Here is a 57671-nt window from a genome sequence, read left to right as displayed (position 1 = left end):
ATGCGGTTTGGTTATATGTACTATCGTACAATCAAGGAGGAATATATATGTTGAACTATGTCGGAAACGCTTCATTAAATGCTGGAGATAAAATAGAAGTTTACTATAGCGGGAAGAAAAAGGTATTATCTATCAGACAACTTAATGTAGAAAACGAGCATTTTAATAGAATCGTGGCATATTCAGAATATATTCACATTGAAAATGCGGTTTTTGTTTATCGTGGAGACCGTAAGATTATACGAGGTACATTTGCTGGTTCCATTCCTGTTTTTCCTAGTAACGATCATATGGTTCTTCTGGATGATAATAAGTTTTATGATCTTCAAGGTCACGAAGTAGAAGGAGCTAATTATTGTGTTTGTTATTTAGACATGGTGTTAGCAGAAGGGAAAATCTACCGCAAAGAAAAAAGGGAAGTTATTTAAAAAGAGAAAGGGGAAAATACGAATGAATATTATGAAGAATATTTTGAAAAGAAATTTAGGAAGTGCTTTTACTTTAAATGCTTTGTTTTACTTAACAATAATTTGGGGAGGTATAGTGGCAATTACCTTAGTTTCTACTATTTTCTTAAATGATATTGTTAAAATCGAAAAAGTAGAAGATATGTATTACACACAAATGTTACCAATCACAGCATTTATTGTTGCTATATTTTTAGCGTACTTTACTTTTGTGGTGTCGCAAAATGCAGTGAATTATCAAAATCATAAGGTATATGGTTCGTATGTACCTTCAAGGAATTTTGATGAAGAAATAAGAAAGATAGAGCTTAATAAAGGTCATAGTCTTGAAAGATATGCTGTTCCGTATACCACAAATATTAAATATGCAAGAAGATTAATAAAAGATATGATTAAAGAGGGTTATATTCCAAATACAGAATATGATTACAAAGAAGATTCCTATAAATATTCAGTATCAAAGGATGATATTCTCATATCAGGTAGAACTGCTAGTGAAGAAATGGCTATCTGTATTATGTATGTAGAGTTATTTGAAAAGTAGTATAAAAGGGATTAAGCATCTATAATGCTTAATCCCTTTTTGTTGTAGTTATATTCATTTCGTTATTTAACAAGTAATTTTATCCTTATACAATCTACTTAATGGTTTTGCTCTCATAGAAACGTACCATTTCCTCAAAAAGTACAGAAAAACCTGTACTTAATTGGCTCGTATCAACTTCTTTATAGATTTCCTTAATAGATGATAAACAAGGTTCGATTTCATTTGAGGTTAGTAAGTGAGCTGCATATAAAATTACCTGTAGGTCACTTCCTAAAGTTTTAACAAACTTAGTCTGTTCAAATCTATTTTTTGAATCTGTTTTTATTTTAATATCCGTACCAGGTACCCTAGAGTGTTCTAATATTATTAATTCAAATTGCCAAATGAACGGAAACAAATCAAAAACAACCATATCAATAGTAGGGTGCTGATGTAAGGCAGGAATAGAGTGTATATAAGCTGATAGAACTTCTCGTGAACTTCTCATTGATATATTAGAAAAACTCTTTAATTGAGTCAAAAATGCCCTTAAATGACGATTGCTTAAAAAGTATGAAGGTAAGTAGATTTCTTGCTCTTTTATAGTAACTTCTACAAGTTGGTCCATTTCACAAATACCGCAAAATGCCTTCTCTTCATAATAATTTATAAGTTGTGGTAAATAATCTAATCCACATTGAGAACAAGTTATCTTATATCCAGTCATTATTTAATCCTTTGAGGTTTTCCTTTTACTGGTTCCTCAATTATTTCAGGATCACTTATATATATTCCTCTACTAATATACCAATCCTGCAAACCTTCAAAATCATCAGGTCCATAAATATAAATGATATTTTGTATTTCCTCATCCGATAAATCATATTCAATAGATCTTACAATAGCTTCAATTATGGTAAATCCATTTCCGATGTAAATCCGATTTTCATTAGTTTCCGAACGGAAGGCAGCTACCATGATTAGGTATTTATATTTTTCATTTGTAGACATTTTAACATCTCCAATCTATTACTGAGGGAAGGATAGGAAGTTTATAATTTCATCAAAGTATAATTCTTCATCCTCAGTTATTTCCATTTCATTTTGTTTTTTAAATAAAATTAATGCAGCCGATGACTTAGCTTGGGGCAACATATATGAGTTGTGAATAATTAAATTTTGAATTCTTTTTAACTTATCTTCTGTTTGGATATTTTTTTCTGTGACAGGCATTTTTTTGCTCCTTTTAATTTATCTATTTTGAAAAGCTTTCATCTAATTTATCAAGACACTGAGAACAAAGTGCAAGACCAATTTTTTTATCCCTAGAATCCGCTAGTTTTGAAACGGCCTCGTTTCCACAAACATCACAAACCATATCTTTGGACTGTTTTAATTCCAACACCTTTGTCACACCCTTCACTTTTTTACTAAGTTTATCTTAGCAAAAAGAAAGTATGTTACGAGTGACAATAATTTATTTCATTATAGATTGACACATAAAATGTGTCAATTTTTATATTACTCTAATAAAATTAAGATAAACACATTTATTGTCACTTCTGAAAAACAAAAAATCCTTACAATTAAAGAAAAGGGGTTGGTTTGTTTGAATTGTCCAAAATGTCGATTCGGAATTATGGAGTATATCGGTAAATCAAGTCTTGGTTTATTTCAGGAATCTCTACAAGAAAACAGCAAAAGTCATAATATTAATATCCCTATCGAGGTTTATGTATGCTCTTTTGAAGATTGCTCACATATAGAAATTGAAGGGAAAGGCAAGGTATTGAGTAAAGTTAAAGATACTATACGAAGAGAAACTTTAACTAAGGAGGAATCAATATGATTGTAGAGTTAAAAAAAGAAATGGTCCAAATTATTAAGTGTATAGATGAAAATAATGTTAATGACTCATTATTTATATTATCTAAGCAAATAAATCTAGTTGAATCATTATTTGAATATAAAGAGATTAAGAATGAACATAAAATATTAGGAACTTCATCTTATCTTTCCAAACAAGTTAGTCAAAATAAACCTACACAAACTACTTCATTTCCTTCAGATATCGAGAAGGTGAAAATCAATAAAAGGGATAATATGTACCGTTTTGAACGCAAAGTCAGAGGTGGCTTTATCCCTGAAATTGAAGCATTTGTACCCGAAGGTATAGTAAGGAAATTAGGATTAATTAATGGGGATTTAGTTTTTGCCGAAAAAAAAGAAGATATTGGACCTAACCATTATCAATATACAGTCGCTGAAAAAATAGGTAGTGATGATAGTAATGAACGTAGTCAATTTAATCTTTGTCCAGTCGAAAAAGATGGGGATTTATGGGTAGTAACACGTTCTCAAGAGACGGATGACTTAATTAAATTAGACAATGTACCTTATAGAGTTTTATTAAACCACCAAGATATTAAAGACCTTGATTTACAAAAAGGTGATTTAGTAGATATAGCTTTTTTAAATAATAATCCCCATAACGTAAAAATCTTATGGAAGCACAATATTGAAGAAATAGTTCAACAAAAGGATTTAGAGAGTAAAAATAATATTACAAAGAAAAAGAAACTAACTCCTAAAGTTGTTCAGCCAATAACCAAATCACTAGAAGGTCAAAGAATTCTCATTATCGGAAATGAACCTCACAAAAATTTATACAAATCGGAGATCGAGGCTAGAGGTGGAGAATTACTTTGGGCTGATGCAAAAGAAAACAGCCAAAGGCTAAGAAGTCTTGTGAAAAAATCGGACCAAGTTATTTATCTATTAAAAGTAAGTGGGCATATAGGTATGAAGCAAGTGAAGAAGTTCTGTAAACAATATAATGTGCCCTTTGAGAACATTTGGGATGTAGCAGCATCCAAAATTATAGAATTTGGGGAAAAAAATATGGATAAAATTTAATATCAAGTCTGTAAACTGCTAATAATTAAGTAAAGGTTGCCAGCTCTTATTATAGTTATGAGGATACTATTTTAATGCTAGATTCTAGGATAAAACTATCTATTAAACATTCATTAATATAGACTTAGACTAATAAAAATAAAAAAAAACCCCACATAATTTCACTTAATCATCGGAGTTTGGCGACGCCTGTTTGATTAATGTAAAATTTCTAGTTAAGGTTTCTCGTTGCTTTCATATAAAATCTATAGGGTAAATATAGCATAGACATATATGTATAGCAAACAGAAACCTTCTTATTTTTTCATACATAAACCGACAAAAATTACGGTATATGTGGGGTGAAAAAGGAGGTTTTTATTTATGGGAACGGATTTTAAGGTGTTACTTGGAAAACAAAATAAAAACGAAATACAGTTGCCAATTTTATATTTTGTAGCAGTAAATCAATGGATAGAAATTATAGGCGATACAGCATTTCTTTCCTGGTTAAAGTTATATACATGGACTAAACAAGAAGATACTTTTTATAATTCTAAAGAATTTACCGATTTGTATACATTAACTTATTCATTTTCAGTCATAGCTAAAAAACTGGGTATAGCAAACGAAACATTACAGAATAAGGTTTTAATTCCTTTATGGAACGTTGGTTTAATAGACATTATCGAAAAAGACAACACACAAAAGTTGAACGATAAGGAAGTATTGATTATCGTTTACCGTTATCCTAAAAATAAATTAGAAAATTCGTTTAAACCAATAGAAATATTTAGAAATTACGAAAAAGATTATACAAAAAATAATCGAGTATTCCATCAAAGTAAAATTACAAAACCAGTACCAGATATTAAAGATTATGAAGGAAAATATATTTTAAATGTTTTAGAAAAACACAAAACTAGATTAGCAAATGACCAAATAGATATAAGAGTAATATTGGATTTATGGACCGTTGAAAGAAATAGTATAGAAGGTTTATTAGAATCAGAGTTCGCAAATATGATTGATGATGTATTAAAATACACTAAAGATAAAATAGGTAGTAAGGGTTCTGTAAAAGGATTTTTTACTGTTGTTCTTCAGAATTTTAAAGCTAGAAAGAATAAGGACGGTGAACAAAATCATGACGGGTAATGTAAAAAGGTTCACCAAAAGTAAGGGATATGAATCTATTGATCGGAGTATGTTGCAGGATGAAGATAATCTTAGTTTAGAAGCTATAGGTTTACTTTCTAACTTAGTTTCCTATCCCGATAATTGGGTTCTTCACAAGACAGAACTCTATAAAAGATTCGCAAAATCTAAACGAAATAAAGTCGAAAGTGCTTGGAATAATCTTGTGGAAGAAAAGTATATAGTCCAGCTAAGAAAAAGAAACGGCAAGAAATACGATTATTTATATTACTTTGCTACTGAAAGATTTTCAGATGAAGAAATACGGGAAATATCTAAACAAGAACAAGCCGATATTTGGGACGGAAAAATAAGTAAGAACACAATAGAGAAAGTGAAAGAAGAACAGTCATTTCCCGAAAATATTTGGAATGCTGATTTTCAACAGTCCAATTTGGACAGTTCAAAACCAACAGATAATAAATATACTATTAATAAATTAACTAATAATAAATTAGATACGAAAGATACTAAAATAAAAGATGAAATATTTAAACAAGCATACATAAATAATAAAGAAAAAATACCAAAGAGATTAGCAGAAACTTTAAGTGCTTTAACTAACAGTAATATTGAACTGGATCAACACTATAGAATTATCTTAATAGCTAAATCTCTCATTGAAAAAAATCTAGGGTTCCCTTTATTTTTTGAGGAGGATGATATATTACTAAATGTTGTGATACAGGGGTATGCAAATGCAGTACGTAAAATAGAAAAAGGTTATCCTGAAAACAAAAACATTCAAAACAAAGATGGCTATATTTTCACTTCAGTAATGAATCAATTACAAAATTTAATAAAAGAAAGATTTCCTTATAAAAATCTAGAAACAAAACATGCAATGCAAACGGCATTTATAAGTTTTCTAAATAATTAAAAATTAATAATGATGCAAAAAAACTACTAACTACTAGGTAAAAAGTTAGTGGTTTTTTTATTATAGTACAAAAATATAAAACTAATCATATTTCCATATCTATAATTAGTAAAATATAATTTACAGATTCATTTTTTAGACATTTTTTTAAACTATCGTTTAAGAAAATAGACAATTTACCTAATATATACCAACTTATAAGGACTATGTAATTGTTTTCTTCGCACGACAAATAAACTATAAGAATTAGGTTGATTTTCCAATTAGTTTCATGTAATTTCAAGTTAACGGATTATTTTTTGCGTTTAATGTCGAAAGTGGGTAATTGGAGATGGGTAATTGTATCGAACGTGATAGGGAAAAAGTAATGATTGAGGAATTCAGTGAAATTGACGAATTAAATAGATTATTTCGCAAGAAGTCGAGGGAAGATAATAGCTTTGATACTGCTGAATTTATAACTATGGATGATGTTCAATTGCAAGTATTGTTCGAAAAAATGGAAGCAGAGCCACTAGAAATAAATTTAGATGCAGCACATCAATCAGATTTATCTAAACTAGATTTATCAAACATATCTTCGCAACGTCAATACATACATTCCACAAAACAATATAGCTATTCCAAAAAATAGCTGATTATTTAAACGGTTTCACTAATTTAAAATATGCTAAAGGAAGGTGAAGTAAATGTTTTTCTCAATTCAAGTGAAAAGTGGAACTGAATATCAAGTAGCAAAATTTATTGAAGCTACATATGAAAATCAAGGTCAAAACATTATTCGTGTTCTTATACCAACCGTTGAAACTTACGATCTTAAAAAAGTTGAAAAGGGTATCGCTAAAAAGAGGCTAAACATACTTCTCCCTAGTTATATTTTTATTGAAGTGAATGAAACTGAAATTACAATGAAACCATCCTTATACAATTACTTAAAATCACTAACTAAGAATGTTTGCCATGTGTTAATAAATAGTATTCCTGAAAATGAATTAACTCGTTTTATTGGGAAAACCTATTCAATTGTTGAGCTGGCTTTTGAAGAAAAACAAATAATCAAGGATAAATCCTCGAATGAAAAAGATTCTAACTTATCCCACATCAATAAAATCATACATTCACTTACACAAAATAAAATGAAATCAAGTCTATCCATTCAAGCCTTCCTATGCAATAAAAAACTAAATCTTTCTATTCCTGCTAGTTTATTTAAGAAAATTGTGGAAGAGAAGAAATTTACTATAAAAGAAATGCAAAAACATCCTAAAGCCTTTCTTTTGGAGGTGCTACGGGTATATGAACAAGCTCTCAGTCCATGTTAAGTTCTCCAAACATATATTTTCAGCCACTGAATATCAAGTATTGATAGTAAAGACTATCAAATGGATGATAGGTAAAACAGATAAAACATCTTTCCTTATAGCAGGTCCTTTACCAAAGCTAAGTAAAAACGAAGAAATTATTATAGAGGGGTACTTTAAATTTAACCCAAAATATGGGGAACAATTTATAGTGGAATCTTGGAAACGTCCTATCCCGAAGTCTAGAAATCAAGCAATTAATTTTTTAAGTTCTAATATTTTTCGTGGTATTGGAAAAAAGACAGCAACATCAATTGTAGATAAATTAGGTTCCGAAGCTATTGTACTTATCACTGAAAATGGTGTAAATGCCTTAAAACAAGTGCCGAACCTAAGCACAGATAAAATAACTCAAATTGTGGAAACAACTCGTAAAACGTTCGTTTTGAACGATATTATGGTGTTTTATGCAAAGTATGGGATTACCACTGATACTATTCTAAAAGCATACGCTAGATTAAGTAATGGAATAGTAGAGTTAAAACAAAATCCTTTTTTGCTAACTCAATTAAACCTAACTGATTTCTATACAGTGGATAACATAGCTAAAGTTATGGATATTCTTCCACATAACTTCAATAGGCTCGAAACCGTTCTGAAAATCGGGCTGAAGGAAATGGGGACACGATATGGCCATTGTTATGTAATGGAAAATGAGTTAATTGATAAGTCGATTTATATGTTGAACCATCGTTCTTCTAAGGTGGATTGGGTTCATCCAAATTCCTTTATTGGTGTCATGGAACAATCAAAGGCATGTTATATAGAAAATGGCTACGTGTATCCGACAAATATTTATTATGCTGAAAAAGAAGTTGCTTTTTACTTACATCAGCTAACTATTGAATCGGATATGACTTCCCAAAAAGAAATAAATAACGCTATTAAAGATAGTAGTTTGGTTTTAACTTCGGAACAGCATAAAGCTATACATTTACTAATGAAAAATAATGTCTTGGTGCTAACTGGGGGACCAGGTACAGGTAAAACGTACACAATTAATGCGATAGTAAATGTTTTTAAAGCGTTATATCCAAATAAAAAATTAGCTTTAACTGCCCCAACCGGTAGAGCAGCCAAAAAAATTGGTGAAGTTACAGGTTTGGGTAAGGAGGCACTAACTATGCACCGTCTGACTGGATATGGTCAAAATGGATTTGAAAAACCAACTTACAACGAAACTAATCAATTAGATTACGATTTTATTATAGTTGATGAGTTTTCAATGGCAGATATAGAACTATCAAGAAACTTGTTAAGAGCAATAAAAAAAGGCAGTAAATTGCTCATTGTAGGAGATAGTGATCAACTACCATCTGTAGGACCAGGAAATGTATTAAAAGATATTTTAGCTACTAATATCCCTCAAATTCGACTTACTACCATCTTTAGACAGGCAATAGGTTCCAAAATTATTGAATCAGCTCATAGGATTAATAAAGGAAAAATGATTGAGTTAACCAATAGTAAAGAACAGTATTTTATCGAAAGTAAAAACCCTTATTACAGTAATGAAGTTATTGTACGGTCAGTCAAAAAGTTTTTAGAACAAGGATATTCCATTAATGAAATTATGGTATTATCTCCGATGAAAAAAGGTGCTCTAGGTGTTGAACAGTTAAATATACGAATTCGGGATATGTATAATCCATCCCAAACAAAGAAAAAAGAGCTTGAATATTTAAAACAAGTATATCGTGAAGGCGATAAGGTGATGTACTTACGTAATAATAAAGATATGGATATATACAACGGTGATGTTGGGTTTATAAAGAAAATTAATCTAACAAATAAAACAATATATGTGGATTTTGATGGTACACAAGTGATTTTAGAAAAAGACGAATGGAAGTATCTGCAATTATCATTTTGTACAACTATCCATAAATCTCAAGGAGGACAATCACCGATAGTCATTATGGCTTTAAGTGATGAACATGAAATAATGTTAACTCGAAATTTATTCTTTACGGGTATTACTAGAGCAGAAAGTATATTTGTTTTGGTAGGAACAACAAATGCAATAGAACAAGCAATTTCTAACAACCAAGTAGTAAGTAGAAAAACTGGATTAACAGAGAAGATAATGAAGTATAGAGCTCATTTGGTACTAGAACATGCAATTTAAATTATGAAAAATGAAACGCCCTTCTATTAATACTTAGAAGGGCGTTTTTTTTGTATTTACTTAATATGAAAGACAAAAAAAGAAGGAGGGTAACAATGAAAAAGTGGAAGTTTATATATATTTATTTATCTTTTCTACGCTCGTGAAAATAAACTATTTTTTTATCATCTCTTTTTAAAAAAACAGAGCGAAGTTGTATCCGTTGTTCGAGAGTATAGCTATTTATTATAGAAAGTGAATATGCAATTATTTCACTTTTAGTAGCTAATAATTCTACAGCTTTAGGACATACTCTTTCAATTTCAGATGCCATTGCTAAGAAAGGAGAACTATCTAAATGAATTGAATCATCAACGTTATCTGAAGCACTAAATAATTCAAGAGTATATATTTCGACTTTCGCTAGAAGGCGGACGTAATCAGCGGGGCTTTCAGCTTTATCAAAATGAAGCCAAAAGTAATCAATGAGCTGATCGATTGTAATCGCCATAAAATCACTACTTTCAAAAAAATATTATGGAAACTAACAAAAACGTGTAGAAATATACGTTTTTTTATTTTGGAAAAGGAGAGAAAAATTTAATGAAAAAAGAAACGAGAGAGCACTTAATCCAACATATAAGAGAAATTAATGATCCAACTATATTAAGTGAGATAAAACTATTTAATCAAACAGATTGTGTTATTGGTAGAGCAGCCATTTTAAAAAATATTAAAGAGACAAGCGACTATACCTATGAAGAATTGTCTACAGAGCTATTTGAAAATAAACGACAGTTAATCAGAATTATTAAGTTAAATAATCTAATAGGAGAATTGAAAGTATTAACTCAAAAAAGGCTGATTTCAAAAGTTGCAGCCTACGAGATTTCTTCTTTTTCGAAAGAGAAGCAAAAGGAATATTACCAGTTAATACAAAGATCTGTGAGTCAGAAAAAAAATAGTAAGAGAAAAACATTTAAATATACAGAATACTTAGCTCTAAAAGAACTAGATAACAATGTTTCAATACAAGTCTAAATCTAATTTTAGTGTACATCTTTTAAACGACCATTTAAAGAGTAATAATTATTTAGTTTTTAAGAATCTACTATTTTTTTGTCACTCCTGAAAAATATATAGATGATAGGCTGAAATTAAGAGTTTATTAAACTCCTAATAAGCGAGAAATCTAAAAATAAGGAGGGAGTTAGCAATTAACTCGCAAAAAAATATAAGAAATATTAAAGGAGAAAAATCATGAATTTAACACAGAAAAAAAGCAATATGATCCAAAAAGTAATCCTTTCATTTATAACAATCTTCATTTTGTCATTTGGACTTTCTAACGTAATAGGAATTGAAATGGCAGATACTGCTGAAGCAACGTTAAAAAGTCAAATCAAGGCAAACAATCAAGATAAATTAGAAGCAACTATTGATAAAGCAGGTAAGGAAGTAGTGAACACTGCAAGAGAAATAGCAATTGTAGCTTTAGTAGTCCTTATAATTTGGATGGCTTATTCATTATTAATTAAGAAATCTGCTGAAGGATTAGCTGATATGAAAGGACGTCTAGGCGGTGTAGTAATTGCTGTTGCATTCATCTTCTTTACAGACCAAATTCTTGGAGCGATCTTCGGTGTATTGGGAGTAAAACTTTAATAGTAAAAGGAGAAATATACAATGTACGGACAATACCATGAAGTACCCTACAATTCTAGAGTACAAGAAGCAATCATTGGTCCGTTCTCTTGGAGTCAACTTGGTTGGTTGGCTCCAGGAGTTATTGTGACTTATAAATTAGCAGAGTGGATACCCAAACTTCCTTTTGATTCTATGGTGTTTTCTAGGATTCATTGGTTTATCCCTATTCTAATTTCTTTAATCTTTGCTTTTTTTAAAGATAACAAAACAAATTTATCTTTACCTCAACTAATCGTGACACAAATTAAAATACGCTCAAGAAGGCGTACTTACTACTATAGACGTATCAATATGCCCTCTTGGAAAGAGGTAGAAAAAAGATGACAACAGAAATCATTGGAGCAGTGATACTCGTTGTTTTGAGTATCTTCTTTTATTCAGCCATGAAAAAGGATAAAAAGAAACTTGGAAGTAACAAGAAAAATGGTACTAAACCAAGTAAATCTAAGGACAAAGAAACTGTTCAAGAATTATTAGCGTATGAACAAATTAGTGATCGTGGAGTTGTTAAATTAATTAATGGGACATATACGCTCACTGTAGAAGTATCGCAAATAAACCAACGATTAATGAACCAAATTGAGAATACCACAATATGGAGAAAGTTTAGAGGTATGTTGAATTCGATTGGGATTCGACATACATATTTAGTGCAATCACAATATTTAGATGTGATGGATTTTGTATCAGAGTACAACGAAAATGCCGATGAATTGGATAATTTAACTCCAGAATTAAAGTTAGCAAAGGAAGATATAGTCGATAACTACAAGTCCTTTGCAGAAGAAAAAACAAGAGAAGTACGTTGTTATATGATTTTTAGGTTCAATCCTAAAAAAGATGGAATGGAAAAAGGACTTGAAACAGGAAATTCTACACTAGATGGGCTTTTGTCGGGTTTGAAGGGTCAAACAAATTCAATGGATAAAGAAGAAGCGGATGAATTAGCTAACTCAATTTTAGATGAAGTGGGCGACTTAGCCCATACACTATTACATTCCATTGGGATTAAGGCAATTCGTTTAAATAAGGTAGGTGTTTTAAATATGTTATACATGACTTTAAATCGAGATTTAACACTTTCTCAACGTCTTGTAGATGTAAATAAAGCACAATCTTTTACTGAGTTTAAATTGTCAGAAACTCCATTTGCTATAGAAGAGGAAGCTTATCTTTCTGAAATTGAATTAGTAGAGGAACTTGAAAAATACATACCAATACCTGATGACAGTGAAATTTCTCAATTGGATTTGGTACCAGAAGCAAATAGCAAAGAGGAACTTCAGGAAGTATAGAAAGGAAGGAGGAATAATCATGGCGTTCTTAACTAAGAAAAAGCGTTCATCCTCATTTAATAAACAAGAGAATAATGTGGATTTAAAAGAACATGAAGAACAGATTGAAAAAGAGCCTAATTTTGTTAAAGCAAGTGAAACTAAAGTTGAAGGAATAGACTTTGTATCCCCTTCTTTAATTAAAGAAACTTTACCCTCTGACTTACTTGGGGATGGTACAAAAATTAATGATTATTATGTGGAAGTCGGTGGAACAACTGAATTTGCAAGATATTTCCGAAGCTTTTTTGCTGAAATCACAGGAGGTTCTACATATGCAGGTATGTTAGATCCTTTATTGATTGGTGAGTTTGGACAAGGAGATGTAGATGTAGCTCTCCACGTCGATCCAGTAGAAACAACGGAGGAATTAGAGGATATAGCAAGACGTATTCGAGGAATCAAGTCGGATATGTATAGAGAAATGCCGGATGAAAAAAGAGATAAACTACGAGATGAATTAGAAGATTTGGTAGATCGCCAACGTCGATTACGTCAAAATCTTGAAAAGCCATTTCGAGTATCTATGCAAATTGTGGCTTCTGCAACTGAATTAAAAACACTAAAAAGATTCGCTAACAATATGATTAGAAGGTTTAGTGGTAACGATATTATTCTCCGTTCTCCTGATGGAAAACAATTGGACGCTCTATTAAATATCACTCCACTTGCTGATTCACCATTTTATAAAGAGCATACTTTTTCATATGAAACTTCGAATGTAGCAGACTTCTTTCCCTTTGGTAATGGAAAGGTATCTCACAAAACAGGAATCATATGGGGACGTGACCATTTAGGACGTCCAATTTTTTATGATGCATGGGATCGCTCTTTAATGAATCGTAATGCAGTAGTTACAGGGGGTTCAGGTGCTGGTAAAACCTTTTCAGTTTTACGCTTAATCCACCACGACACTCTGAGAGGGATAAGACATTGTATCATCTGTCCAAAAGGGGACTATCGTCGTTATATAGTCGAAATGGGGTGTCCTTACATTGATTTAGGACCTGAAAGTCCATATCGAATAAATTTCTTTGATGTAGATGTAGAGGAACGTTTGATTAATAACGAAACGATTAAACAAGTAAATATTGAAAATACAATTATAGCAGCACGGGCAATTATTTATCGAATGATCAAAATTTTAGATGAAGATTCTTTGACTGGAATTGTAAAAGTACGAATTGACAATAAAATTCGTGAATTGTATCGCGAAAAAGAAATAACAAGTGATCCTGAATCTCTTTATATAAAAGAAAAAGAAGCTATAACAGGAGAAAATGGAAAACCATTTTTCTCAATGAAACGAAAAATGAAGGATATGCCACAGATTGGTGAACTTTATATGAAGCTAAAAGAAGATTCAGATACAAAAACTGTAGCTGAATTATTAAAAAACTTCACTATTTACGGAGATGCACCAACACAATCAATTTTTGATACACAATCAACAGTAAAAATAACAGATACCCCTTTATTCGGTTTTGGTTTAGCAGAATTAGATGAAGAAATTATGAAACCATTGGGATTATTTATAGCGACTAAATGGTTATCTACTAAATTTTCTCATAAAGACCGTCACATTCGTAAACGAGTAGTAGTGGATGAAGCTCAAATTCCCATGCAAGATAATGAAACAGCTCAATGGTTAGAAAATGAGTTTCGTGTTGTTCGATTTTTTAATACATCAATGATCGCAATTACACAAGGGTTTGAGGTATTCACACGTTCAGAATTTGGACTAGGTATATTAAAGAATGCCCCAACAAAGTTATTTTTAAAACAAGATTCCATTGATATTAATGAGATTCAAGGGAAATTTAATCTAACTGAGTATGAAGCTGATTTTCTAGTATCTGAAGCTGGGGAAGGATTAGGCATTTTACGTATAAATGAAGAGAGAAGTATTATTCAAGTTTCTTCCTCCTTATATGAAGCGATGCTATTTGAAACAAATCCTGACCGTATACGTGAAAAGAGTGATATGTATGCACGTTCAAGACGCTAAAAATAAACGTTCATTTATAGTAAAACTAACCTTAGTGTTAATGACATTATTTATGGTTATGACGCCTTTAATGAGTGTTTCAGCCGAAGTGATAAATAAAGAAAATTTAGATCCTGAGGAAAAGCCTGGATTAGTTGAAAAACATTTATCAAAGTTTTTAATTAACTTATCAAACTCAGCAATTAGTTTAATGAAGGCACAAGATGTTTCTGTATTAGTATTTCAACGGCCTGAAGTATTAAAAGAAAAAGACACATGGCTTGAAAATACATCAAGCTTGGACAGAGATGAAATGGCTTTTGGTATATTTCCGAATGCTTTATTTGAAGGGATTTCCAAAATATACGACGGTTTTGCAAAGCTAATACCAATTCCAATATTTGTTCTTTTAGCTATTGGTGGTTTAGTGCTTTTACTAGATTTGTATCGTTCATCTGAGTCAAGGTCTAAAGCAAAAGAATATCTATTCGGAATTGTAATAGCTCTCTTATTGCTACGATTTGGCCATTTGTTATGGGATTGGATAATTTTTATCAATCATATGATTGTGGATATTGTATTTTTTACTCTTAAAGCAAGTGGTATTGAAGTAAGATCTTTCGTATCAACGATTTGGAATCCTTCAGATACAGCAGAAGTAATGAAATCGCCATCCTTTATGATTGCATTATTAGTTTTAGGTGCGGCAGTAATGACATTTATAATCAATTATCAATATATGATGCGGATGTTAACTCTAGCAATGTTAGTAATACTCTTCCCATTCGTAATAATCGCAACTGTAATGCCATCAAGAAGAAGTGTATTAAATACTTGGGTTACACAATTTACTTCACAGGTGTTTATTCAAACAGCCCACGCTATATCGTTAGCCCTTTTCTTCTTCATGATAACTAAAACAGAGGATTTAGGATTTTGGTTAGTAGCAGCTATGTTCTTTGGGCTACCAGCAATGGCTGATCTTGTTCACCGAATAGTAGGTGGTTTTACAGGGGAAGGCGGTGGTGGTGGATTAGGTACTAGTATTTCCAATGGTTCAGGTATGGGTGGAATAATGGCTGTTACTAGTATTGCTCGTGGAATGATGAAGTCAAAAGGTAGTAATGGTAGTAAAGGTAATATGGACGGTATTTCAAGTAATAATGAAGTAGGAAGTACTAATGGAAATATGAGTTCTGCTATGTCATCTATGGGTTCACCTGCCAAACAATCAGGGGTTACATCCTTTATGAGTGATAAAGGTAATGTACAAGATGGAAGTGGTGTAGGTGGGATTCCTATTAGTAATGGTATAGCAAACGGTGAAAGTAATGGAATAAAAGCAACAAGACAAGATGTAAAAATGAACAAAGCTATGAATGAACGTCCACGAGGTTTAGCTAGAGCAGGTGCAAGTATAGCTAAAACGGGTAGAAATATGGCTAGCTCAGATAAATACAAAGGTGTAACTAAAGGTGTTGCAGCAGCAGGTCTAGCGACAGCAGGATGGATGGCTGGAACTATGATGACAGGAAAAGGTCAAACAGGTGCAATGCTTGGGGGTGCTGCAGGGCTTGGAGTTGGAAATGCAGTAAATACAACAAGAGATAAAGCAGGTAAAGGTATAGAGGTAATGGGTGAAGTAACACAAAGTAAAGCCTCTAACCTTAAAGCTATGGATATGACAAAAGCTCGTATTGGATATAAAGATTCTACACAACTTGGAAATCCTGATGAAATGAAACGTATGGGCCAAGAATTAGTTGGTGGGAAAGTCGGAAGTGCTATTAGCGGAATAATCGGTCAAGCAAATTATTATAGCGATAAAGCAAGTAGTACTGACTCATCTGATACAGGAAATTCATATGTAGCAACCAATGAAAAACGTGATTTAGATTGGAATATAGGACGACAAGAAAGTGCAGTACAAGGTTTAGAACAGCAACGAGATATGTCTAAAATGAATTTAGAACGAGTAAATGCGGAGTATGGTCCGAAATCAGAGCAAGGAATGTCTTGGAAAGCAGAAAATGGTGGGACACCACATCCAGAAGTAGCTAAGGCTCAACAAAATCATAGTAAAGTAGAATCTACTTACTTTGGTGAAAAGCAAAAGCTCGGAGAGATGAAGCAAAAACAACAAACTTTTTATGCTGATAAACAGCAACAAAATCAGCAAAAAGATAATAAAAATGTATCTAACTCTACACCAACCGATTCAAATCCAAATATACCAAATAATCCTATAAACCCAACTAATCAGCAACAAATAAATCAGCAGATAAATAAAAAACAACAAAATAACACAGCCATTCAACACCATGCAAATGAAACAAGAGGTTTGCAGACTAGAAGACGCTCGAATGGAGCGATCTAATGGCAAATAATAATAATAATCGTAAAGACCAACATAATCAGGGATATGATGTTGCCAAGAAAGGAGCTAACTTTCTTGGCAAGAAAGCGAGTAGAGGGCTACAAAAGACTGGGAAAAAAGTAATCGCAAAATTTGGCAAAGAAGCTTTGAAAAAAGTAGCGAGTGGAGTCTTACTAAAAACCTTTCCATTTTGGGGTCCTGCGGTTGCTTTACTTCTCTTAGTTGTCATTATATTTGCGATACTAATACCTGATTTTTCATGGGGAAGTAAGCATGACTCAAATGAAGATGAAGCTATAACTCAACGAATTACTGATTATAACTTGTTAGGACAAGAGTTGATGATTAATCCTACTCATATAGTTGCGATGGATATGGTGAAATACGACAATGATAGTTTATTAGATCATCCAGTAAGTGAATCAGCATACCATTTTTTTAGTATTCATTATGAAAGATTTGAACCTGCTAAATCAGTATGTACACAATTAGGTGAGAACGGAAGTTGTTTAAATTATATAGAACAGCCTGAAAAAATATTAGAGAGTGGAACTTATGCAGGAAAAAAATCAATTCAATCATTCTTTAAGTCTAAAGGGCAAACGCTAGATGATATCGTAAGTGCAATTGATGGTATTCGTACAAAACCAAATACACGTCTTACTATTACTAGTCTTACAATCGAAAATGCCCTAACGGATGCCAAATTAAATGAAGAACAAGTAGAGTATTTTAACGATATATTAGAATCCGAATTAATAGCAGAAGAATTCCCCGAATTAGGAAGCACTTCTTTCTTTGGTATTGGTGGAGGAGCTTATTGTTCTCCAACTAAAGAAATTACAGTTAGTAGTTGGAATCAATCTTTTACTAAAGCAGGTGTTTTAAACTCTCAAGGGCCAACTATTATAGCTTTAGCTAAGGAATATTCAATTGATCCTGTTTTGTTTGCAGCCATCGCTTTCCATGAAAGTGCATATGGGAAATCAAAAGCAATATTAAACAAAAATAACCCTGGTGGTTTGATGGGGAAAAATGGATTAATGGTTTTTCCTACCCTTCGAGATGGATTAGAAAGTATGGCTAGAACTTTACACAACCGTATTATAAAAGATGGATTAATAACAATAGACAAATTGGGCTCTGTTTATGCACCCGTAGGAGCAAGTAATGATCCAACTGGATTAAATAATCACTGGGTTCCAAATATCTCTAAAATAGTATCAAATCTTGGTGGTTTAACTATGAATTGTGAGAGCTACGCAAATGGTTCTTCGATTGTTTTTGATGGAGATGTATCAGAAGCAGCTCAACGAATTGCGAGTGCTGGTACTAGATGGATAGGTAATTCTATATATGTATTCGGTGGAGGACGTAATCAAACTCATATAAATAAAGGTTGGTTTGATTGTTCATCTTTTGTACATTGGGCATACGGTCAAGGTGGAGTTAATCTAGGGAATTTATCATCTACTTCAACAGAAACCTTAAATAAAATGGGAAAACGAGTTTCGGTAAATGATATAAGAGTAGGTGACATAATATTTTGGGATACCTATAAAAAAGACGGTCATGTTGGGATTTATATTGGTAATGGTCGTTGGATAGGTTCACAAAGTAGTACAGGAGTTGCGATTGAAAGTATGAGTGGTTATTGGAACACTGTTTTTAAAGGTCACGTAAGAAGAATTCTTCCCGAAGCTTAAAGAAATGAAGTTTTTTTGTATTTACTAAGGAAGGATTGAAGAAAGTGAGTACGGGATTAATAAAGTTTTTGGGAATTGTAGTAGTTGTTTTATTATTAGTGGAGTTAATCGGAAGTATGGTTATTAGTAAAGCAGAAGAAGAAGATATAAACCCTATTGATAGTAAAGGAATGATAAAAGAAGGGTATTCAGTGGATCATAAACTACAAGAAGAAATGGAATTAAATTCTTATCCTACTTTGAGTAATAATGAATACAACCAAAATTTACTTTATTCTATCGGTCAATGTTTATTTACAGCCAAGGAACTAGAAACATATGAATGTATTGGAAACAATGTGGAAGATTCATTTTTTAACGATACAACTATTCATGGAAAGTCCAAAGAAAAAGGTAAGTATTTGTTCTCTTTACTTACGAAGGGAAATACAATTACCTCTTTTGATTACCGTCCGATTCATCTAAAGGAAGATATAGAAGTATATAGAATAAGTATTTCTATCTTAGAAAGTAAATCAACCTACAATTTCATTCTTGAAATAAGCAATAAAAAAATTCAAAACATAAGTGAGGAAAACATATGAAATACTTAATTTCCATGGCAATTGGTTTAAGTTTCTTATTATTTCAAGGAGATATAACATTTGCCTCAACAACTGAGGGATACGATTTATCGACTATTCGAGAAACATCAGAAAATGTAAGTTTAGATTCATTAGGAGTACTTGCAAAAGAATATTCTATACCGATATTAGTAATTATGGTTATTATAGCAGGTTTTAGTGCGTTATTAGGTTTGATATTCAAACCTTTAAAAGCAGTAGCAGGTTCAATTTTCGGTATAGGAATCGTATTCTACCTTTTGGTAAACTTTGCACCACAAATTACAGGAGTTTTAATTTCCGTAGTCGATAGCGTAATGAATAGAGTAACTGGAGGTTAAGATATGACTAAAAAATTACACATTGTTTTTCCGAAGGAGTACATGGACGTACTCCTTCGTACTTTAGATAAAGAAAAATATATAGTAATTAATAAAGAGTATTCTTTAGATACTTTTCATCATTGGGCTATGGGAGAAGATCCTTCTAAGCCTGATGTAGCGTTAATTGTAGAATCAACTGAAAGTGATATACCAGTTGAGCGACTAGCTAAAGACTATATTGATAAATTAACAGAGATTAGACTAAATCCAATGAGACAAGAGATCCGCTTAATACTCGTACTACCGAGTCAATTTGGTCGAATTACCTATTTCAAAAAAAGTTTAGCAGCATTAGCAATCTATGATGTATATTTCACTGAGGAGTTTTCTTTTGATTCAATTATTGATTGGATTGATAATGAAAAAACATTGGCTGATGTGAAAGATCTTTTTGTTAGTAGTAAAGAAGAACAAAATCAAATTATCCTTGAAGATAAAGAAAATGAAATAGTTAATAAAACCGAAATAAAAGAAACTCGTGTTGAAAAAAAAGAAAATATAAAACGTGTCAGAGGTTCAAATATTAAAGAAAAAGGTTTATTAAAAAGGGAGAAAAATGAGACAGTAAAAGAGGTTATTGTAGAGAAGGTAGTAGAAAAATACATTACTATTGCTCAACAATCTATTGCATTTATATCCTTATCAAAAGGAGCAGGTTCAACTTTCCATACATTAAATTTTGCTAGTTATTTAAAAGAAAAAGACTTTTCTATTGGGGTATATGAACAACCACAATATACTGATGGTAGGACTTATATTGCAGATGTTTTTAATATTTTTCAATACGAAGAAGATGCTAATATTAGTGTGCCTCATGCTATTTTAGGAAGGTCCCCTGTTATTTATGACCAGGTTTACAAATATAGTGACATTCCTTTATATGCAGTAGATTATTCGCGTGGTGACATTACAAGATTTACTATAGAACAAACCCTACGTTATTTGAGCACTGGAAAACATAATATGAAAGTTATGGACTTTGGTTACTTAGCTAGAGAGCAATTTGAAGAAAAAGAGTTTTTAGATATCCTTAACATATTTGACCATGTAATTGTAGTTGCAGACACAATGCCAATAGCTTTAATACCGAATATGGAAAGACTAACCTACTTCCAAAAGTTAGAAGAAAAGAATACAAGTGACGTAAGTGTACATTTCTTATTAAATCGAATTAGTTCTAAAATGGCTAATAAGGATCTAGAAGAACTTGGATTTGAAAACGCAATAAAATGTAATACCTTAGATCAAGATAGTATCTATAAAGCATATTTTGATATGAAAATACCATTTGATGCAGAACCAGTTTTAAGAAATGAATTAACGCTAGTATATGAAAACTTGTGTCATGATATGGGAATAGAGATAGGAAGTAATAAGAGAAGAAAGAAACGACTATTTGGCTGGAAGTAAAAAAATAAAGGCAAATAAAGAGTAAGTGGGGGAAAAAATGAAATTAAACCATCTCAACTTTCATAAACCAACCTATAGCTATTCTTATAAAGAATTAGCAGAACGCTTAGATACCTTAAAATCTAGCTTAGATGCAATGGAAATAATCAAAGGTAATATACTCGAAGAAATGTTTGAATTACATAGACATTATAATGAAAATACAGAAATACAACTTACAGAGGAATTCATTGAAGAAAAAGAAAAGATAGCTAATCTTATGGTTAAACCTTCTTCAGCCGAGATGATTGAAGAAATTGAAACGCTAAAAATTACATTAAATTATAATTTGTTGCATTATCCAAAAGTAAAAACAAATAAAATAGAACTATATGAAATGATAAGAAAGGTATATGTAGCAGATATGCAATATGCCATATTAGGAAATGCAGAAGTCAAAAGTTTCTATCATAATGAAAAAGTGTTTGTCTTAATAAAACAGCATTTCCCAAATAATATAGTTAGAGATTTAGACAATCAGTTTCACTCATTTATCTTTAATGCTTTAAGAAGTACTAAAACAGTGTCTGAAGATAATTGGAAAAAACTTTCATATATGGAAGAGGGGATTTTAAGTCTAGATGGTAATACAAAGACAGAAATATTCGTCTGTGATAAAACCAATATGGTATCCCTCCTTCAATATTTAGAGTAACTAATAAAAAAATAAATGATATTTAGCTAACACCTGAATCCAAATCAGGTGTTTTTTTTGTTTATTTAGTAACTAAAATGACCTTTAAATATTAAAAGGAAACCTAATTAATAAATGAAAAGTAACGTCACTTTGCTTACTTATGATATTACTAACTAAAGTGACGTCACTTTACATATAAAAATAACTTCCAATAACATTGATTATACAACCTTATTAAGTAAATTATATAATGTTTTTAATAGAAATGACCAAAGAGACGTCATTTTAATCATTTATATATTGATAATAAAGAGTTTATGCCATAAAATTAAATGTAACCTAAGAAAAGTACGTGGAGAGTGAGTTACCTAAGTTAGGAGGGAGCCACATATCACTACGAACTGAAATGTTTAGCTAAATCTCTATGTAACATTTACACCTATGAAATAAGGGGAAAAGGTACATGAGAGATTAAATGAATGATAGTAGTACGCTGACGGAGTATTAGGAGAGTTTACTCGACGGTTACGATGGAAGTGTGCGATGGGCATAGAAAGACTGTCGGACTCCTGCTGGGAGCGAGAAAGACAATTGGAAGCAAATATGCTGAAAAACGCTGACGGAGAATAAGGAGAGTTCACTCGACTGGTTCGATGGAAGTGTTTTGTCGGACCAGAAGAAACCTGGGCAATCAGAGAGGAGTGCAAAAATGAAAGAGAAAGAAAAGAAATATCCTTTGGAAATAGTGTTATTCGAGATATATAGAATGCGAGTCTTATCAATTGAGCAGTTAAACAAGGTAATATTCGAAAATGAGGATTATGGTAAGCGGTATTTAAAAAAAGCAGAAAAAGATGGCTATATAGCAGGAAAAATACTAATGAAAGGTCGTAAAAGACTTGCAAAAGTTTATTATTGCACTGAGAAAGGGATGGATTATTTAGAGGAGCGTGAGTTGATCCGTAAATATGGCAAGGAAATCAAAATAAAAACAGAAGAAAAAGGAAAACAGTACTCTGTTATGAGTGAAAAAGGTAAGTATGTACCGTTGAGGGTAGATGTGAACACAAATATTCCCACTAGAGAACAAATGTCTATGGTTTATCACACTAATAACCTCTATGCAGCTCTAATGCCTTATGGAATTCACTACTATGATTCACGAGAATGGAAGATAATGCACTCTATGAATCGTAATACAATGGTAAGAGGGGGCTTAAAGATGCGAGATGGTCGTTTTTATGCCGTATACGCCTTCTTTTCGTCTGAGGAGTTATCTAATGCCAAGTTAAAAGAAAGCATGCTTAATCGCCTTGTAAATGAGATAAAAGAGACTCCTAGTATTAAAAATTACGTTATTTTCTGTTATAGCCCTCAAATCTATGAGCAAGTATATGAATATTTCTTCAATGATCCAGTTACAAGAGCTAATGAGATGTTGCTAGTATCTGCTAATGGGATGCTTGATTACGGTATGGAGCAGCTGAAACTATATAGTCATGCAGAGGAACATAAGAAATCCATAGAATCCGTTTTAAACGCACGTTTATATGGTGAAACAGAGTTGGAAAATAAGAAAGCGAGTGTTTTTGCTGATTGGTTAGTAGATATTGATGGTGAAACACATTACGTGGTAAATACATTAAACATGAATATACTGAATCTCATTTGGTTTAACAAAAATTACTACAAAGAAATGTATAAAGCTGATGGTACGCCTGTAATAATTCCGTATTGGAATCCAGGTCACATGACTCCCTTTATTCAAGACATAGCAAGGCAAAAAGAATATGTGAAATTAATCGCTGTTCCTGTTAAAGAAAAAATTAAACGCTTAGTTGAAGAACGTGAAATTCTTGGTGAGTGGACGAACAAGCTGCCTGTACAAAAATTGCAGAACCCTAATTTTAAATGAGCTTTTAAAATAAGGTTACTATTTATGGTTACTATAAACTAAAAGTCAATTTATATTTAGGATAAAATTCATTCAAAAACCTTTTAGTATCACGTATTAATTTATGGTATCCTAATATAGTCACCACATCTAAAAATTATCAAATTAGTCATTTTTTCTTTTCAAGAAAACAGAAAATTTTAGAGAAATATTCCATCGAATTGAGGAAAACACTCGGTTTCATGGAGTATCTTCTCTTTTTTTTGTGTAGTAGAGCAATGAAATTAGAAAAATAGACATTTGGTTACTTCATATGGTAACCATAAATAAATGCTGATATAAAAGGTTTTTTCACTAACATTAAGACGATTGACCTCCTTCATTTTTATTGATACTATGTAATTAACATCCTTAGGATACCAAATTAGGTTACTATAACATTTGTCTTAATTAATGGGATTGGAGGTTTATCATGCAGGAGAGTATACATTTAAAATATAAGGACCTAAAGCTTTCTGAAGAAATTCAATCACTTTATATGGATTTATTGAATCAAGATAATCTAAATAAGAAAGTGTTAAAAACGATTGCAATAGGTGTTCAAAATCATAATGCTTTTACAGTTAGCCAATTGGCTGAACAAATAGAAGCACCTCGACTTGTTGGAGAAAGAGATTCTAAAACAAGAACGTTAAAGTTTAATGTTAAAGAAACAAGCATTGACCGAAAAGCAACAGCTAAGATATTAGATAGGCTGTCGTATATGGGGTTAATCTACTTTACTTATGAATTACCGTATAAACGAGTAATGATTACGAAACGTGGGGTTCAAATTCTAAAGGTATTAAGTGTAGAAAATAAAAATTAACACGAAGTGAGGAATTTAAATGGGGAAATCGTTTATCAATAATAAGCCGGCGATAAATATGACGCTTGTAGGATTTGGACAAGCAGGTTCTCGAATGGTAGATGTATTTGCTGGGTATCAGTATGGTGATGGAATTCAAAGCTACAACTGTTTGGCATTAAACTCAAATGATGGTGATTTAAGAGGATTGAAGAATATACCAAATGATAATCGTGTTTCCTTAGAATTAGGAGGTCTTGGCAAGAATCCTGAAAAAGCTATGGAGATATTAGAAGAAAATCAGGAAGTTAAAGCAAGACTAAAAAGTTTCATTCGGGATAAAGTTCGTCCACAAGATGAGTTAGTGTTATTCTTTGCTGGATTGGGTGGTGGGACTGGAACCTCTACTATTGTTAAGTCTATAGCTGAATTTTATGATTACCAAAATAAACCTTTGATTGAAAAAGAATTGCGTAAACTGATTGAAGATGAAGGAACAGCAGCATTTAAAGCTGACCAAAAAGGCTTCTTGAAACGAGCTTTTAAAAAAGCAGAATCAAAATTTATTAAGATAGGTGTAGTAGCAGCCCTCCCAACTAGAAATGATGGTCCTGATGTTTTAAGGCAGGTAAATGATTTTGCACAAGAGATATGGAAAATGGCAAACGATCCATCCAAAGGAATTGCTTTTGTAATGTTTCCCGACAATCAGTTCTTCTATGAGGAATTTAAAAAGCTATCTACTACTCAGCAAAAACAAAATGATAATTACCGAGATTACGCTAACCTTCAAATTGCTGAAAATATCCATGAAATTAATACGGCCATTACTCAAGGTGGTGCAACGATTGAAATGGATGTTCAAGATTTGAAACGTGCTTGGTTAGAACACAAAGGATGTTTGGTCCTTTCTAAGAAAGAAGCACCAATAGATAAAATTAAGGGTGCAGATGATATAACAAACCTGTTTAAATCAACATTTAAAGAATCTAATCTTCACACACCTATAGAACTTGTTAAAGTTGAAGAGGACCAAAAATTCGTTAAGAAGATTCACCATGCTGGTATTCTTACAGTTATTGATACGAAAAGAGATTATGGTAATGGTTCGTTTATTGATGATACATTGGCTCATATACGTGAAGAATATGTAGTAAATGGAACGGTATTCTATGGCTATGCTCAACATAAAAATGATTTTAATGTTACAACATATACGTTTTATAAAGTGGATGGATTACCTGAACGCCTTGAAAAAGGATTAGCTGAAGAATATTTTGAGTATCAAGAACGTACAAAAAATGTACAGTTTGATAAAACTCAAATCAAAGGAATAAAAAATGAGGATACAGATGATTTAAACCTAGACTTCGATGCTCTTGGTCTAGCAGACTTCTTAATTGAAGAAGATGCTGAAAATCAAGAAACAGAAGAATTAACTGAGGAATCTGTAGACGATTTATTAAAAGACTTAGATTTATCTTTTAAGGACTAAATTTCTTATCATAAGGAGCTAACTCTATGAAATTATATGAAGCAAAAACTATTTTTAATAGAATCCAAATTGATATAGAGAAAATAGTTAATATAGAAGAATTTGATTCAGAAACCAATGATCCCGAAGTTCAATTACTAAGCAAAGAATACTTAGAAATCGCTTATCATTTGTCTAAAGCACTTAATGTGATGCAGTATCACCAAAAACCAGTGAAAGCTACTGGAACCCTCGTAAAACGTCCTGACGGACGATATGAAATTGAAGGGACAGATTATTATTTTACTAGTGGCTCCCCTATCGAAATTTGGGATTCAGAAGATGGTCATTTTGTCCGTACGAAGATTGAATATAAAGAGGATTATTATGCTGTGGGATACCAGGATTTATTGTTAGATGGAGTTCTTGCTAGAATCAGATAAATTAAATTGGGATTAAGAGAAAAAATTCTCTTAATCCCCTTTTTCTTGTTATTTTTTTAGATTTTCTTTACATAAATAGATTTTCGGAAGGATTTTTGGTAAATGAGAGAGAAATGAAATGGAATGGAGTTGAATATAAATGAAATAGAATGGAATAGAGATTAAGTGGAATAGAAAATAAGTGGAATGGAATGGGAACGGATTTAAACGGAGAGTGAATTGAATTTGAGTGTAGAGTAAATGGGATGGAGTGGAATTAGAATTGAATTGAAATGGAGTTGAATGGAATGGAAAGGAGTTTAAAAAGAATAGATTAATTTAACAGTTATTTGATTAAAGCTCTTTTGAACGAACGTTTATTAGTGTTTTGTGGTATATTTTTATTATAGAGAAGTGAAGTTGCATTGAAGTTCCGAGGAAATGCGATATTTTATTAAGGTAAGTAATGTGTTCAGCCCAATCCAAAGAAAAGAAGGTGCTTTTATTTGAATAAGCAGGAGGAGAATAAAGATATAGTTCAAAGATTATTACCTAATGACAAATTATACGAAGTGCTAAAAGACAGTCCAGAAGAAGAGATCCTTTATAGTGCTCAGTATTTTTCAGAAATAGTAGAAAAACAACATTACTCTACTATTCAGGTTGCAGAATGGTTCGGAATCAATGATGGCCAAATTAGATATTACATAAAGCCATTTCATGAGTACATCTTTGAAGGGGAAGATGATGATCCTTCAACACCTACAGCAATTAGACTTGGTTTCACTGCAATTCTTAAACTACACATGATTATTATTTTAAAGGATCGTTATAGAATTGGTGGTATTAAGAAATTGTTAGGTATAGATGGACAAGGTTATGTGGTTAGAAGGAATGAAAAAGTGTCAGCTGAAAGAGAAATAGTAGCATCTGCCGATGTAGATGTACACGAACAATTAAATACATTAAATGCAATGATGGAAACCGTTATAAACAGTGGGTTATTTAAGCAAACAGAGGAAGGTTTAAAACCATCTATTAATCTGCAAGATATAACTGAACAAATAGAACAAATTCGTCGAGAAAGTCAACAGAAATTAGAGGATTCGATTAAAACAATGTTACCTGCACCAAAGAATGAACAACAAGTGAGGGCTGAACGAACAGATCAAATGATAGCAGCTACTCGTTTAAGATTGAAGCTCGAAGAAGAAGCTATTGCAGAGTGGTCTAAGTTGCCTGAAGAAAAAAGAACTAAGCTAACAGGAATTTTCTTTAAGAAAAGAGAAGAGGATTTAGTAGAACGAGATAAATTTATCAGAGATTACCTTCTGCAGAAGTTAGATGATCCGAAAACTATAGAAAATATCTAATTAGATTGATTGAAAACTAGGTGAAGAAAATGGATCTTATTCTTACGTTAATTCAATTTGGTAGTTTAGTAGTTGGGTTCGTAATATTGTATATGGCCTGGCGTGAAATCAAGCCTGCCATTTTAAACGACAGTTGGAATTAAGCTTATTAGTATATAGATTCAAAGGAAGATAGAACGTGTGTGTGATATAATTAAAGTAATAGAATAGGGTTTCAAGGGCGGTTGGCATTTCATTCCGATATACTTTCCATGAGTTTTTGTGGGAGGGGGAAGGAGATGTTGCTATGACCATTTTTCAAGTGCTAGTAATCATGATATCGTTTGCTACATTAATCGTATCAATTCTTGCACTGTCATATACTTTTTCACAAAAAAAGTAAACCGCCCCCGACCTAGAAAGTAGTGGGTGGTTTACTATACCTAATTGCTGATCGCCTTTGGAGCGATACTATTTTATTACAAGACTGTTTTGGTGTTAGTCGCACCAAGCAGTCTTTTTTAATATACTCAATTTCTACTCTCATTATAACATAATGGTGTGTATTTTCAATGCAGAACAGATATAGTTAGTGTATGGAACATAGAAAGAAATACCAATTAGGAAGTTTGCAAAGGGGGATGTAAAATGGCGAGAAGTAAATTATTAACTGATTTAGTCTCGGGTTCAACAAGCTTAGAGAATATCTTACTTCGATTAAAGGTAATATTATCAGATTTAGAAGATAAAAAAATTACTGAATGGTTAAGTGGAGAGCTAGAAGGATATAAAGAAGAAACAGTACCTAGCTATAGAATATTAAAGGGTTCTCCTAGAGGAACCTATATAGTCAATAATAATTATCATTACACTGATGCACGAGTACCACTTGGTAGCACGGGAACCTTAAATGACGAGGCTATAGATAAATTAATAACCATGAAATATACTGATGGTTTAAACGTAATTCAAAATATATTAAGTTCCGAAGATCGTAATAATTTAAAAATGTCTATATCGACGGATTACTGTTATAGGATATCTACAGTAAATTTACAGATTCTAAATATGTCAATTAACTTTTCTTCAAATCAATTAGATGGAATTGTTTCAAGCGTAAAAGCAAAATTGGTAGATATAATCATGATGTTAGAAAAAACATTTGAAAACATTGATGCTTTAGATATTACTTCACAAATTGATGAAAATCCCCAAAAAACACAACAGGTGATTTACAACTTACAAAATATTGTATACGGTGATTCAACCGATGTTGAAATAGGGAATGGAAATAAAATAAGTGGCTCGAAAATTGGTAAACTATTCGGGTTAGGCAAATGAAAATAAGTATCGGCAATAAAAATAAGATTAGTAATTCTGTAATTGGAGAACAAACTAATCTCAATAAAGAAACAAAAAAAGAAACATTCGTTCAAAAGTATCCAGTAATTATATCTATAGTAATATCATTTATAGTTGGTTTCTTTTTAATGTTTTCCTTTTGGCATGATGTAATTCAATTTATTGAAGATTTACTAAAATAATAAGTACAAGAATCCTTCCTGAAAAATTTAGGGAGGTTTTTTTATTGGCTGTGTTAAAGGCAAGGGTTTATTTTCATAAGGTGGTATAGTTTGTGAAATGGGTGAAGTAAAAAGCCCTCATTCAGAGGACCTAGATGGGTGAGGTTGATGACGGTCAATTATCCACGTCTTGCCGATTTTTTTAGCTTTAACTTTTCCATCTGCACAAAGGTTTTTAATATAACCGGCGGAAAGAATCCAAGACTCGGAAGCTTCTTCAACACCCATAACTGAGTCAATTGTTTCATACTGTTCGTTAATTTCTCGGATTTCTTTTTTGATTTCTTCTTGACGATTTTTAAGGTAATCATATTTCTCTTTATCAAAATCTAAAATTTCAAAAGCTTCGTCTACAAAATGGTTAACAACATCAGTTAATTCGTTAAGAAGTTCTTGCTTTTTGGTAAATAACTTTTCACCTATTATCATTTTTTCAACCATTTAATTTCCTCCTATATGCGTTATCGCACTTATTGATATAAATATAACAAGTGCGTTATCGCATGTAAAGGAATAAGTGAAATACTAACGGGTGCTTTAGTAAAATAGACATCAAAATAAAATGAGCAGGGAGAACAACATAGCCCAGCTCATTTTTTATGTGCTTTTAAATCAACCTTTACCTTTAACATAGCCTTTTTATTTAAACGGTCGTTAGGATTTGTAGCAAAGAAAACCTTGAAAAGTGTGTACAAAGTTATCTGTAAAACTTATAATTAGTATATAAAGTTATCTGTGAAGGGGAGATTAAATGTTTCAAAAAAGTAAATGTAATTCTAATATCAAACATAAAAAAACAATAAAAATTAGAATGGAGCCAGGATAAATATGACAACTTCACAAACAGAAACAATGAGGACAGTAACCCTAACACTTGCGTCTGCAAGTTTTGTAGTAGATGGCAAAAATGATAATGAGCTTATAGAGAATGCTAAGAAAGCAATGGCAGAACAACTTGCAAAAGGGGTTTTCCCACAAATTACTTATTCTATTACAGACGTAGGCTCTCTAACATTTGAAAACGTATATGCAGGTCAAATAGTAGAAAGAGAAGATGATGGTACTTTAGGGATTGTGACAGGTGTTAATACTAAGACTATTCATGTAACGCTTATTAATCATCGTTCATTATCTACTAGACCACAATATTTTAAAGAATCCAAAGCTACTTTTGAAGAAGCTCGTAGTAAAAGAGATGAATCATACAAAAAAATGAATTTTTGGACGGAAGGTTATAGTGGTTACTTAAAAAATAAAGACGGAATCCACGAGGTTGTTGTTGGTAAAATGACGAGAGGAAAAGCAAAGCTTCATATTGTCAATACACGCCGATACTTTTCTGTTCCAGAGGACCAATTAGAATTGCTTTTAAAAGATGATAAAGCTGAGTTGGAATAAAACCTAACAGGTGTGATTAATTAGCAATCACACCTGTTTTTTTAAAAAGAAAGGAGTGAAATATTTGGAATTTATAGAGCAAATTCAAGATGAATTAATAATCACTTGTTCAGTATGTGGTGGAGATTTTGATGAACTTGATGTAAACATAATAGATTACGAATTAGATCTTTGCTTGGAATGTGAGAAGAAACATTTAAAAACAAAAGAATAGGTCTTTTAAATTCATAGTTTCAGCCCCATCCATCGAGAGATTAGGCAATACCGAATAATAAGAAATGAAAGGAACTGAATACAAATGACTTTTACAAAATTACAACTAATACAATCCGATATAATCTTTAAAGCCCTTTACTACACAGCCAGAAATGAGGGCATTGAAATACCTAAAGAATTGACTGAAACATATGAAATACTAGCAGAAGCTAATCCGAACGATACACACGCTGAACATACTATTGAAGTCATGGAGTATCTATGTGATTTTATTAAAGATAGTAGCGAGTATAGAACATATTTCGTAGAAGAAGAAGGGGAAGAATAAGAATGTTCGACTTTATGACCTTATTATTAATAAAGCTGAGTGAGTTAACTAACTATGAAGTGTTAATAATTATATTATTACTTTTATTATTCGGAGCAGGAGTTTTATACCTGTTCCTTTTGGTAGAAAGATTTTCAGCAGGAGGACCATCCAATAAAGTTTTGAGAAAAGCATTGCATGAAGTTGGTGTTAATAAATCCTTTCGAGTAGATGAAAAAGGGGAAATAAAAGATTTGACCATAGTTCAAAACGAAAATCGTGATAAGTAGGGGAGATGTAATATGACCAATAAAAAAGAATTATGTGGTTTAAAAGAATTTGCAACTATCGTGGGATGGAAACCAGCTAAATTAAGCACTAAATTTAGTCGGCAGCTCAAAGGAATGAAGGTTAAGAATCCTTTACCTCAGCCCATTGCCATTTTAGCGGCAACTCCTGTCTGGACGAAGCAACAAGTAGAAGAATATAAACGCTCGTTAGATTCAACGGAATCAGGTTACTAAGTTAACGAACCCCTATATTAATTCAGTTTTTTTGTCACTTCTGAAAAAGTCATTCTTGCTATGATGGTAGGAAGTACGGTAAATGAAAGGGTGTTTAACATTGATACATAAAATCAGCGACTTTCAATCATTGTTAAAGTGGGTAGAACAGAATCCAGTAGAAGCAGCAATACAGATTCAGCAATTGAATGGAAGAGTTACAGCATTTGAAGATGTTATTAGCAAAATCAATAACTTATATCCTAAAGGAGAGAAGTGAAGCAAATGGTGAGTTCAATAGAAGCAAGTTCATACGAAGAATTAGCTAATGAAATAAAAAGAATAAATGAAGAAAGTACTTCATTAAAAAGTAAGATCTATTTTGCAGAAATGGATACAGATTTAGCTAGAAGAACAGTTTCTGAATATGCAGAAGAAATGGTGAAAATTCAAAATAAGTTTCGTCTGTTAACTGAATCAATTCAATATCTTTGTTCACTAGACGGTATGGAGCATAGTAAAAAAATTGATTTAATACGATTGGAAGTTGAAAGGGCACTTAATTCAAAAGAGGGATATTCAATTGGCCGATAAAGTTAATCAATCGGAATTAATTGCACTATGTTGCTGGTTAAGTGGATATCCTGAGATATTTTATGAAAAAATGACCATAGAACAATTAGAAACGGAATATACAATGCTCATGAAGAGAAAAGAAGAACAGATATGAGCGGGTTTAGAGCTCTTGAATGGAAGGAGGAAAACACAAATGGCTAGGTCGAAAAAGAAACAGAAAAATAAAGGGCAGGTAACAAATTTGTTAGTTATGTTCTTCTTTATCGTTACCCTATTGCTTACTAAGGATTTATTTTATGCGTTTGGTGTTGGTGTTCTAACTTTTCTAATGAGCGTAACTTATCAATCTGTACAAAGATCGAAAGAACTTGATAAAATTCGTCGTTCCGGTATTTCAGAGATTGATATTATGGATGGATTCCAGTTCGAGCATTATCTAGTGGAGCTTTTCAAATCAGAAGGTTATTCAGCCGTTCGTACTTCGGATAGCGGAGACTTCGGAGCAGATGTAATTTTGAAAAAAGATGGTAAAAAAATAGTAGTTCAAGCCAAACGATACCGCAACAATGTTGGGATCAAAGCAGTTCAAGAAGTTATTGGAGCATTGAACTTTTATAAAGCAGAAGAAGCGTGGGTTGTTAGTAACAGTGAATATACCAAAGCAGCTAAACAACTAGCACAGGAAAGTAACGTTAAATTAGTAAATAGAACCGAACTTATCGAACGAATGAGCTTGCTAGAACAACAGAAAATTAAACCTGATCCGTTAGAAGTTAAAAATGATATTCCAGTTAAAGAAAAAAAGACATGCCCTGATTGTGGAAGCTCTATGATCTTACGTAATAGTAAACGGGGAGTATTCTATGGATGCAGCAGTTTTCCTAAATGTACTGGGGTACGACAAGCGAATTAGAGAGAGGGAAGTTTATGAATAAGAAATATTACTTATCAGTCATTCTATCAATGGCATTTTTGTTATCTGCATGTACAGAATCTTCCATGGTTGAAGATGTTAATAGAACTAGAGATTTATTTAGTAATAGGGTGGATGGAGAAGGTAGCGATAAAAAGCCAAATAATGACTCTAAAAAGGACAACATGCAAAAAGGGGACAGTAAGGTAGGAGAATCATATTCTTGGCTTAATAGCGAATTAACGGAACAAATAAAAGCACCTAGTGGAGCAGACTTGTTTGAAGCAACTATTATTAATAGCGTCGATGGAGATACCCTGGATGTAGCTATAACTAATGATAAAGAGTACCGTATTCGGTTAATTTTAGTAAACACTCCTGAAAGTAAGGGTAAGTATAAAGATAAACCACAGCCATATGCTTTGGAGGCCTATGAATTTACTAAAAATCTTCTCGTTCCTGGACAAAAGGTTTGGATAGAAAAAGGTGTGGAAGAATTCGATAAGTACGATAGATTACTTGCATATGTATGGCTTGATAATGTGGTCTTAAATGAAGAAATAGAAACAAAAGACGGGGATATTGTTTTAGTTGGAGAAAAGTTAGGGATGAAATCGTTAAACGAGCTTTTATTACGAGAAGGCCTAGCACAAGTTGCAATTTATCCTCCCAATACTCAATATGTTGATGATTTTGAAGCTATTCAAAAACAGTCGAAGAAAAACAAAAAGGGAATGTGGAATGAATGAGTGATTTTGGAAAAGGATTTTTGTTCGGAAGTTGGTTAAACGGTGGAAATAATGGTGGAGGAAGTAATGGAGGTGGAAGTGATGGTTCGGGTTGTGCGTATGGTTGTTTAATAATTGTAGTTCTCGCTATACTTGGTATTATAGGCACTATGTTCACCTTTATTCTTGCTCTTATTCCTCAATTATACGGAACATTTATGAGTTTTTATGATAACTTGCTTGTCAAAATAGTACTATTCCCTTCAACCTTTGATTTCCTAATTGATTGGCAGGACCATTACTATATTCGAGCAGTTGCTTTATTTGCTGGTTTTGTCCTTCTTTGGTTTATAGCAGGAAGAGTAAAGAAACTAACAACCGTAGGTTATGTGTTTTTAGGGATACAGAATGGTTTACTGTTCCTTCGATTTTTAGGCACACTTGTCTACGCAATTAGTATATCCATCTTTGGAGAAAACGATTATTTTGTAGAAGATAAGACTGATTTAAAAGTCATTGAAAATGTAACCTCTATTTATAATGTTATGCACGATAGCATTAACTTTGAATACCTGCAACAAGCAGATGGTTCGACTATGAGCGATATGCTTGGAGATGGTAAACATGCTAATTATCTGTTTATGAATGCAGTTAGTCCGAATGATGTGAATCAACCTGAGGAGCGTTCTATTTCCTTAGATATAGAGCCAAAGAAAACGTTCTACTTTTTAGGAATTAAAGAATCGGATGAATTTAGGACAACTATTTCATATGTCCCAATCACAGAGGGGGCAGATTGGGGAAACCAAACAGAATTTACAATAACTTTCATAGTGAATGAGCAAGAGGTTAAATCTGTTACTCTATCACCAGAAAACCCTGTAATACCAATAAATATTTCACTGGATGATGCAGAAAGTTTTTCTATATTTGTGAAAGGTAATGCTATAGATCGCTCTATTATCACATTATTAAGCCCAACATTTTCCGCAAAAATGTAGAAAGTTCATACATAGAGAGGAATTATATAAATGTTAATTATAGTTGGCAATATTGTACTAGCAATCTTATCGGGATTCTTAATCCCTTACGGATATGAAGTATGGGATAATTGTAAAAGTAAGAAAATAGTAAAAAAGAGGAAATACACTAACAAAACAGTGTAATTCCTCTTTTTTATTTTACTTTGAAAACTGCCTATCATTAGGTTTGTGACGTAAGATATCTTCTAGGTTACATTTTAGAAAATCGCATAGGTCACTTAGAAGTTCTTCGGGATATAATTTCATTTCATTGGAAGCGAACCTTCTTACTTTTTCGCGATTATGTCCTATTTGGTCTGCGAGTTCTCGTAGACTCCCTTCATAACTGATTTTATGCAAGTAATCATTAAGGGTAACTGTAATCATTTTGATGAATCACCTACTTATTACATCGATTTTAGTGAAGAATATTTTTATTTGTAATTATACTTTGACACATAATATGTGTCAAATTATCTTGTTACTATATATTGTGTTGATAAAATAACGCTTTACTACATATAGTTGACACATATAATGTGTCAGTGATATAATTATATTACACCTAAGAGATATTAATCTTAGACTGATTTTTATAATGAAGAGAGTAGGTGGCAGCATGGATAACAATACCGAAGAATCCTTAGTAGGTCTTGCAGTTGGAAATATGATTGGTGATAGCATTGAAGAAGAACGCAACAATAATAGTGGCTCAGGATTAGGAATTATTATTTTCCTTGCTGTTGCTCTATTCGTAACATATATAGTCTTATTAAAAATTGGAATAGATCCAGTACAAATTAAGATATTCGTTAAGTGGCTTGCTATGCCTTATATTTGGGATTACTATGTAAATTTCACGTATTATGATTTAAACCAATATTTGCATACTATTGCTAATGCACTAACTGTGGCTGGAGCACTATTTTTAGCTTGGTTTGCAGACAAGTTATTTGTTGGCTTCATGGGAAAACGAATTCTGTCAAAACCAACAAAGAAAAATTTTGTTAGAGCGTTCGGCTCTTTTAATTATACATTAGGAAATGTTTTAGTTGATCTAGTAGCTACACCTGTAGCAATAGTGGCGATGGGGAAATTTATGGTTCATGCCATGTTATCTGTTATTGTCTTTATCTTATCTTTATAAGAATAAGTAACTTAAATGAAGGACTTTCTCAAGAAAAATCTAGAGAATAGTCCTTTTTTGTGTGTATTTTTTTGTCACTCCTGAAAAAAAATTAGATGCTATCGTTTAAATAGAGCTATACAGGAAGGAGGATTGCAGATAGTGTCGTCAAGTCCGTATAAAGAGATTCGAGCATATTTAAAGTCCATAGGGGTTGATACACTCATCCTAGAAAAAATGGATAGTATGCAAGATTTAGAACAACAAGAAATAGCAGAATTGTTTAAAGAAATAACGACGGACGAAATATTATATGTAATTTCGCTAAAGGATATAGATTTCTTTAAGGAATATGTAGAGAACAAAAATACTAATAATTACTTAAATTAATAAGAAAGGAGCAGAGTGGTAAATTGACAAGTACCTCAACAATACTCCTATATATTTTCTCACTAATCATTTCTATGATTTCAGCATTTATTGTTCAGCCATATGTTTGGTTAGTAATTGGGTGTGTTTTAGCAATTATAGGAGCTACCCAGTTTGCTAAGAACAAGTATCATAATCGTGGTGTATACAGTATGGGGACATTTACAGTAGGAGTTTTCATAGCACTTGGGCAATATTTAGAGTTTTACCTTCCATTGGCTTCAATAGTTATTAATTTCATAGGGTTTATCGTATCTATTCCTTTAATGGTCGTATTCTATTATTGGAAAGAGGGACAAAAAAAGGTTGAAGTTCGGGTTAAACGTGAGCAAGAAGATTTAGTAAATACACCAAACAAACGAACATTTATAGAAAAAATTCGTATCGTTCAGAGATTTTTACAACTACTCAAAACAACCGATAAGGAATGGACATTGAGTTTTCGGATGAAGAAGTCCTACGCTATGTTGCACAAGGAAATGAATCTTATAGCTGAGAAAAATGCGATAGATTTCACCATATTGCAGGAGGTGTCATTAAACCGTAATGAATATGATCAAACGAAAGCCAACTAATCTTCAAGCGAACAAAAATATGATTACTTGGGGTGGAGATGATCCCTTTACCCATGCCTTAATAATCGGGCCAACTCGTTGTGGCAAGACCTCAAAAATACTAAAGCCAATGATATATACCATTCTCCTTGCTAAAAAAAGAGGAGAAAAAGTGGGTTTGACAATCATCGAGCCTAAGGGAGATGTGACCCGAATGGTGAAAGAAATGGCTGAACAGATGGGACTAAAAGATGAATTAGTCTACATAGATCCTCTTTATCCTGACGAAACACAAAAGATAAATGTAATGCGTGGAGATAAGAATGATGTTACAGAAGCGACTGTAGCTGTTCTGAAGTCCTTATTTGGTAAACAGGATGCTTTCTTTGCTACAGTTCAAGAGTTATCGAGTAGAAAAGTAACTCTGCTATTAAAAGAGCTATACCATGATGATATGGACATATTAGATGTATTGGCTAATTTACGTGATGCAGATTTACTCAAACAAAACGTAGAAGCCCATCGTCAACAGTATGGAAATACAGATTTAATTACCTTTTTTGATAATGAACTACTGGGTAGTGGACAAATGGCTGAAAAATATCGTCAGTTCATTGTAGGATTACGTTCCCAATTAGAAAATATTACTTCTAACGAATTTTTAAGAGCAATTGTTACAGGTAAATCAGATATAGACTTGGACGAGCATTTGAGAAATGGTGGAATTCTCGCTGTAAATACCGCATTGGGTAAGCTCGGTAGAAGTGGAGACGCATTTGGAATGTTTATTACCATGCATATGCAATTAGCTTCATTTAGACGTCCAGGTACTGAACGGACAAGAGTTCCTCATTACTTAATCATTGATGAATATTCAAGATATATTAATCCTGATGTTGAAAAGTTTTTATCTATTGCTGCTGAATACAGGGTTGCCCTAATTGCAGCAATTCAATCACTAGGACAATTAGAAATTGAGTCGGGGGCAACTAGTGGTAGAGCAATGAAGAGAAATATACTCAATTCAGTCCGTAACAAGATTTTCTTTGGAGGATTGGAATATGAAGATGCAGCAGAAGCATCTAAAATTATGGGTTCTAACGTAATGCTGGAACGCACAAGAACTTTCGATGGAGGAGTATTTCAAAATATTTTACCTAAGGCTTATAGAGAAGAAGAAGTAGAAAAAGAAAGATTTTTACCAACTTTATTCATGGATGGGCTACCTCGTTTTTATTGTATCTGCAAGTTGCTTATTGGAGGAACACCTCAAGAACCTATTGTAGCAGTAGGTGAGTTTGTCCCTGATAATTGGTTAGAAAAATTGAACGAGGAACAGGAAAATAGAAAATTTGAGAACCAAAAACGACCTCCTTTTTTTAAGGTTAGAGAACGAGCCCTATATGACGTGGAATTATTTGAACATCAAGAAAAACAAAAAAAAGCAGCTGAGGCTTTGAAAGTTTTAAAAGCTGATAATCCGTTCGAAGATGTTCCACTAATTGATAATCTGAAACAAGTACCCCTCATAGAAAATCTAGAAGGTTCAAACGATATAATACCGAATGAACCAGTTAATGAACTAATTTTCTCGATAGGTAAGAGTAAGGATTCAACTAGCTCTGTAAGTAACTTTAGCCCTGTAATAGAAGAAAATATAAACATTCTTGAAAAACCTGTTGAAAATGAAGTAGTAAAAGAAGTAGTAAAAACTGAGAAGTGCAATGACAATATAGCAAAACCTCCGAAGGAAATAAAAGAAGAATTAGTTTCTATCATACAAACGAACGTTCAATCAAAAAATGTAGAAGAAATAGTTGAAAAGGGTCAAGTAGAGCAAGTAGAAGTACCCTTGGTTATAACAGAACAAAACTCAAATAGAACTATCCCAAAATTAGAAGAACAATTAGTTAAAAATAAGCCTACTGAAATCATTGATTATTATCCATCTCCTAGTGGTTCATTTGATAATACAGAAATAAGTCAATCAAAGGTTCAAGATACCAGTGGTAATAGTAAGGATAATGATGTATTCGACGAATCAGATTCAGGTTTTTGGTAAGGAAGTATACTATATCTGAAAAAACAGTGATTTATAATCTATAAATAGAAAAGGAGCATTTAAATGAGTGATTACACATTAAATGTATTAATTGAAGGTTATGACGAACAAAAGGCTCAGAAAGTAATAGATCAACATATGGAAATAGATAGAGACTGGCGTGATGTATACGAATCTCGTCAAAACTCTACCATCTTACAAGCAGAGTTAATGGGATTGGAAGAAAAAGTATATCAAGTATCTCCTGAGAAAAAAATGCTTTGCGGAATTGTTGAAATTGGACAAGTTAGAGGACTAATACCACTTGATTTTATGGGTGTAGATAATCGTGAAGGTGCAAAAAAAATTATTGGTGAAAAGATTGCATTTGTTGTTATTGGACTCGATAAAGCTAGTAACTTCTTTGTCGGCTCTCGTAAAGAAGCAATTCGCCAAATGGCTGAACGTGCTTTAAGACGTATTGATCAAGGAGATAAAATCTTAGCAGTGGTTCGTCAAGTGTATAACAGTAATGTCATTGTGGATATTGGAGGTATTCAGTCTTCTATACCTGCAAGTGAAGCTTCTTATGCTTGGGTAGATAGTATGCACGATCTATTTAAAGTAGGCGACCACATTGAAGTTAAGGTAACGAGTATAGACAAACAGAAACAAGAAGTACAATTATCTGTAAAGGCTTTGCAAAATAACCCTTGGGACAGAGCAAATGAATACTTTAAAGAAAATGGGGAGTATGTAGCAAAAGTCAGTGGTATCGCTGAATTTGGTACATATGTAACTTTACGAGATGGTATTTCAGGATTGGGACCACATTTACGCCATGAGGTTGTTAAAAAAGGTGATAAGGTGTTGGTCAGAGTATTGAAAATCAAGCAAAAACAACAGCAAATGAATATTAAAATCCTAAAAGTATTTTAAATGGTCGTTGATTTAAATTAATGAAAGGAGGATGGAGAGTATGCCTGTTACAGTTACTGCAATAGGCATACCAATGTTATGGTAACCAAACAGCAGGTTCAAAAGACAGTTAGTCCCTTCTCAATATCCTTGGATGCTGAAGTAGAGTGGCAAACAATGAGTTCTAAAGAAGTACCGGTGAAAAATGGTTTACTTCTTAATTCTCCTAAGCAAGATGAAGTTCTTCGAGATTTATCTATTATTGGCTTAATTGGTTCAGCCCAATATGGAAAGCTTTATTTCAATATAAATACGTATAAGAAGAAAGCCCAAAAAGCATTAGATTTACAGATACTAAAAAAACATCAACTTATCCGTAATAAGTCAGCTATTCCTATTTATACTCTCGGAGCAACTGGTATGGTTTTGGCGGGTTTGGATTATGAGGCTGAAGCAAACAAATGGAAGTTATTCTCTAAAAATGATGTACTGCAACGATTGGTATTTTTTCAACTGTATGAGCAGTTTAAAATTGCTGATAAAGATGTATTTATAGAAACGGCTGAAGAACCATTTATTGCTTCGATTAACAGGCAAGGGAAATCCTTTGCTGTATTAGTTCTTAGAGGTAATGAAGAGAAGATAAAGCAATTTTTCCGTTACAATGCAGATAAATTACCAACACGAATACTAATAGTGACAGAGGAGTTTACGCATTTACAACCGATAATGCAATTCATAAAACCGTATTTAGGGCGAATTCGAGTAACAACCGATCATGAATTGAAGAACAGTATTAAGGATATGTTTTATCTATATAACGAGCAAGAATGGAAAAAGGATAGTGTTAATTAAAATGAAAGGCTATGTTTTGCATAGCTTTTTTATTTTGATATTAATTAGAAAACGATTCTAAGCTAGTTTATTAGATTAATAAAACTTCCCCTATAAATGCTGATATAACAGTCTTTATTGTATGTTTTCATGTTGGCCATTACCTCTGTTTTTTGTCACTCCTGAAAAAAATATAGATGTTAGGATTTAAGTAAGAAAGAAATAAAAATATTAAAGGAGAATAACATGAAGAAAAAAATTAATAAATCTTTATTCCTATCTATTTTCTTTTTTGCATTGTTTGTAGTTGTAGTCATTGCAAATGAAATGAATTTCTTTAAGCACTTTACTTCAGTGGAAGTCGTGGTTGCTAGTGAAATAATACAGAAAGATACAGTAATTACAGACGAGATGTTGACAACTATGGAATATGAAAGAGGAAGAGTAAACGATAGTATGTTGCGAAACTTGTCGGACGTTATCGGTAAAACAGCTACTCAAATAATTCTTCCGAGTCAGTATGTATCTTCTGTAGCGTTAGATCAAAGTATTTTACGTCCTACGAGTGAGCATGAGTTTTTCTCGATACCTGATGCATGGCTAATGGATATACAAGGAACACTTCGTCGCTATGACCTAATTAATATATCAGCAGTATTTGTAGGAGCTGCTAATCAAGAAACGGCAACAATCGAAACACATAAAACTAAAATAAACAGTTCTCATGTATTAAAAGATGTGCCTATTGCTTATGTAAAAGGTGGACGAAACCAAGAGGTTACTGGAACGACTGTAGTAGACAACCGTCTATACGGTACGCAAAATCCGTCAAGTATTGAACTTAGTTTAACTTTGGAAGATTTTAAAAAATTAGAATCACTATATATAGAAGGTTATAAATTAATTATTAGTTATTAAATCAATCAGAAAGGAGAAATGTGAAATGAAAGTAGCTATAGTTCAACCTAATGAAATTTTAACAAAATTAGTTTTATGTACTCGTCAATTTACAAGTTCTGTGGAAATTATGAATTTGGAAGATGTGGGGAAAGAAAAAAAGTTAGATGTCTTGATTATGGAACACCAAGGTCTAACTCCAACCGACATAATTCAACTAAGACAACAATTTCAATCTATGAAGATTCTGATTGTTGCAGAGCAAATTGATACTTTTTTTGAAAAATCTTGTATTGCACATGATATTCTTCTAATTTCTAATGAAATGAGCCAACGAGAACAATTAGACACCATTCAAAAAGCATGGTTTGGTCTAGAGGAGCAAACAGAGTATCACAATGTTGTGGCTGTCTACGGAACACATAGACAAGTAGGTGTAACGCAAACTGCCCTATCTATTGGAAATGCACTCGGTTCTTTCAATCACAAAACATTGGTGATTGGCTTAAATCCTTACAATCCTGGTGAAGATACAAAAAAACCTGCAACGTATTCATTTGACCAAATTTATGACTTAGTTCAGTCAAATGTTATTAATTCAGGAGAAACTCTTATCCCTTACTTGGAGAAATATGACCATTTTTATTATTTAACAGGTAATCGTGACTTTTACAAAGCTTTATCCTTTGATGGAAAAACAGTAGAACAATTGATTCGTTTAGCTAAAGAACATTTTCAGGCAGTAGTACTTGATATAGGTTCTTTTTATGACAGCTACCTACCGTTAACAGGGCTTCAAATGTCTAACACACATATTTTAGTATCATCACAAGAACAACTTTCAATTGACGAGTTTAGTCGCTGGCAAGAACAAGTATTAAGTAGATTCGACTTTTATCCGAAAACTAGTTACCAAGTAGTAAATAAATACGCTTCTAAAGCAATTTTAACTAGCAAACATTTAGAAGAAAAATTGGAGCTACCTATACTTACACAAATTCCATTTTTCCCTGAATCAAATGACGCTTTAATAGAAGATGGCATATTATATCTTTCAGAATATGCCCCGTATAACAAGGTGATTGATGGTATAGCTCGTGCGATAGGAGATGAGATCTTAGCGATTACGAATAACGAAAAAGAAAAGAAATCAATTTTCGGATTAGGACGGAGGAAAGCCTAATGACTTTACTAAACAAAAGTAATAACTATGTTCCTTCTTCTAATCGGAAATCTCTCGATATTAAAGAATTTAGTCGTTCTTCTACAGTTAATAAATTCGCTATAAATGAGGATTTTTATACTGTCTGTAAAAATGCTAAAAAATATATATATGATGTTTATGACAAAAAGATTGATGATCGAAATAACGGAAACACCAAAGAGAACTACGTGAACATTTTTCATGAGTCTATGCAAGGTGTACCTTCAGCCGTCAACCTAATTAAACGTCACTTAGAATCTTATGTCATTGATAATGGTTTACGAACTACAGTGTATCCAAGATATTATCCGTCACTTATAGATGGAATATTTGAAGAAGGATTTGGATGGGGTCCTCTATCTGCCTTCAGACAAGTTCCTGACTGTGAAGGTGCTCAAGTAATTGGGATGGATATTACATTTAAACGTCCTTGGGGATATGAGCTACAACCTTTCAAGTTTAGAAGTTTAGAAGATGTACTTGAATTAACGAAACGATTTGCAAATATGAACGCAAATACGACAATCAATGAACACACGTCACCCGAAATGGAGACACGTACATACGATAATATTCGTGTATCAGTGATGATTCCACATCGAACACATTTAGAGCCTGTAATAACTTTACGTAAGCAAATAGTAAGTTCGCTATCCCTAAATCAAATGGTAGAGTACGGTACTATCCCACAAGAAGCGATTCCTCTTTTTGAAAGTCTTGCGAAGTTCAAGGCGAACAGTGTTATTGCGGGTCCACCAGGGTGTGGTAAATCTACATTTTTACAAGTGTTATTATCTAATATTCTATACGAAACATTTGAAGGTAAAAAGATTCCTGAACGTATAAAAACTGTATATGCTGAGACATTTCCAGAATGGGATATTCGTAAATTAAATCCTTTATCCAATGTCTTACATATTTTGGGTAGTGGAGAAGAATTTGAAACAGTTGTTACGAAAGCACTTTTACGTCACGACATTTCTCGGATTGTTATTGGAGAGATTCGTGAACATGAAGTAGGTCTTTACAAAAGGGCTAGTGTACAGGGAATTAAACAGCTCATGGGTACTCTACATGATTTAGATCCTAATGCTATACCTGAAATCTTGGCTGACTTATACATGCAATACTATTCAAACACTTCTAATCATGCAGCTGTTCAACATGCGTTTAACCGTAATTTACACTTTGCAATTTCCATGGATGAATTTAAAGATGAAGAAACTGAACTTTTGGTTAAAAAAGTAACAGGTGTTCACTTATATGATGTAAATGAAATAACTAAAGAATCTAAGATGTTTACAATCATGGAATATGACTTTCAAAATGATACCTGGTCTTATGAATTTGATGTACCGAAACGATTCGCTAGAATGGTCATGAAATATAATCGAAAAGAATTCGATGTATTTATGACCACGCTCGAAAAACTGAGTAAAAAACCTACTTTTGCAAATGTGAAATAGAGAAAGGAGACGTATACAATGCCAATTCATATAGAATCGATTGTTAAGTTTATTCTCTATAGCATGGGGTTATTGAGTGTAGCTGGAATTGGAATTAGTTTGAACACGAATGTTTCTAAGATAAGAGAACGATTGAGAATCGGCCGAGAAATTAAGTTAGAGTCATATAACCAAAAATGGCTGAACAATGAATGGCTTAAAAAGTATCATTTGCTTTTAGATTCTTCATTAAAAAGTTATAAAATAGAACACTTTTCTAAGTTAGTCGTAGGACAATTTTTAATGTTTATATCTTTTATTGCTTTGTTTATGGTTATTTTACAAGACTTTATATTTTCATTTGGTATATCAGCAATCTTTATGTATGTTCTACCAATTACCGGCTTTTATTTCATCCACAAACAAAGACAAAATATCATCCAAGACGAGCTAGTAGATACTGCAATCTTGTTATTGCAAGAGTATGAGAAAAATAGTCACCATATGCTCTATGCATTGAAGGAAACAGTATCTCAAATTAAAGGTTCTGCACATGGTGTATATGCCAAAGCATTTGCTCGAATGCATGGAGAAGATGATATAAAAATTCAAGCTGCAGAATCATTATCTTTTCAAATTGGTCATGTTCGCGGGAAAAACTTAGCGACTATCATTTTGAAAGGATGTAAGGATGGAACGGAAGTAAGTACATTGTTAGAAGATTTGGTAGAAGATATAACCGAATTTAATAAACGGGTACGTGATGCTCAAACAGAGGCACGTGAAACAGCACTTATTGGCTTCGCACCTATACCAGCTCTAATCATCCTACATTTTGTAAATGATAAATGGTTGATCCCTGGTGGAAAAGCTTACTACTATCAGTTTGGGACACAAGATGGGTTGAAATCATTTTTAATAGCTGTAGTTTTTGGATTGATTGGAATCGGGTTAGGGTTATTTGTCCGTAAACCAAAAGGAATGTAATGAGGAAGGGGGGGAGAAAATGAACTATCTTGCTGAGCATTTTAAATTAATATATTTGGTTGTTGTAGCAGGTTTACTTTTATTGAGTTGGTACTTTATGCGTAAAGCTCAGTACGATGAACGACGGAAAAATAGATACGGTATAAAAAGCATTAAACGAAATATTCGTATATATAGGAAACGACTTGAGAATGAAGAATTTGATTTGTTTTTTAAAAAGAACGGGCTACCCAAATGGATAACAAGCGAACGTTTAAACTTAGTTCGATTTTCTATACTTATCGGTGTTTTGGTCATTGTGATTTATGGATTAATCACACGAACAAATTACATTGATATAACCACGCTATTCCTTTGGGGAATAATTCCTATCGCTTTAACTCCAAAAAAGCCTTATCCAATGCACTTCATTGTAATGATGTTTCAAAAGAAACGTCAGAATGAAATTTCTAATGAGATATACCAGTTATATAACGATTTAAAATCTGCATATCAAGTTGGGGACAAGCCTAAAAGTTCGTACTACCTTATACAAGAGGCACTACCATATTTCAAAGTTATTCGTCCATCATTGGAAAAAATGTTGCCATTGTTGGAAGTGAAAAATAACGGGGTAGCTTGGGACCAATTCGCTAATGAGCTTAATACAAAAGAAGCTGAAACATTAGGTGTAGTCATGAAAGAAGTCGAGAGTTTAAAGACTGAACAAGCATATTTATTACTAGAACAAAAGCGGAGAGAATTCAGTAATGACTTATACAATCGGTATACAGAAATATTACGAAAAAGAAAATCCATTATATATGTTCTAGTAGTGGTAGGGGCTTTAACTGTTTTCTTGAATGAAGTCACTGTATTTTTTATGTGGTACAAAGAAGTAATGGCGGTTGTTAATCAAATGGGATAATACTGTTTGATTCAATATAAATAAAGTAATAGAAAACAGGAGGAAGAAAAGTGGAAAAATTACTAATTTTATTAATGATTGTCTTATTTGCGGTTGGATTAACAAGTCAAACTATTTTTGATGATGAGGGTATGCAAGCTGATGCGGTAGATATGAAAGATAACACCCAAGAAATTTTAGGCGATGCAAATGCCCAAATGGCTCAATTCGGTGGAAGTACTACACCTACAGGAAAATAATATCAATTAGGGGGAAGAAAAGTGGAAAAATTACTAATTTTATTAATGATTGTCTTATTTGCGGTTGGATTAACAAGTCAAACTATTTTTGACGATGAAGGTATGCAAGCTGATGCGGTGGAAATGAAAGACAATACACAAGAAATAATTGGTGCTGCTAATGATCAGATGGCTCAATTTGGTACAGTAACACCATAATTTAAAAATGACAAATTTATAACTCCTACAACACTTTTTTGTAGGAGTTATTTCTTAGAAAGGATTCTGTAAATGGATAAATTATTTGTGTTTATGATGCTTTTACCCTTCTCTCTTGTTCTTTTGTTTCAGCCAGCTTTGGACAGAATGGAAGAAGGTAGAGAAAAGATAGTACAAGTAGCTATACAACGTGGTGTAGAAAAAGCAGCAGTAGATGGTTATTTTACAGAGGAAAATCTCGATAGTATGTATAAACTACTGGAAAGTGCAGGATTTGAACGGGATGATGTTATTTTCAACGGGACTTTACTGCCAGTTTATAGAGGACAATACATAGAAGGTTCTTTACAAGTACCTAACACCTATCAGTTTTTGCTTTTTGAAAACTTAGTTTCAGGTGAAGCGTCGGAAAAGTATCATTTTCATTCAGCCACTAGGATGAGCGAAGCGATTAATTGATAAGAGGTTAATGAATTAGGAGGGAGAGAAAAAATGGAGAAACTATTAGTGTTTATGATGATCTTAGTATCTGTCTTATCGCTATGGGTGAAAGATGTAGAAATCTTCATTATGGACAGAGGTTATCGAACTGTACAGTACAGTATTGAACATGCTGTACATGACGGAGCTTTACAGGTGGATACACAAGCATTAGCAGATGGGAATATTATATTCATTCCGACACTGGCTGAAGAGAAGATTAGAGAATCCTTGCGAATGAATCTATCACTTGATACTCAACTTCGTCCTAATTCATTAACATTACTGGATGCCCCTGTCACTATTGACGATATTGTATATATAGATGATAACTACATAGATCCAATGACGGGAATAAAAATTGTCTTTCCAACAAATTGGGAGTATACCCTACCAGATGGGAGGAAGTTTGAAAGAGCGATCTTTGGTCCTTCGATTGCAATGGTACTTGATGTAAAAGTTAAAGGTGCGGAAGAACATATGAAAAAATTCACGATACAAGAGTATAAAGGGGAATTTTTGCAAAACTAAATTTCCCCTTTATTTAGAAGGGAGTATTAATTAAACGGTCTTTTATTTTTTATCAGAATCCAAACCTTTCCTTATCAATTCATATAATGCTCCTGCAAAAGACGATATAGAATTAGTTTCTTGGTAGTTTTCAATCTTTTGAACAAGATCAGCAGGGAATTTAATTAACTTTGGTATTCGTTCCAAAAAAGTCACCTCTCCAATTAGTATATCCTTAGTATATACTTGATATATACTTAAAAATAGTATATACTTAGTATATACCTACAGGAGAAGTATTTCAACTCACAAAATATGGTTAAGAAAGAAGGAGTAAAAATGAAAAATAAACTATTCTTATCAGCATTAGCGTCAGCAATGGTAATACCTGCAATTGTAATACCATCAAGTGGGGTTCTTACAGAAGCAGCAACAGTGAAAGCTAACTTTACTGATGTGGCTAAAGGAAGTTCCTACTACACTATCATTCATGAAATGAGAGATAAAGGGGTTATCAATGGGTATGAAGATGGCACATTCAAACCTCTTCAAGAAGTTTCAAGAAAGCATGTAGCCGTACTTCTTGCTCGTGCGTTACCACTTGAACCAATTCGTGCTAGTAAAGAGTTTACAGATGTACCAAAATCACATCCATATCATGCAGAGATACAAAAAATGTATAGAGCGGGCATTGTAGATGGTTCACAAGGGAAGTTCAATCCCGACCAACCATTATCTCGTGTGCAAATGGCAAAAATCTTAGACCTTGCTTTTAAACTAGATACTAAAAACACATTCAAATTCCCTGACGTTTCATCTGACCATTGGGGAAATCAGCACGTACAAGCCCTTTATTCAAACGGAATCACTACAGGTGATAATGGACTATTCAAACCGAATGCTCCTGTTACTCGCCAACACTATGCTGTATTTTTACATCGTGCTCTTAATCTCGACAAAGACGTGAAGCCAACACCAACTCCTGAGCCGACAGAACCAACAGAGCCCGAAGTTGTGATTCCCGATGAAACCTTAGATTTAATAGCTCGACTGGATAAAATTGTGAAAGCAAACGAGGATTTATTTATTGATGGAGCAAAACCTTTTAATCAACTAGCTATTCTATACAATCCTATAAGTGCAAAATTTTATTCGGAAGGATTAGATGTTGTTCGAGCAAATAAAATGCAAGTTTATACTGGACGGGAAGGATGGGGTCCAGAATTCGATAATTTAGATTCCACTATTAGATTAACATCTAAAGGTTATACAAATCCCACGCCACGATTAGGTAAATCTGAATTTCTATTTGTTCCAAGTAATGAGGATAAAGAGGGTACATTTAGTTATGACTTCCGTTCGGACAAAGCATTGAATGTAGCAGAAGAATGGATGGAAATTGGATTTCCACATCTAGCAGATAAATTACTACCTATGATGAAATCAAAAGTAATGGACGCACGCCAACAGGAGAAGAATGGCACGTTTTTACCGAACGACGAAGTTCTTATCTATGAGGGGTACAAAATTAATATAGGTGTTGATACTTTCTATGAAGGTATGACTGTTCAGATGAAATTTGAATAGAAAATAAATGACTATAATAAGAAAGGAGAGTATAAATGATGAAAAAAAGTAGATTTAAATTCCTGTCATGGTTATTGGTCTCCATACTTTTAATCAGTTCCTATATCCCTATCTTACCGATAGGGATAGGGCTAGATACAGAGAAAGTAAGTGCCGCAACTGAACCTTTAATGGCAAGTGCCACAATAAGCATCGAACCTTCGACAGTAGATACTAATACAGCTTTAACGACTTCCCCTTCACTTACTGGGGTAACTACTTGGTATTACGATGGAGTGACCGATATAATCGACAATTCTTCGGGGAAATTACTAGGACAAGCGTATCGTTATCGTACTTCTAGTGGAGTTGAAAAAACGATGATTTCAGAAGGTAGCGTAGGAACTTGGGCAGATGCTTTAAATGGGAATCGTTCATATGTGATTGATAAAGTTACAAGTGGTATTAGGTATTCCTTTCAGCCACCAACTCCTAAGCAATATTTTAATCGCTACTTAATAACGGAAGTTTTTGATGCAGCAGGAGTCTCTTATACGACTACTGGAAATATGATTCGTGTGAATTTATCAAAAGGTCCAGAAGTGACTAATTTTGCTATCAAAGAAAAACCATCTATTGGAGCTTGTTATCCTTTAAACAGTGAAATCACAGTCGAATTAACTGTAGAAGAAAATGCTATTAATTCCAACGATTTAAAAGTACAAGTTTACGTGGAATATCCTAATAGTCGCCAAGCAAGTATAGTGCAAGATTATAAGAGTACATCGGGAAAATTTACGACTTCTTTTAAACATAAAATTCAAAAAGATGAACCATTCAATTTTTACATAAGAGCTTATGATGGTATCGAACGTCTAGACGTTGACTCAAGCATGCTACAAAAGACTGTAGGCTCGGTATCACCTGTAGGGAAAAAGATTGAAGGGTGTTCAGCCTATGATATTCAGCAAGATGAAGTTGCTATCCCTATGTATAACTACTCAACTAACACGCTTTTAACGGCAGGCCAATTAGGTGATGGAGCACTTCTAGTTCGAACAAATAACAACCTGCGTTCTTATCCTAGTAATACTACTGCTTGGATGGGACCACAACGCTATCCCACAATATACAGAGGTCACCCCGATGATAAAGGGAAACTAGTACCCAATATAAATACTACATTTGAAGTAGAAACAAAAAATGGGACAGAAAATATAAAAGCTTATCGGTTTCCTTTTGTTCATCTATCGGGACCCGTTAATCCATCGGTTGCCAAACCAAATAGTATGATACACAACTCTATGCCTAGTACAAGTTATAACGTTCAAGATGCTAAATATTTTGATTATAACAACGTGAGTACTATGTTTAACGGTAATCCATCCCATGTATTAGATGCATATAAATACGACATTATTAACCAATCATCTCGAAAATCTTACGGAGAATATTATTGGATTCGTGATCTTGCAGAACGTGCTGGAGGAGATGCCACTAATGATGGAAGTGGGGGGGATAATAATACATTTTTACAAATAATCCAAACTGATTTTCCTGATATTGAAGTATTTGAATTAAAAAAGGAAAATAGCTATAAGAAAAATGAGAAGTTAAATTTTAATTTCAACGGATTTGAATATGTTTCTAATACAAGATCTGGTTTACAAAGAAATATAGTCCAATGGTCGATTACCATTGTCGAGGGTCCAAATAATGGTGGTGTTATCAAGGGACAAATAAATAGTAATAAAAGTACCAATAATCCTAATAAACCGTACATGAAGCGTTATGACGGGAAATATCAAAGTGCGGCGACTAATTTCACTCCGAAAGAGGATGGAATGTACACAGTAGAATTAAAAGTTGTAGACCAAGTGCAAAGAGAGTCTATAAAGCGTTTAAAATTCAAGATTGGAGAAGGTGGGGGGGAAATATTATTACCACCTGAAGAAATTATTAAGATTAATACACCTCCTGTGGCTTATGTATCAGCCGATTCAATTCACTACTGGCCCGAGGTTAATAATATAAAAACGAGTGCTATTGACCTTGATGAAGATGATGTATTAACTGAAACATTAACAGTAGATAATAAAATAGCGGATAATGCATGGCAATCTCCACGTGTGACAGAAAAGACAAAAAGAAATGTACTTTTCACAGTAGATGATGGTAATGGAGGAAAAGCTTCCGCCACTACCACTTTTGAAACATGGCCTACACTTCCTACAGCAGCAACAGATTTAGGCGGTACATTAAAAGTAAATAGAGCCGTCACTTTAGATGCTAAGGCTTCTGATCGTGTATCACCTGTACACGTTGCACCGTTAGAATATTCACAGACTACATGGAAGATCACTCCTATTACACCAGGATTAACTGGAAGTGATATTAAAGAGCGTGTAAGCTCAGATAAATCAATAAAACAACTTCTATTCAAAAAACCTGGTAAATACTTAGTAGAAGTGACTGTAACAAATATCTATGATGAAACTAGTGAAGTATATAAACGAGAGTTAGAAGTAGTTGAAGATGAAGTGCCAGTTGCAGAATTTACAGTAGATAAAGCTACTTATTTACGTGCAAAAGCAGATTCCAAACAGACAACTATTAAATTAACGGATACTAGTCATTCGAACGATAACGATTTAATCGACCAACGTATTTGGTATGTAGAATTTGATTCTAATAATGATGGTTACTTTGGTACTCCGATGGACGGAGGAAAACAAGTAATCGATAGTGGAAATAAAGTTTCCGTAACCTACAAAACTAAACACGTTGGCGATTACCGCTTTAGTCTAGAGGTAAAAGAAAAATTCGGGCAACCAACCTATGAAGAATTTGTTTTACCACATGAGTATCTGCGAGATAATTCCGATGTAATAGATGAAAATGGTTCAGTTGGTGCTTATTTACTCCCATCTAACTTCAACAAGTTAGGTCATGATGTTGGTGTGAAAGTAGATAATGTACCACCAATTATTGATTTCGGAGTTAAAAGAAAGAATAAAGTAGAAGTAGTTTTAGATTTTGGTGGTATGGACATAGCCACTCAACAACATCAGACGGGGAATCGCCCTGGTTCTGGTACGAATAATGGTGGCGGTGGTGGTACTTATAACCATAAATACTATACGTACAATACAACTGAGAAGAATTCGTTAACTGCTTATGCAGGCAAGTTAGAGTCTGACTTACGTATGAAGGGCTTAGATGTAACAGTAACAGTTGATAACAATTACTTTAAAGTGATTGACCAAGACGGAACCTGTATTCAAAATATTCCTGTTTGGAATTGGGTAGATTATGGGTACTATCTGTATGATTCATATACTGGTTCATCTCCATATAGCGGAAGTTGGAATGTTACAAGTTCGAGTTCCAAAGATATTTATACTGAAACTACAGAGTATATGACTCAAACATGTACTCAACCTTGCACGAATAACGGTGGTGCAGGCTGGAGTTGGGTAACAGGTGGTGGTGGTTTTAAACCAGGCGACACTTACACCGACGAGTATAAAAAAACAGTAAGATCCTTCTCACATACAGAGTATTCAGCTTCACTAAGTATGTATGTACCTGATATGCGATTTGAAGTGACCAACTATCAAAATGAAGGATGTTCTTATACAGAGCAAGTAGATACAACCGATTTTGTTACAGACTTTGCTAATCACAATTATTCAACCGCCGATTATAAGTATTACTATCGAATGGACCGTAATAAATGGACATGGGTAAATAATACAACCAAGAGAAATCAGATTATTAATAAGGTAAAATCCAGTGATGTTTACTTTTGGAATAACTCCGATAATACATTGAGATTAGATGCACAGTTATTAAATTCAGCTTCAGGTAAGGAAGGGCAGTATACTCAGTACGACACCTTGAACTTACAAAGTAATGTACAGAGAATAAGGGATTTCTTAATAAATAAATATATGATTTTAGAAGACCCTGAAAACTTTACGATAGTCCAGGGTGATGAAATAGACTACACCACAGTTTATGAAGATTTTGAGAATGATCCCGAATTAAAAAGAGAATGGAAATTTGATCATGATACAACATCTATAAATGGAAGAGTGATAGATGGTCAGCCAAGCTCTCCAGTAGCCCAAAGTGGACTCTATATTAGTAGTCCTATGCAATTGAATGAAGTTGGAACATTTACAGTGACACTTCGCGCCAAAGATAACCCGTTGTCTGATGTTGGTAATGACGGTAGATTTGCGGAGTATCAAAAATGGTCGGATGAAGAAATAGTACGTGAATACAAAATAAATGTTCATCGACGACCAATTGCAGACTTTATCCCAACTGTAGCAGCAGGTACATTAAAACTAACTTTAGATCCTTCTACTTCTTATGATCCTGACCATGTTACTAACTGGTCTGACATAGGCATTGCAGAACGTGGTATTGTCGAATATACATGGGAGAAATATGTACTAGATGGAGTAGAGTACAGTGGGAAACCACCTGCAACATTACAAGCACTTAAAGATTATTATATTACGTTACGAGTGAAAGATATTGATGGAGCATATGGGTCTGTTACAAAATTAGTTTCAACTAAAAATGTAAACTTGAAGCCAGTAGCTTTATTCGATTCTCCAAGTATCGTGTTAAATACATCGGTCCTAACTGATACAACTACACAATACTATATTCGTGACCGTAGTTATGATCCAAATGGCGATGCCTTAACGAATTATAGATGGACAATTAAACGTCAATCAGATGGAGTACAGGTTTGGACAGGTGCAAATCCTCCGAAAAGTTTTGCTAGTATTGGACTAGGAAAAGGAAAGTACCTACTTGGTTTAACTGTATGGGATATTCCAAAGTATCCACCATCTTTACAATCTGATTTATATGAGCAAGAAATTGAAGTTATTGTAAATAACCCTCCAACATCTTGTTTTGAACTAAGTCGAACAGCAGTTAGTGTAGCAAGTATTCCTTGTACGGATGGTCAAACAAGCCCACATACTTTATGGGTTGATGAGCCCATCATTTATACAGATAAATCAAGCGATCCCGACGGTCATACACTAATTAACTATTCTTGGATAGTCGAAAAAGTAGATGCTGCAGAAGGAGAAGAACATACCTGGAATACAGGTTCACCACCGATTGATTTTAATCAATTTGGGGGAATTGGGAAGTATAAGATTACACAACGTGTATTCGATAATCCACCATCTCCATTACCTTCTTTAAGTGATGATTATGTACGCTATTTCAATGTAGAAAAAGGACCACAAGCTCCTTATGCTATGTTTGAGTATGCACCATTAACTCTTATTGCGGGAGATACAATTAATTTAAACGATACATCTTTTGATGTAGATGGAGAAGTGATTGAATGGGAATGGAAGATTGTAGCACCGAATGGTACGACGACAACTCAAAAAAACCAAAATCCGAAGATTAACAATGCACAAGAAGGAATCTATAAAGTGACATTGAATGTTTGGGACAACACATTACCAACTAAATTAAAATCAAAAATCCCTGCTTATAAAGAAATTACTGTAGGGAAGAAAATCTTGAAACCACCAACAGCTATTTTTGTATGGGAACCATATAAACCATTCTTAGGTGAAACATTTGTTTTGGATCCATCAGCCTCATATGACTTGGATGGAACAATAGTAAGTTACACTTGGAGTATTAAATCTAAAGAAGGAGTTATCACTTCTTCTACAAGTAAAACACCCTCTATTGTAGCTGATTCGCAATTTTACGATATCACGTTAACAGTAAGAGATAATGATGGTTTGACTGGAAGCATTACAGAGCGTATTAATGTAGATATAGCGAGATTAGTACCACTTGTAACGCATACACCTGATTGGAAAACGTTTTGGGTGGGAGAAGGGTTTGACGAAGATGTAAACACCTTCTTAGCAGGTGAAAAATTCGTAATAGAATTAAAAACTACTCCTGCTAACAGAGTAGAAGGTAGTGTAAACTTTGGGGGGACAGTTGGGCCTATAAATATACCTAGCAGTTCATTCAAACTTATCTCTACAAGTAAATTTGAATATGTGTGGCAAACGACTTTATGGAGAGAGGATTTTGAAAATATACAGTTAGGAGGGTATCTATTTAACTTTACAGGATACCATCCAACAAACAATCCCACAGTTACCTCGAATGGAGTATACTTGATCGAGATTGTTGGGAATGTATATGAGCCTCTAAACTTCCATAGAAACTTTTAGCACAATAATAAAAAGAATGACTTGAAAATCAGGTCATTCTTTTTATATTTGGCTGTGTTAAAGGCAAGGGTTTATTTTCATAAGGTGGTATAGTTTGTGAAATGTTACACTTAAACTAACGAAGCAGGTTAGTTGAAGAAGCAAATATTACGACTGTGTAACAAATATTACAAGGATGGTTTTTGAGTTGATTTTGTAATAGGTCAAATCCTTTTAAAAATGATGTTTAGGAGGTTCGATTGCGGCAGTTATATAATACGTCATTTATGTGATTTAAATAGTAAATATGATTTGTAAATGTCTTTTAGAGCTAAATCGGAGGGCTTTTCTCATCTGAATTTTCTGGTAAAATAACGTTAAATTAATATTGATGTAACATCGGAAATGGTAACTTTTAGTAAAATGGATAAGAGAGATAACTTTTACTAAGGGGGAAGTTTTTTGGAAAAGGAAATATTGAATTATGAGAATTTGCTAGAAATGTTGGATGGATTCCTAAGAGAGCCAAAGGAATTTTGGGATGATTTTTATACTGATAGGACTAAAGAAATTCCTTTTTTCAAAATTAAAGCTCCTGATGAAAATCTTGTAGAATATTTTAATAACGGGCTGGCACCTAAACGAGTATTGGAATTAGGATGTGGACCGGGTAGGAATGCTGTTTATATGGCTCAAAAAGGCTGTGAGGTAGATGCTTTAGACCTGTCTACCAATGCGATAGAATGGGCAAAAGAAACGGCTAGAGAAGAAGGGGTTAATATAGATTTTCATTGTATTTCCCTATTTGACTTCAAGTTCCAGCCACACTCGTATGATTTTATTTATGACTGTGGGTTGTTTCACCATTTAGCACCACATCGTAGATTAACATATATTGAAATGCTGAAAAAAGCATTGAAAAGAGATGGATACTTCGGAATTGTTTGCTTCAATACTGAGGGTGCCTTAGATACATCGGATTGGGATGTTTACAAAGAAGGTAGTTTAAAAGGAGGAATAGGTTACGCTGAAGGGCGATTAAAAGAAGTGTTTATAAAAGATTTCAATATAATTAATTTTAGGGAAATGAAAAAGATTACTCAACCAGATAATTTATTTGGTGAAGACTTTTTATGGGTCAGTTTGATGCAGGTTAGAAGTTAATTTCTTATTCAACTAACGGGTGCTTTACTTCAAGAAGGAGTAAAGTTTTTTTCTTATTGAACTAACGCGGCAGTTTAGTTCAATAAGGGAATTTATAGATTTGTTATCATAAGAAAAAGTGTTGAAGTATAAGGAGGTAAGGTATTTATGTCTTACGATGCTAATTGTCCATTTTGTAATCCACAAAAAGATGTTGAACAGAACATAATATTTGAAAATGAAACATGCTTTTTTTTACAACACAACAATCAACAAGAAGTATTAGAAGGTTGTGGTTTAATCGTTCCAAAAAAACATCACGCTAATGCTTTTGAATTAACAAAAGATGAATGGAATGATACATATGAACTTTTACAAAATGCTAAGAAATATCTCGATGATAAGTATTCACCAGATGGTTACACACTTGGTTGGAACGTAGGGGAAGTTTCAAATCAATCTATTCTTCATAGCCATTTACACGTTATTCCAAGGTATAATGATGAACCTTTAGCTGGTAAAGGAGTTCGTTATTGGTTAAAACAACCTGAAAATAAAAGAGAAAAGCTTAAGTAATTCTTATTCAACTAACGGGTGCTTTACTTCAAGAAGGAGTAAAGCCTTTTTCTTATTGAACTAACGAAGCAGGTTAGCTAAATAAGGGTGAAGCATAAATCACAAAAATACATTTTTGAAAGAGGGATATTATGAACCACTATCAAATTGTAAAAGAAGTAATTAATGATTGGGACCCAATGTGCCTTTTACGTTACACATCTGAGGATGAATATGATCCAGAAATAAGTCTCATTGTATCGCACTTACCAACTGCATCTGTTGATAAATTAGCTGGAGTGATACATGTAGTCTTTGGTGAAATGTTTTCGAGGAGTAGAGTACCTTCGATTGATAATTGTTATCCAAGTGCCTTGAAAATTTGGAACAAAATTTATAATAATAAATTTCCAAACTTAAAAAAACGATATTAATCAAAAGCAATATTATTAAACTAAAGGGTGCTTTAGTAAAATATAGAGTTGGATAATACGGCTCTTTTTTTGTTCAACTAAAGCCGTAATGTCTCTAGGCAAACCATAATATCTTTGGAAAAAGGACGTT

The 57671-nt window shown here is 33.0% G+C and carries 66 protein-coding genes (1 of these 66 running past the window's edge); 59 read left to right on the top strand and 7 right to left on the bottom strand.

Annotated elements, in window-relative coordinates:
• The 3 genes in view from MHI47_RS19850 to MHI47_RS19840 are tightly spaced (at most 22 nt apart) and all read left to right on the top strand, a layout consistent with a single transcriptional unit that may run on beyond the window.
• On the top strand, nt 1-54 hold the 3' end of the coding sequence (locus MHI47_RS19850) for a hypothetical protein (RefSeq protein ID WP_340832203.1). 333 nt of this gene lie to the left of the window's left edge; the window shows 54 of its 387 coding nt (coding positions 334-387); the start codon falls outside the window, past its left edge; the stop codon is at nt 52-54.
• On the top strand, nt 48-428 hold the full coding sequence (locus tag MHI47_RS19845) for a hypothetical protein (RefSeq protein WP_340832202.1): 381 nt from the start codon (nt 48-50) through the stop codon (nt 426-428). The genes MHI47_RS19850 and MHI47_RS19845 overlap by 7 nt, the downstream gene beginning before the upstream one ends.
• A 22-nt stretch (nt 429-450) precedes the next feature.
• Nucleotides 451-1011, top strand: coding sequence for a hypothetical protein (locus MHI47_RS19840; protein WP_340832200.1), 561 nt, complete (start codon nt 451-453; stop codon nt 1009-1011).
• Nucleotides 1012-1105: 94 nt separating this feature from the next.
• Here MHI47_RS19840 and MHI47_RS19835 read toward each other — a convergent pair whose 3' ends face one another.
• Genes MHI47_RS19835 through MHI47_RS19825 form a run of 3 tightly spaced genes read right to left on the bottom strand, consistent with a single transcriptional unit; the run spans nt 1106 to nt 2226 of the window.
• Nucleotides 1106-1720, bottom strand: coding sequence for a hypothetical protein (locus tag MHI47_RS19835; RefSeq protein ID WP_340832198.1), 615 nt, complete (start codon nt 1718-1720; stop codon nt 1106-1108).
• Entirely contained in the window at nt 1720-2004 is a 285-nt protein-coding gene (locus tag MHI47_RS19830) for a hypothetical protein (protein WP_340832196.1), read from the bottom strand. The genes MHI47_RS19835 and MHI47_RS19830 overlap by 1 nt, the downstream gene beginning before the upstream one ends.
• Before the next feature lie 18 nt (nt 2005-2022).
• Nucleotides 2023-2226 carry a hypothetical protein gene (locus MHI47_RS19825; RefSeq protein WP_340832194.1) on the bottom strand — a complete coding sequence of 68 codons (204 nt, stop codon included), beginning with the start codon at nt 2224-2226 and terminating at the stop codon, nt 2023-2025.
• 612 nt (nt 2227-2838) lie between these two features.
• Here MHI47_RS19825 and MHI47_RS19820 point away from each other — a divergent pair.
• The 6 genes from MHI47_RS19820 to recD2 all read left to right on the top strand — a co-directional run bounded on the left by MHI47_RS19820 (nt 2839) and on the right by recD2 (nt 9454).
• On the top strand, nt 2839-3909 hold the full coding sequence (locus MHI47_RS19820; RefSeq protein ID WP_340832192.1) for a DUF2325 domain-containing protein: 1071 nt from the start codon (nt 2839-2841) through the stop codon (nt 3907-3909).
• A 363-nt stretch (nt 3910-4272) separates the two neighbouring features.
• Complete coding sequence (locus MHI47_RS19815; protein ID WP_340832191.1) at nt 4273-5046, top strand: hypothetical protein; 774 nt, start codon at nt 4273-4275, stop codon at nt 5044-5046.
• The gene (locus tag MHI47_RS19810) at nt 5036-5965 is read left to right on the top strand and encodes a hypothetical protein (protein WP_340832189.1); all 930 of its coding nucleotides are present in this window, start codon (nt 5036-5038) and stop codon (nt 5963-5965) included. Before MHI47_RS19815 ends, MHI47_RS19810 begins: the two co-directional genes overlap by 11 nt.
• A gap of 331 nt (nt 5966-6296) precedes the next feature.
• Entirely contained in the window at nt 6297-6599 is a 303-nt protein-coding gene (locus MHI47_RS19805; protein ID WP_340832188.1) for a hypothetical protein, read from the top strand.
• A gap of 55 nt (nt 6600-6654) precedes the next feature.
• A complete protein-coding gene (locus MHI47_RS19800) occupies nt 6655-7287 on the top strand; it encodes a transcription termination/antitermination NusG family protein (protein ID WP_340832186.1) in 633 nt (210 codons plus the stop codon).
• Nucleotides 7262-9454 (top strand): SF1B family DNA helicase RecD2, encoded by a 2193-nt coding sequence (gene recD2 / locus MHI47_RS19795; RefSeq protein WP_340832183.1) that lies wholly within the window; start codon nt 7262-7264, stop codon nt 9452-9454. The genes MHI47_RS19800 and recD2 overlap by 26 nt, the downstream gene beginning before the upstream one ends.
• 121 nt (nt 9455-9575) lie before the next feature.
• Here recD2 and MHI47_RS19790 read toward each other — a convergent pair whose 3' ends face one another.
• On the bottom strand, nt 9576-9944 hold the full coding sequence (locus MHI47_RS19790) for a hypothetical protein (RefSeq protein WP_340832181.1): 369 nt from the start codon (nt 9942-9944) through the stop codon (nt 9576-9578).
• A gap of 92 nt (nt 9945-10036) precedes the next feature.
• On the opposite strand from MHI47_RS19790, the gene MHI47_RS19785 reads away from it, so the two are divergent.
• The 18 genes from MHI47_RS19785 (at nt 10037) to MHI47_RS19700 (ending at nt 28945) form a co-directional block, all read left to right on the top strand.
• Nucleotides 10037-10474 carry a hypothetical protein gene (locus MHI47_RS19785; protein ID WP_340832180.1) on the top strand — a complete coding sequence of 146 codons (438 nt, stop codon included), beginning with the start codon at nt 10037-10039 and terminating at the stop codon, nt 10472-10474.
• A gap of 219 nt (nt 10475-10693) precedes the next feature.
• Nucleotides 10694-11098 carry a hypothetical protein gene (locus MHI47_RS19780; RefSeq protein WP_340832179.1) on the top strand — a complete coding sequence of 135 codons (405 nt, stop codon included), beginning with the start codon at nt 10694-10696 and terminating at the stop codon, nt 11096-11098.
• A 21-nt stretch (nt 11099-11119) separates the two neighbouring features.
• Complete coding sequence (locus tag MHI47_RS19775) at nt 11120-11464, top strand: hypothetical protein (RefSeq protein ID WP_340832178.1); 345 nt, start codon at nt 11120-11122, stop codon at nt 11462-11464.
• Nucleotides 11461-12435, top strand: coding sequence for a hypothetical protein (locus tag MHI47_RS19770; protein ID WP_340832177.1), 975 nt, complete (start codon nt 11461-11463; stop codon nt 12433-12435). Before MHI47_RS19775 ends, MHI47_RS19770 begins: the two co-directional genes overlap by 4 nt.
• 19 nt (nt 12436-12454) lie before the next feature.
• Nucleotides 12455-14482 carry a VirB4 family type IV secretion system protein gene (locus MHI47_RS19765; RefSeq protein WP_340832176.1) on the top strand — a complete coding sequence of 676 codons (2028 nt, stop codon included), beginning with the start codon at nt 12455-12457 and terminating at the stop codon, nt 14480-14482.
• The gene (locus tag MHI47_RS19760) at nt 14463-16838 is read left to right on the top strand and encodes a hypothetical protein (RefSeq protein WP_340832175.1); all 2376 of its coding nucleotides are present in this window, start codon (nt 14463-14465) and stop codon (nt 16836-16838) included. The genes MHI47_RS19765 and MHI47_RS19760 overlap by 20 nt, the downstream gene beginning before the upstream one ends.
• Complete coding sequence (locus MHI47_RS19755) at nt 16838-18544, top strand: NlpC/P60 family protein (protein ID WP_340832174.1); 1707 nt, start codon at nt 16838-16840, stop codon at nt 18542-18544. The genes MHI47_RS19760 and MHI47_RS19755 overlap by 1 nt, the downstream gene beginning before the upstream one ends.
• Before the next feature lie 44 nt (nt 18545-18588).
• A complete protein-coding gene (locus tag MHI47_RS19750; RefSeq protein ID WP_340832172.1) occupies nt 18589-19128 on the top strand; it encodes a hypothetical protein in 540 nt (179 codons plus the stop codon).
• Nucleotides 19125-19487 (top strand): hypothetical protein, encoded by a 363-nt coding sequence (locus tag MHI47_RS19745; protein ID WP_340832171.1) that lies wholly within the window; start codon nt 19125-19127, stop codon nt 19485-19487. The genes MHI47_RS19750 and MHI47_RS19745 overlap by 4 nt, the downstream gene beginning before the upstream one ends.
• Before the next feature lie 3 nt (nt 19488-19490).
• Complete coding sequence (locus MHI47_RS19740; protein WP_340832170.1) at nt 19491-20939, top strand: hypothetical protein; 1449 nt, start codon at nt 19491-19493, stop codon at nt 20937-20939.
• A gap of 37 nt (nt 20940-20976) precedes the next feature.
• The gene (locus MHI47_RS19735) at nt 20977-21633 is read left to right on the top strand and encodes a hypothetical protein (RefSeq protein WP_340832169.1); all 657 of its coding nucleotides are present in this window, start codon (nt 20977-20979) and stop codon (nt 21631-21633) included.
• A gap of 691 nt (nt 21634-22324) precedes the next feature.
• Nucleotides 22325-23530: a hypothetical protein gene (locus MHI47_RS19730; RefSeq protein WP_340832168.1), complete on the top strand. Its 1206-nt coding sequence runs from the start codon at nt 22325-22327 to the stop codon at nt 23528-23530.
• Nucleotides 23531-23981: 451 nt separating this feature from the next.
• Entirely contained in the window at nt 23982-24377 is a 396-nt protein-coding gene (locus tag MHI47_RS19725) for a hypothetical protein (protein WP_340832167.1), read from the top strand.
• 19 nt (nt 24378-24396) lie between these two features.
• Nucleotides 24397-25851, top strand: coding sequence for a cell division protein FtsZ (locus MHI47_RS19720; protein WP_340832166.1), 1455 nt, complete (start codon nt 24397-24399; stop codon nt 25849-25851).
• Between the two features lie 26 nt (nt 25852-25877).
• The gene (locus MHI47_RS19715; RefSeq protein ID WP_340832165.1) at nt 25878-26273 is read left to right on the top strand and encodes a DUF5348 domain-containing protein; all 396 of its coding nucleotides are present in this window, start codon (nt 25878-25880) and stop codon (nt 26271-26273) included.
• A 485-nt stretch (nt 26274-26758) separates the two neighbouring features.
• Nucleotides 26759-27625 carry a hypothetical protein gene (locus MHI47_RS19710; RefSeq protein ID WP_340832164.1) on the top strand — a complete coding sequence of 289 codons (867 nt, stop codon included), beginning with the start codon at nt 26759-26761 and terminating at the stop codon, nt 27623-27625.
• A 286-nt stretch (nt 27626-27911) separates the two neighbouring features.
• Nucleotides 27912-28007 (top strand): putative holin-like toxin, encoded by a 96-nt coding sequence (locus MHI47_RS19705; RefSeq protein ID WP_340832163.1) that lies wholly within the window; start codon nt 27912-27914, stop codon nt 28005-28007.
• Between the two features lie 245 nt (nt 28008-28252).
• Nucleotides 28253-28945: an AbiTii domain-containing protein gene (locus MHI47_RS19700; protein ID WP_340832162.1), complete on the top strand. Its 693-nt coding sequence runs from the start codon at nt 28253-28255 to the stop codon at nt 28943-28945.
• A gap of 320 nt (nt 28946-29265) precedes the next feature.
• On the opposite strand, the gene MHI47_RS19695 is transcribed toward MHI47_RS19700, so the two are convergent.
• Entirely contained in the window at nt 29266-29628 is a 363-nt protein-coding gene (locus MHI47_RS19695; protein ID WP_340832161.1) for a DNA-binding protein, read from the bottom strand.
• Between the two features lie 387 nt (nt 29629-30015).
• Between MHI47_RS19695 and MHI47_RS19690 the strand changes: the two genes are divergently transcribed.
• From MHI47_RS19690 to MHI47_RS19635, 12 genes are all read left to right on the top strand, one after another.
• Nucleotides 30016-30585 (top strand): hypothetical protein, encoded by a 570-nt coding sequence (locus MHI47_RS19690; RefSeq protein WP_340832160.1) that lies wholly within the window; start codon nt 30016-30018, stop codon nt 30583-30585.
• A 64-nt stretch (nt 30586-30649) separates the two neighbouring features.
• Nucleotides 30650-30799, top strand: coding sequence for a hypothetical protein (locus MHI47_RS19685; protein WP_340832158.1), 150 nt, complete (start codon nt 30650-30652; stop codon nt 30797-30799).
• An 84-nt stretch (nt 30800-30883) separates the two neighbouring features.
• On the top strand, nt 30884-31129 hold the full coding sequence (locus MHI47_RS19680; RefSeq protein WP_340832157.1) for a hypothetical protein: 246 nt from the start codon (nt 30884-30886) through the stop codon (nt 31127-31129).
• Between the two features lie 2 nt (nt 31130-31131).
• A complete protein-coding gene (locus MHI47_RS19675) occupies nt 31132-31398 on the top strand; it encodes a hypothetical protein (protein ID WP_340832156.1) in 267 nt (88 codons plus the stop codon).
• A gap of 12 nt (nt 31399-31410) precedes the next feature.
• The gene (locus MHI47_RS19670; RefSeq protein WP_340832155.1) at nt 31411-31632 is read left to right on the top strand and encodes a hypothetical protein; all 222 of its coding nucleotides are present in this window, start codon (nt 31411-31413) and stop codon (nt 31630-31632) included.
• Between the two features lie 82 nt (nt 31633-31714).
• Nucleotides 31715-31891, top strand: coding sequence for a hypothetical protein (locus MHI47_RS19665; RefSeq protein ID WP_340832153.1), 177 nt, complete (start codon nt 31715-31717; stop codon nt 31889-31891).
• Nucleotides 31892-31896: 5 nt separating this feature from the next.
• Entirely contained in the window at nt 31897-32205 is a 309-nt protein-coding gene (locus tag MHI47_RS19660; protein WP_340832151.1) for a hypothetical protein, read from the top strand.
• Nucleotides 32195-32341, top strand: coding sequence for a hypothetical protein (locus MHI47_RS19655; RefSeq protein WP_340832150.1), 147 nt, complete (start codon nt 32195-32197; stop codon nt 32339-32341). The genes MHI47_RS19660 and MHI47_RS19655 overlap by 11 nt, the downstream gene beginning before the upstream one ends.
• A gap of 39 nt (nt 32342-32380) precedes the next feature.
• The gene (locus MHI47_RS19650; protein WP_340832148.1) at nt 32381-33100 is read left to right on the top strand and encodes a restriction endonuclease; all 720 of its coding nucleotides are present in this window, start codon (nt 32381-32383) and stop codon (nt 33098-33100) included.
• Between the two features lie 14 nt (nt 33101-33114).
• Nucleotides 33115-33849, top strand: a complete 735-nt coding sequence (locus MHI47_RS19645; RefSeq protein WP_340832146.1) for a thermonuclease family protein — start codon at nt 33115-33117, stop codon at nt 33847-33849.
• Nucleotides 33846-34829: a hypothetical protein gene (locus MHI47_RS19640; protein WP_340832144.1), complete on the top strand. Its 984-nt coding sequence runs from the start codon at nt 33846-33848 to the stop codon at nt 34827-34829. The genes MHI47_RS19645 and MHI47_RS19640 overlap by 4 nt, the downstream gene beginning before the upstream one ends.
• 30 nt (nt 34830-34859) lie before the next feature.
• Nucleotides 34860-34994, top strand: coding sequence for a hypothetical protein (locus MHI47_RS19635; protein ID WP_340832142.1), 135 nt, complete (start codon nt 34860-34862; stop codon nt 34992-34994).
• 15 nt (nt 34995-35009) lie between these two features.
• Here the strand turns inward: MHI47_RS19635 and MHI47_RS20235 are convergent, their stop codons facing one another.
• Nucleotides 35010-35237 carry a helix-turn-helix domain-containing protein gene (locus MHI47_RS20235; RefSeq protein ID WP_445678316.1) on the bottom strand — a complete coding sequence of 76 codons (228 nt, stop codon included), beginning with the start codon at nt 35235-35237 and terminating at the stop codon, nt 35010-35012.
• A gap of 232 nt (nt 35238-35469) precedes the next feature.
• On the opposite strand from MHI47_RS20235, the gene MHI47_RS19630 reads away from it, so the two are divergent.
• The 15 genes from MHI47_RS19630 (at nt 35470) to MHI47_RS19560 (ending at nt 47640) form a co-directional block, all read left to right on the top strand.
• Entirely contained in the window at nt 35470-35997 is a 528-nt protein-coding gene (locus MHI47_RS19630) for a hypothetical protein (RefSeq protein ID WP_340832141.1), read from the top strand.
• 141 nt (nt 35998-36138) lie between these two features.
• Entirely contained in the window at nt 36139-36366 is a 228-nt protein-coding gene (locus MHI47_RS19625) for a hypothetical protein (RefSeq protein ID WP_340832139.1), read from the top strand.
• A 23-nt stretch (nt 36367-36389) separates the two neighbouring features.
• Nucleotides 36390-36980 carry a hypothetical protein gene (locus tag MHI47_RS19620; RefSeq protein WP_340832138.1) on the top strand — a complete coding sequence of 197 codons (591 nt, stop codon included), beginning with the start codon at nt 36390-36392 and terminating at the stop codon, nt 36978-36980.
• The gene (locus MHI47_RS19615) at nt 36952-39021 is read left to right on the top strand and encodes a type IV secretory system conjugative DNA transfer family protein (protein ID WP_340832136.1); all 2070 of its coding nucleotides are present in this window, start codon (nt 36952-36954) and stop codon (nt 39019-39021) included. Before MHI47_RS19620 ends, MHI47_RS19615 begins: the two co-directional genes overlap by 29 nt.
• A gap of 63 nt (nt 39022-39084) precedes the next feature.
• Entirely contained in the window at nt 39085-39939 is an 855-nt protein-coding gene (locus tag MHI47_RS19610; RefSeq protein ID WP_340832134.1) for a S1 RNA-binding domain-containing protein, read from the top strand.
• Nucleotides 39940-40095: 156 nt separating this feature from the next.
• The gene (locus tag MHI47_RS19605) at nt 40096-40773 is read left to right on the top strand and encodes a hypothetical protein (RefSeq protein ID WP_340832133.1); all 678 of its coding nucleotides are present in this window, start codon (nt 40096-40098) and stop codon (nt 40771-40773) included.
• A gap of 225 nt (nt 40774-40998) precedes the next feature.
• Nucleotides 40999-41670 (top strand): SAF domain-containing protein, encoded by a 672-nt coding sequence (locus MHI47_RS19600; RefSeq protein WP_340832131.1) that lies wholly within the window; start codon nt 40999-41001, stop codon nt 41668-41670.
• Nucleotides 41671-41695: 25 nt separating this feature from the next.
• The gene (locus MHI47_RS19595; protein ID WP_340832129.1) at nt 41696-42832 is read left to right on the top strand and encodes a hypothetical protein; all 1137 of its coding nucleotides are present in this window, start codon (nt 41696-41698) and stop codon (nt 42830-42832) included.
• The gene (locus tag MHI47_RS19590; protein WP_340832127.1) at nt 42832-44319 is read left to right on the top strand and encodes an ATPase, T2SS/T4P/T4SS family; all 1488 of its coding nucleotides are present in this window, start codon (nt 42832-42834) and stop codon (nt 44317-44319) included. Before MHI47_RS19595 ends, MHI47_RS19590 begins: the two co-directional genes overlap by 1 nt.
• 18 nt (nt 44320-44337) lie before the next feature.
• Nucleotides 44338-45285: a hypothetical protein gene (locus MHI47_RS19585; RefSeq protein ID WP_340832125.1), complete on the top strand. Its 948-nt coding sequence runs from the start codon at nt 44338-44340 to the stop codon at nt 45283-45285.
• A gap of 19 nt (nt 45286-45304) precedes the next feature.
• On the top strand, nt 45305-46192 hold the full coding sequence (locus MHI47_RS19580; protein ID WP_340832123.1) for a hypothetical protein: 888 nt from the start codon (nt 45305-45307) through the stop codon (nt 46190-46192).
• A gap of 50 nt (nt 46193-46242) precedes the next feature.
• Nucleotides 46243-46431 (top strand): hypothetical protein, encoded by a 189-nt coding sequence (locus MHI47_RS19575; protein WP_340832121.1) that lies wholly within the window; start codon nt 46243-46245, stop codon nt 46429-46431.
• Nucleotides 46432-46452: 21 nt separating this feature from the next.
• Nucleotides 46453-46629, top strand: coding sequence for a hypothetical protein (locus MHI47_RS19570; RefSeq protein ID WP_340832120.1), 177 nt, complete (start codon nt 46453-46455; stop codon nt 46627-46629).
• Nucleotides 46630-46701: 72 nt separating this feature from the next.
• On the top strand, nt 46702-47088 hold the full coding sequence (locus MHI47_RS19565) for a hypothetical protein (protein WP_340832119.1): 387 nt from the start codon (nt 46702-46704) through the stop codon (nt 47086-47088).
• A gap of 33 nt (nt 47089-47121) precedes the next feature.
• Nucleotides 47122-47640 (top strand): hypothetical protein, encoded by a 519-nt coding sequence (locus tag MHI47_RS19560; protein WP_340832118.1) that lies wholly within the window; start codon nt 47122-47124, stop codon nt 47638-47640.
• A 42-nt stretch (nt 47641-47682) separates the two neighbouring features.
• Here MHI47_RS19560 and MHI47_RS19555 read toward each other — a convergent pair whose 3' ends face one another.
• A complete protein-coding gene (locus MHI47_RS19555) occupies nt 47683-47826 on the bottom strand; it encodes a hypothetical protein (protein WP_340832117.1) in 144 nt (47 codons plus the stop codon).
• Nucleotides 47827-47958: 132 nt separating this feature from the next.
• Between MHI47_RS19555 and MHI47_RS19550 the strand changes: the two genes are divergently transcribed.
• The 5 genes from MHI47_RS19550 to MHI47_RS19530 all read left to right on the top strand — a co-directional run bounded on the left by MHI47_RS19550 (nt 47959) and on the right by MHI47_RS19530 (nt 57541).
• Nucleotides 47959-49206, top strand: a complete 1248-nt coding sequence (locus MHI47_RS19550; protein WP_340832116.1) for an S-layer homology domain-containing protein — start codon at nt 47959-47961, stop codon at nt 49204-49206.
• A gap of 35 nt (nt 49207-49241) precedes the next feature.
• Nucleotides 49242-55430, top strand: a complete 6189-nt coding sequence (locus tag MHI47_RS19545) for a hypothetical protein (protein ID WP_340832114.1) — start codon at nt 49242-49244, stop codon at nt 55428-55430.
• Between the two features lie 441 nt (nt 55431-55871).
• Nucleotides 55872-56573, top strand: a complete 702-nt coding sequence (locus MHI47_RS19540; RefSeq protein WP_340832112.1) for a class I SAM-dependent methyltransferase — start codon at nt 55872-55874, stop codon at nt 56571-56573.
• Nucleotides 56574-56720: 147 nt separating this feature from the next.
• Complete coding sequence (locus tag MHI47_RS19535) at nt 56721-57128, top strand: HIT family protein (RefSeq protein WP_340762596.1); 408 nt, start codon at nt 56721-56723, stop codon at nt 57126-57128.
• Between the two features lie 131 nt (nt 57129-57259).
• Complete coding sequence (locus tag MHI47_RS19530; protein ID WP_340768317.1) at nt 57260-57541, top strand: hypothetical protein; 282 nt, start codon at nt 57260-57262, stop codon at nt 57539-57541.
• Nucleotides 57542-57671: the final 130 nt, after the last annotated feature.

Origin of the sequence: Psychrobacillus sp. FSL H8-0487 (assembly GCF_038008385.1) — a bacterium.
GTDB classification, from domain to species: domain Bacteria; phylum Bacillota; class Bacilli; order Bacillales_A; family Planococcaceae; genus Psychrobacillus; species Psychrobacillus psychrotolerans.
Note: the sequence above shows the minus strand (reverse complement) of the source record. Positions and strands in the feature narration are given on the sequence as shown.

Excerpts from the sequence above, each read along its gene's own strand:
- MHI47_RS19790 (WP_340832181.1), bottom strand. The coding sequence starts at position 9,944 with ATGGCGATTACAATCGATCAGCTCATTGATTACTTTTGGCTTCATTTT.
- MHI47_RS19700 (WP_340832162.1), top strand. The coding sequence starts at position 28,253 with ATGGCGAGAAGTAAATTATTAACTGATTTAGTCTCGGGTTCAACAAGC.
- MHI47_RS19805 (WP_340832188.1), top strand. The coding sequence starts at position 6,297 with ATGGGTAATTGTATCGAACGTGATAGGGAAAAAGTAATGATTGAGGAA.
- MHI47_RS19835 (WP_340832198.1), bottom strand. The coding sequence starts at position 1,720 with ATGACTGGATATAAGATAACTTGTTCTCAATGTGGATTAGATTATTTA.
- MHI47_RS19530 (WP_340768317.1), top strand. The coding sequence starts at position 57,260 with ATGAACCACTATCAAATTGTAAAAGAAGTAATTAATGATTGGGACCCA.
- MHI47_RS19585 (WP_340832125.1), top strand. The coding sequence starts at position 44,338 with ATGCCAATTCATATAGAATCGATTGTTAAGTTTATTCTCTATAGCATG.
- MHI47_RS19640 (WP_340832144.1), top strand. The coding sequence starts at position 33,846 with ATGAGTGATTTTGGAAAAGGATTTTTGTTCGGAAGTTGGTTAAACGGT.
- MHI47_RS19755 (WP_340832174.1), top strand. The coding sequence starts at position 16,838 with ATGGCAAATAATAATAATAATCGTAAAGACCAACATAATCAGGGATAT.
- MHI47_RS19680 (WP_340832157.1), top strand. The coding sequence starts at position 30,884 with ATGACTTTTACAAAATTACAACTAATACAATCCGATATAATCTTTAAA.
- MHI47_RS19645 (WP_340832146.1), top strand. The coding sequence starts at position 33,115 with ATGAATAAGAAATATTACTTATCAGTCATTCTATCAATGGCATTTTTG.
- MHI47_RS19675 (WP_340832156.1), top strand. The coding sequence starts at position 31,132 with ATGTTCGACTTTATGACCTTATTATTAATAAAGCTGAGTGAGTTAACT.
- MHI47_RS19580 (WP_340832123.1), top strand. The coding sequence starts at position 45,305 with ATGAACTATCTTGCTGAGCATTTTAAATTAATATATTTGGTTGTTGTA.
- MHI47_RS19820 (WP_340832192.1), top strand. The coding sequence starts at position 2,839 with ATGATTGTAGAGTTAAAAAAAGAAATGGTCCAAATTATTAAGTGTATA.
- MHI47_RS19665 (WP_340832153.1), top strand. The coding sequence starts at position 31,715 with ATGAAAGGGTGTTTAACATTGATACATAAAATCAGCGACTTTCAATCA.
- MHI47_RS19660 (WP_340832151.1), top strand. The coding sequence starts at position 31,897 with ATGGTGAGTTCAATAGAAGCAAGTTCATACGAAGAATTAGCTAATGAA.
- MHI47_RS19610 (WP_340832134.1), top strand. The coding sequence starts at position 39,085 with ATGAGTGATTACACATTAAATGTATTAATTGAAGGTTATGACGAACAA.
- MHI47_RS19845 (WP_340832202.1), top strand. The coding sequence starts at position 48 with ATGTTGAACTATGTCGGAAACGCTTCATTAAATGCTGGAGATAAAATA.
- MHI47_RS19605 (WP_340832133.1), top strand. The coding sequence starts at position 40,096 with ATGAGTTCTAAAGAAGTACCGGTGAAAAATGGTTTACTTCTTAATTCT.
- MHI47_RS19715 (WP_340832165.1), top strand. The coding sequence starts at position 25,878 with ATGAAATTATATGAAGCAAAAACTATTTTTAATAGAATCCAAATTGAT.
- MHI47_RS19830 (WP_340832196.1), bottom strand. The coding sequence starts at position 2,004 with ATGTCTACAAATGAAAAATATAAATACCTAATCATGGTAGCTGCCTTC.
- MHI47_RS19535 (WP_340762596.1), top strand. The coding sequence starts at position 56,721 with ATGTCTTACGATGCTAATTGTCCATTTTGTAATCCACAAAAAGATGTT.
- MHI47_RS19745 (WP_340832171.1), top strand. The coding sequence starts at position 19,125 with ATGAAATACTTAATTTCCATGGCAATTGGTTTAAGTTTCTTATTATTT.
- MHI47_RS19670 (WP_340832155.1), top strand. The coding sequence starts at position 31,411 with ATGACCAATAAAAAAGAATTATGTGGTTTAAAAGAATTTGCAACTATC.
- MHI47_RS19690 (WP_340832160.1), top strand. The coding sequence starts at position 30,016 with ATGACAACTTCACAAACAGAAACAATGAGGACAGTAACCCTAACACTT.
- MHI47_RS19760 (WP_340832175.1), top strand. The coding sequence starts at position 14,463 with ATGCACGTTCAAGACGCTAAAAATAAACGTTCATTTATAGTAAAACTA.
- MHI47_RS19815 (WP_340832191.1), top strand. The coding sequence starts at position 4,273 with ATGGGAACGGATTTTAAGGTGTTACTTGGAAAACAAAATAAAAACGAA.
- MHI47_RS19730 (WP_340832168.1), top strand. The coding sequence starts at position 22,325 with ATGAAAGAGAAAGAAAAGAAATATCCTTTGGAAATAGTGTTATTCGAG.
- MHI47_RS19635 (WP_340832142.1), top strand. The coding sequence starts at position 34,860 with ATGTTAATTATAGTTGGCAATATTGTACTAGCAATCTTATCGGGATTC.
- MHI47_RS19735 (WP_340832169.1), top strand. The coding sequence starts at position 20,977 with ATGAAATTAAACCATCTCAACTTTCATAAACCAACCTATAGCTATTCT.
- MHI47_RS19705 (WP_340832163.1), top strand. The coding sequence starts at position 27,912 with ATGACCATTTTTCAAGTGCTAGTAATCATGATATCGTTTGCTACATTA.
- MHI47_RS19825 (WP_340832194.1), bottom strand. The coding sequence starts at position 2,226 with ATGCCTGTCACAGAAAAAAATATCCAAACAGAAGATAAGTTAAAAAGA.
- MHI47_RS19595 (WP_340832129.1), top strand. The coding sequence starts at position 41,696 with ATGAAAGTAGCTATAGTTCAACCTAATGAAATTTTAACAAAATTAGTT.
- MHI47_RS19565 (WP_340832119.1), top strand. The coding sequence starts at position 46,702 with ATGGATAAATTATTTGTGTTTATGATGCTTTTACCCTTCTCTCTTGTT.
- MHI47_RS19785 (WP_340832180.1), top strand. The coding sequence starts at position 10,037 with ATGAAAAAAGAAACGAGAGAGCACTTAATCCAACATATAAGAGAAATT.
- MHI47_RS19545 (WP_340832114.1), top strand. The coding sequence starts at position 49,242 with ATGATGAAAAAAAGTAGATTTAAATTCCTGTCATGGTTATTGGTCTCC.
- MHI47_RS19560 (WP_340832118.1), top strand. The coding sequence starts at position 47,122 with ATGGAGAAACTATTAGTGTTTATGATGATCTTAGTATCTGTCTTATCG.
- MHI47_RS19695 (WP_340832161.1), bottom strand. The coding sequence starts at position 29,628 with ATGGTTGAAAAAATGATAATAGGTGAAAAGTTATTTACCAAAAAGCAA.
- MHI47_RS19630 (WP_340832141.1), top strand. The coding sequence starts at position 35,470 with ATGGATAACAATACCGAAGAATCCTTAGTAGGTCTTGCAGTTGGAAAT.
- MHI47_RS19780 (WP_340832179.1), top strand. The coding sequence starts at position 10,694 with ATGAATTTAACACAGAAAAAAAGCAATATGATCCAAAAAGTAATCCTT.
- MHI47_RS19800 (WP_340832186.1), top strand. The coding sequence starts at position 6,655 with ATGTTTTTCTCAATTCAAGTGAAAAGTGGAACTGAATATCAAGTAGCA.
- MHI47_RS19840 (WP_340832200.1), top strand. The coding sequence starts at position 451 with ATGAATATTATGAAGAATATTTTGAAAAGAAATTTAGGAAGTGCTTTT.
- MHI47_RS19615 (WP_340832136.1), top strand. The coding sequence starts at position 36,952 with ATGAATATGATCAAACGAAAGCCAACTAATCTTCAAGCGAACAAAAAT.
- MHI47_RS19600 (WP_340832131.1), top strand. The coding sequence starts at position 40,999 with ATGAAGAAAAAAATTAATAAATCTTTATTCCTATCTATTTTCTTTTTT.
- MHI47_RS19775 (WP_340832178.1), top strand. The coding sequence starts at position 11,120 with ATGTACGGACAATACCATGAAGTACCCTACAATTCTAGAGTACAAGAA.
- MHI47_RS19550 (WP_340832116.1), top strand. The coding sequence starts at position 47,959 with ATGAAAAATAAACTATTCTTATCAGCATTAGCGTCAGCAATGGTAATA.
- MHI47_RS19590 (WP_340832127.1), top strand. The coding sequence starts at position 42,832 with ATGACTTTACTAAACAAAAGTAATAACTATGTTCCTTCTTCTAATCGG.
- MHI47_RS19650 (WP_340832148.1), top strand. The coding sequence starts at position 32,381 with ATGGCTAGGTCGAAAAAGAAACAGAAAAATAAAGGGCAGGTAACAAAT.
- recD2 (WP_340832183.1), top strand. The coding sequence starts at position 7,262 with ATGAACAAGCTCTCAGTCCATGTTAAGTTCTCCAAACATATATTTTCA.
- MHI47_RS19765 (WP_340832176.1), top strand. The coding sequence starts at position 12,455 with ATGGCGTTCTTAACTAAGAAAAAGCGTTCATCCTCATTTAATAAACAA.
- MHI47_RS19725 (WP_340832167.1), top strand. The coding sequence starts at position 23,982 with ATGCAGGAGAGTATACATTTAAAATATAAGGACCTAAAGCTTTCTGAA.
- MHI47_RS19770 (WP_340832177.1), top strand. The coding sequence starts at position 11,461 with ATGACAACAGAAATCATTGGAGCAGTGATACTCGTTGTTTTGAGTATC.
- MHI47_RS20235 (WP_445678316.1), bottom strand. The coding sequence starts at position 35,237 with ATGATTACAGTTACCCTTAATGATTACTTGCATAAAATCAGTTATGAA.
- MHI47_RS19810 (WP_340832189.1), top strand. The coding sequence starts at position 5,036 with ATGACGGGTAATGTAAAAAGGTTCACCAAAAGTAAGGGATATGAATCT.
- MHI47_RS19720 (WP_340832166.1), top strand. The coding sequence starts at position 24,397 with ATGGGGAAATCGTTTATCAATAATAAGCCGGCGATAAATATGACGCTT.
- MHI47_RS19740 (WP_340832170.1), top strand. The coding sequence starts at position 19,491 with ATGACTAAAAAATTACACATTGTTTTTCCGAAGGAGTACATGGACGTA.